Origin of the sequence: Azospirillum soli (genome assembly GCF_017876165.1) — a bacterium.
Lineage (GTDB): Bacteria > Pseudomonadota > Alphaproteobacteria > Azospirillales > Azospirillaceae > Azospirillum > Azospirillum soli.
In genome coordinates this window covers 57,672-114,282 of sequence record NZ_JAGINQ010000014.1, presented here as the reverse complement: position 1 = coordinate 114,282, position 56,611 = coordinate 57,672, and the positions used below count along the sequence as shown (strand labels likewise).

The window sequence follows — 56,611 nt, the reverse complement described above, 5'->3', positions numbered from 1 at the left end:
GACTTCGGACTTTGTCCGGAAACCCGCCGGGGCGGGGGTGGGTTCCTCAGAAGGGGAAGAAGTGGGGCTCCAGACGAACGGGAATAGGCTCGACAGCCGTCCAGCCGTGCCGGCGGATTGCGTCGTTGGAGTCCACCGGCTTGCGGCCGGGGGCGAGCGACCATGTGACGTGCCATGTCGAGCCGTCCCGCCGGGCGGTCGTGCCGCCGATGGACAAAACGAGGGCCTGGACGCCCGCGCCGTCGTCGGCGATCCCGACGACGGTGCCGCCGGTTTCCTTGGGCAGGGGATGGTTGGTCGGGACGTTGAACGCCGCCGTCACATGGTGGGCGACGGTGCGGGCGTAGGCGGCCGGGAAGAGCGCCAGCAGGCGGGCGCGTTCGTCCTCCGGCAATTTCCAGCCCACATACCCCTTGCGCATCACGCGGTCAGCGGCGGCCCGTGTTTAAAATTTCGTCCATGATCTGGTTCGCCTCGGCCGGTCCGGCAATCAGCTCGATCATGCGGATGGCCGTGTAGCCGGCCCGCGCGTTGCCGGTCGCCCCGCCCCCGTTCGCCCCGTTACCGAGCGCCTGACGGGCGGTGTCGGTGAGGGAGGCCGTGGTCTTCTGGGTCACCGCCTTCAACTCGCCGCGCAGGCCCAGCGTGTCGGCGATGGTCGCGCATTTGCGCAGCGCCCGCGCCTGATTTTCGGCCTGAAGCATCTGGTCCCGGTCGTTCCCGCCCCCCGACAGCGTGCCGAGTGCTGCGAGGATGCCGCTTTCCGCCCCGTCGAGCAGCTGTGCGCGCACCATGTCGTGCACCGAACCCCGGATGGACTTCAGGCGCTGGTCGAATTCCTTGTTGCGGCTCTGCTCCATGGCGGAGCGGGTAGCCTCCAGGCTGGCCATCAGATCGACGGCGAGGTTGGCCACCGCCATGCGGTCGGTGCCGCCGGCCGGGGAGCCCGTCATGGCGCGGGAGCGCTCCTCGATCTGCGCCACCACCGTGCCGCTGAGGTCGAGGAAGAGGGCGGCGCGGTCGCTGGGTTTCTGGCCCAAATCCATGCTCCACAGGCCGCCCAGCAGGATCGACGGGTCGGACAGGCGCGCCGCCGCCAGCAGGATGAAGATCTTCACCGCCTCCGGCCGGCCGCGCGCGATGGTGCGGCCGATGGTCTGGATAGCGTCCAGATGGTCCTTGTGCAGCTTCGCCACCGGCTTCGGCCCGACCGCGGCCTTGAGGTCGAGGACGGCGGGGGCGATGGCCAGGATATGGGTGATATCCTGGATCGTGCGGATGCGCTCCGGATTCAGGCGAACGTCGAGATCGTCGGTGAAGCGGCCGGTCTCCAGCCCGTTGGCGATCTCGGCCACGGCCTGCGCCGCCTCGGCCCAGAAGGCAAGGGTTTGCTCCTTCTGCCCGTCTCCACCGTTCAGCGCGGCCTGGAAGGTGCGCAGGCGGTCCTTGCCGATCTGCGCCTCGACCAGCGGCCACAGGCTGTTCACCAGACCGCGTTCGACGGTGTTCAACGGGGCCGGCTCGTCGCCGGAAAGCGCCTGGAACAGATCCTCGAACGGTTCGCAGAACAGGCGCTTGAAGGTCGGCCGGCGCTTCGGCCGCAGCTCCTTCAGGCGCGGCCGGATCATGGAGAAGGTCTGCTGGACCTCCGGATGGTCGCCCATGTGCCCCAGCAGATCGACGACCTGCCGGAACCGGTTGTCGTCGATGTCCAGCAGCTTGGTGCCGAGGCTGAGGAGGGCGTGCGCTTCCATGGGTCAGGCCGCCTTTGCCTTGATGGCTTCGATGCGCATGACGAGATCCACGTCCAGCTGTCCGCTGCGCCAGTCCACATAGGCCCGGACGGAGCGGCGGTTGGCCGCCAGCACGCGGTCGGCGTCCAGCGCCTGATCGGCGGCGCCCTCGTCCTTGGGCAGCAGCGGCAGGACGCGGAAAAGCTCGTGCACTGTCATGTCCTGCTCGTACCGGCTCTTGCCCTGGACCTCGTTCCAGGCGGTCATGATGAACTCCCACCCGTCGAGCAGCCAGGACAGGCGCGTTGCCGCCCGGCGCACCAGAACCCGCTTGGCGTCCCACTGGCGCAGCAGCACCTCGAAGGCGGCCACGGCCTGATCGAGCTGGCCGACCACGTTGCGGACGTGGTTCAGCGTGTGCTCGGCCACCTCGGCGCAGAAACCGCCGATGGGGGCGGCTTCGGACACGTTGTCGGTGGCCCAGTCGGTCATGCTGTCGCGGAAAGCCGCCAAATCGCGCATCATGCGGCGCAGGCGGGCGGGCTTGGGCGAGCTGGCAATGCCCACCGGCTCCAGATAGACGGCCAGTTCGGCAACGCGGGAATACAGCTCGGTCGGTTCGATGGACAGGCTGTGCGCCGCCTTGATCATGTAGGTGCGGGTCAGGCGCTGCCCTTCCGCCGACGTCAGGCCGGCGCGCAGGATGTCGGACGATTCCAGGCCGACCGCCTTCAGAACCTCCACGATCAGCTGGAAATTGATGAGCAGGCGCTGCTCGTCGTCGTCCCGAAGGGCGGCATCGGCCGCTTCCACGGCCAGCGGGCCGGCGAGGCCGCAACGGGCGGCTTCCAGCACGGCCTTGCGGATGTCCTCGGGCGAGCAGCCCTCGCCCTTGACGATCAGGTCCTGCAGCATGCGGTCGTGGGTGGTCATCGGAAAGGCCAGCGGCAGGCCCTTCCACGGCACGACATAGACCCCGCGCCCCTCCGACAGGTTGGGGATCAGCACTTCCAGCTGGTCGCGGCTGTCCTTGCGCACGCGGGTCTGGGCCAGCACGGGCGTGGTGAAGGCCACGGCGGCGCCACGCTCCTCGAAGGTGGACGGGGCGAAATTCGTCAGTGATCGCATGGTCTTGAAACCGGCCGTCGGTGCGGAATCGTTGAATCGGCCGATCAAACCGCCATTGCTTCAATTTTTCGTTAAATTACGTACACAAGCAATGCATCTACTGCTCGGGCGGCCCATTGGAGGTAGCGTGCCACACCAATGCCCTCTTGCCCGTTAAGTAGCCGGGCATGGACAGGAGGGCGCGGCGCATGGCCGTGTTGAAATGGATCGGTCTCGGGCTTCTGGGACTTGTCGTGTTGGTGGTGGCGGGTGCCGGGATCGCGGTCGCCGTGTTCGACTGGAACGACGCGCGCGGCTTCATCGCGCGGCAGGCGTCCAAGGCGCTGAACCGCGAGGTCGCCATCGACGGCGATCTGAAGGTCAAGCTTGGCGATCCGATCATCATCCATGTCGAAGGCCTGCGCGTCGCCAACACCGACTGGAGCGACGAGAAGACCATGGCGGAGCTGAAGGTGCTGGACGCCAAGCTGCGCCTGTGGCCGCTGCTGCGCGGCGATTACGAGTTCCCGGAAATCCGCCTGTCGGCACCCAAGCTGGTGCTGGAAAAGAACAAGGACGGCGAGCCGAACTGGAACTTCGGCGGTCCGGACGCCCGCAAGGAGGTGGCCAAGGACACCGTGAAGCCGGAAGACCGGGGCGATATTCCAATCATCGAAAGCCTGTTGGTGGAAGACGGTCGCCTCCGCTACCGCGATCCGACCAGCGAGATCGACATCGACAGCGGTCTCAGCACGGCGGTTGGCGGCAACGGGGACGAGCAGGTCAAGCTGGACGGCAAGGGCAACTTTGCCGGCAAGCCCTTCACCCTGCTGGCCGAGGGCGGCTCGCTGCAATACCTGCGCGACAACCCCAAGCCCTACCCGCTGAAGGTGCAGACCGCCGTCGGCAAGACGAAGGGCAAGATCGAAGGCTCCATCGCCGAGCCGGTGAAGCTGGAAGGCGTGGACCTGTCCGTGGAACTCAGCGGCGACGATCTGGCCGACGTGTTCCCGATCCTTGGCATTCCCACCCCGAAGACCCGGCCCTACAGCCTTGCCGGCCATCTGGGGCGCGAGGGTCAGGTTTGGCGCTTCGATGGCATGAAGGGCAAGGTCGGGGAAAGCGACCTGTCCGGCACCGTGGCCGTGGACCTCGGCGGCGAGCGGCCGAAGATCACCGGTGATCTGACCTCCAAACGGCTGGCGGCCGTGGACATGGCGGGCTTTGTCGGCGCCTCGCCGGAGGGTAAGGGCCACTACCCGACCAAGGGGTCGGATCGCATCCTGCCCGCCACCGCCATCCCGACCGAGAAGCTGCGCACCGCCGACATGGACGTGAAGTTCCGGGGCGAACGGGTGGAGGCGCCCTTCTCGCCGCTGGACGACATCGACGCGCACATCAGGCTGGAGAACGGCAAGCTGACCGCCGACCCGCTGGCGCTGGGCGTCGGCGGCGGGCGGATCGCCGGCACTACGGTTCTGGACGGCAGCCAAAAGGTGCCGACGCTGCGCTCGAACCTGGAGGTGCGGCAGGTCAAGCTCGCCCAGCTGTTCCGCGAAACCTCCTTCGCCAAGGAGATGGGCGGCACGGCGGCCGGGCGCATCCAGCTGACCGGCAAGGGTTCGACGGTGGCGGACATCCTGGCTTCGGCCGACGGCAAGCTCGGCGTCGCGGTGGACGGCGGGCGCATCACCAGCCTCGCCGTCAAGGGCCTGAAGACGAACATCCTGGAGACGCTGGGCGTGGTCCTGTCCGGGGACAAGCCGCTGCCCTTCAACTGCATGGTCGCCGATCTGGCGGTCGAAAACGGCGTGGTGAAGAGCAACGCGCTGGTGCTCGACACGCCGGAGACGGTGGTGACCGCCGACGGCACCATCAACCTGAAGAACGAGGCCCTGGGCCTGCGCGTTCTCGGCCGGGCCAAGAAGCCGCAGGTCTTCGCGACGCACGTTCCCGTGAACGTACGCGGCACGCTGGGCGACCCGGACATCGGCGTGGAAGCCGGGGAGTCCGCGGCGCGTGGTGCCGCGGCGGTGGCACTGGGTGTGTTGCTGACCCCGCTCGCCAGCGTTCTGCCCTTCCTCGATCCCGGCAGCGACGAGCAGCCGCATTGCGGCCAGCTGATCAACAACGCCCGCTCGCCGGCCAAGTCGAACAACAACGCCGGCAGTTCCGGAAACGGCGGGAAGCAGCCGTCCGGCAAGTCGCAGTAAGGCGCCCCCTTTCTCCCGGCCGTGCCGGGAGAAGGGGGGAATTTCACCCCTCCCAGGCGCGGACGGACTGCCGCTGTTCGCCCAAGCCGTCGATGCCGAGGCGCATGGTCTGGCCGGGCTGCAGCCAGGGGTGCGGTTTGCGGCCCAGCGCCACGCCCTGCGGTGTGCCGGTGGCGATGACGTCGCCGGGCAGCAGGGTCATGAAGCGGCTGATGTAGGACACCACCTCGGCAACGCTGAAGATCATGTCGGCGGTGTTGCTGTCCTGCATGGGCTGGCCGTCCACCTCCAGCCACAGGCGCAGGGTCTGCGGGTCCGGCACCTCGTCGCGGGTGACCAGCCAGGGGCCGAGCGGGCAGAAGCTGTCGGCACTCTTGCCCTTCACCCACTGGCCGGTGCTCTCGATCTGGAAGGCGCGCTCCGACACGTCGTTGACGACGCAGTAGCCGGCGATGTGGTCGAACGCGTCGGCCTGATCGACGTAGCGGGCGGTGCGTCCGATCACCACGCCCAGCTCGACCTCCCAGTCCAGCTTGGTGGAGTCGCGCGGCGCGATCACCGGGTCGTTGGGGCCGCTGATGGAGGTGGTCGCCTTCATGAACAGCACCGGTTCCTTCGGCTCCGCCAGGCCGGATTCGGCGGCGTGGGCGCGGTAGTTCAGGCCGACGCAGACCACCTTGGACACGCCCGCCACGCACGGGCCGATGCGCGTGCCGTCCGGCACCCGCGCCAGACGTTCCGTATCCAGCGCGCGGAGCGTGGCCAGCGTCTCGTCCGACAGGGCCGCCGGGCCGACGTCGGAGATCACGCCGGACAGGTCGCGGATGGTGCCGTCCTTGTCCAGAAGGCCGGGGCGCTCGTGGCCCGGCGGGCCGTAACGCAGAAGCTTCATGTGGCTAACCCTTCCCGTCCCGGTGGTTGAGGCCTGCCTCTCCCCGGGAATTCTATGGTTTCGACTGCGGACGATAAGGCGATGTTCCGCTGCTCGTCCGTCTGGTGTACCTTTTTTCGAGGGTAGGGGAAACCAGACGGGAGGCGGACATGCCGGTGTGGCGCCGTTACCTCGTGAAGGAGACATCCGGCCGGCTGGTCGAGTTGCCGAGCGGCCTGTACGACCGCGCCGACGATGGCACCGCGCCCATCCCGGACTATGCCGGACGCTGCGTCGAGGTCGTCGCCGCCGTCCTGGTGGGTGAACAGGGCGCCGTGCCGCGTCTGGCGGAGGTCGCCTTCACCAAGCTCTATTTCGACCAGTCCGGCTATGTGGACACCGCCAAGCGGGACCGGATGATCCGCCTGATGCTGGAGAGCTGTGCCGACCGACGCTGCCCGGCCGCCGGGAGGCACCCGCCTCAGTCCAAATGCGCCATCCTCGCCCGCCGCGCCAGCGCCGCCCGCGACGAGCTGAGCCGAGAATTCGGCTGGGAACCGGCCCCGGCAGAGGTCAGCGCGGCGCTCAACCACCTCGACCCGCAGCCTGTGCAAAAAGGGAGACCGACGCTCCACTGAGGGGGCACCGGCGGGGAGGGTCCCTGTTCTCCGTGGCGGACCGCCCCCATATCGCGGTGGTCCAACGGAAAAGGCACCCCCCACCTGATGCGTCCCTTCGCCCGCGCCCGAACCCTGTCCTTCGCCCGCGTTCGGCAGCTGGCTCTGATCGGCATGGGCTGGACCATCATCGGTCTGGGCGCGCTGATGTCTCCGCTTCCGGGGCCGTTCGGGCTGCCTGTTGCCATCGTCGGCGGCATCATTCTGCTGCGCAATTCGGCCAGCGCGCGCCGCCAGTTCGTGCGCTTGAAACGCCGCTACCCCCGCCTCTTCCGGCCGGTCGAGCGCATCCTTCAGAAGCTGCGGCGGCGGAGCAGGGCTGCTGATGGAAGGCCGACGGGCGCAGGCGCAGCCCAAGAACGCGCGCGCTTCGCATGGATGCGGATCGGCCGTTGATGCCGAAAGCGTAACCGGGTCGCGGGAACAGCGGAAGAACACGGCCGGGGAAACGCATGGCTCTCCGGCATCCGCCGGGGCTGGACAGCCGTTCGCGGCTGCGGCAATCCTGTTCGCTTCTGTGGACTGGAGGCTGTGGTGAAGTCCGGCAACGCGATCCTGTCGAGCTTTGGTACGACGATTTTCGAGGTGATGTCCCGCCTGTCCGAGGAGCATGGGGCGATCAACCTCGGGCAAGGCTTTCCCGACGACCGGGGGCCGGCCGACGTGCTGGAGGCGGCGTCCAAGGCGCTGCTGGAGGGGTGGAACCAGTATCCCTCGATGATGGGCACGCCGGACCTGCGGCAGGCTCTGGCCGCTCATGGCAAGCGCTTCTACGACCTGGACATCGATTGGAAGACGGAGGTGATGGTGACCTCCGGCGCCACCGAGGCGCTGACCGCCTGCCTGCTCGGCCTCATCAATCCGGGCGACGAGGTGGTGCTGTTCCAGCCCATGTACGACAGCTATCTGCCCATCGTGCGGCTGGCCGGCGGCGTGCCGCGATTCGTCAGCCTGAAGGCCCCGGACTGGAGCTTCACCCGCGACGATCTTGAGGCGGTCTTCTCGCCCAAGACCAAGCTGGTGCTCATCAACGACCCACTGAACCCGGCGGCCAAGGTGTTCTCGCGCGCCGAGCTGGAGCTGATCGCGGAGTTCGTGCAGCGGTTCGACGCGCTGGCCGTCTGCGACGAGGTGTACGAGCACATCGTCTTCGACGGGCGCCGGCACATCCCGCTGATGACGCTGCCGGGCATGCGCGACCGCTGTCTGAAGATTGGTTCGGCCGGCAAGACCTTCTCGCTGACGGGCTGGAAGGTCGGCTACGTCACCGCCGCCCCGCACCTGTTGCAGCCGGTCGCCAAGGCGCACCAGTACATCACCTTCACCACCGCGCCGAACCTCCAGACCGCCGTCGCTTATGGGCTGGGCAAGGAAGACGCCTATTTCACCGGCCTTGCCTCGGGTTTGCAGGCCAAGCGCGACCGGCTGGCCGAAGGGCTGCGGGCGGTCGGATTCGACGTGCTGCCCTCGGCCGGGACCTACTTCGTGGTGGCCGACGTGTCGCCCTTCGGCTTTGACGGCGACGACCAGGACTTCTGCCGCAAGCTGACCGCCGAGGCCGGGGTGACCGCGATTCCCGTCAGCGCCTTCTTCGTCCAGGACGCGCCAAGAAGCTGCATCCGCTTCTGTTTCTCCAAGAAGGACGAGATCCTTGACGCAGCGGTTGAGCGGCTGAAGGCGCACTTCGCGCGCGGCTGACCATCTGCGGCAAATTGGCAACGAGCGATTGGAAGTACGCCTCCGGGGAAGGATGCCGGTTACCCTTTTGGTTTAGCGTTGATATTGTATGGAGGCGTCCCGGCATCGTTGCGCATCGTCGCGAACGGGGCGGCCGGCGGAACGCATCGCGGGGCGGAATGAACGGATGAAAGCACCGGTGTCCTTTCGATGGGGCGTGTTCGTGCTGGCCGCCCTGGCTCTGGTGGTGGTGTGGGGCGGCCATGCCGAGGTGTCGCGCGGCGTGCTGCAAAACCAGACCCGCGAGGCCACCGCACAGGCCGAAATCCTGGTCCGCGCTTTCGAACGGAGCACCCACCGCACGATTCACGAGGTGGACATCACCCTGCGCGGCCTCGCCCTCGACTTCGCGGAGGGTGGGCTGGAGCATGCCCGCCGGACGATCGACCAGGGAGTCTACGATCCATCCCTGATTCATCACTTCTCGGTCCTGAACGCGGCCGGGGAGCGGATTTTCCGCAGCGAGGGCAAGGACGGCGCGGCGGATCCCGGCGATCCGGCCATGCTCGCCTTTCACCAGGGCACCGGGAAGGACCTGATGCACATCGGGCAGCCCTTCCCCGGTTCCACGACGGGGCGCCCGCTGATTCGGTTCAGCCGGCGGCTGAGCGGGCCGGACGGCAGCTTCGCCGGGGTCATCGTGGCGAACATCGACCCCGACCACCTGTCCAATGTCTACAAATACACCAACATCGGACAGAACGGGTCGGTGACCCTGATCGGGCTGGACAAGGTCATCCGCGCCCGCGGCGTGCGGCTGGGGCAGGACGGCGACGGCATCGGGACGGCCATCCCGCATTCCCGTCTGTGGGACGAACTGAGCCGGTCGCTGAGCGGCGTCTACTGGCAGACCACCAAGACGGACGGGCGTCTGCGCGCCTTCGCCTACCGCGTGGTGGAAGGCTATCCGCTGGTGGTCGCGGTGGGCGTCGCGCAAGAGGACATCGAAGCGGCGGTGGCCGACCTGCGGCGCACGATGTTCGTCATCGCGCTTCTGCTCTCCGCGTCGATCGTTCTGGTGTCGATCCTCCTGGTGGTGCAGCACCGCGCGGCGGAGCAGTTGCAGGCCGCGCTGAGCGTCAACCGCGACTTTCTCGCCCGCGTTAGCCACGAACTGCGCACCCCGCTGAACGCCATCATCGGCTTTTCGGAGGTCATCAAGGAGCAGCTCCTCGGGCCGCAGGCCGGGCCGCGTTACGCCGATTACGCCAAGGACATCCACGACTCGGGCCAGCATCTGCTGACACTCATCAACGACATCCTGGACCTGTCGCGCCTTCAGGCCGGCAAGCTGGCCCTGCATCTGGAACCGGTGAACGTCGCCGCGACCATCGAATGGGCCATGCGCATCATCGCCCCGCAGGTCGAGGCCAAGCGCATCCTGATGGACATGAGCATCCAGCCCGGCATCGGGCACGTCACCGCGGACGAGCGGGCGGTGAAGCAGATGGTGCTGAACCTGCTGAACAACGCCGTGAAATTCACGCCGGAGGGCGGTCGCGTCCTGGTGGCGGTCGCCAAGGGTACGGGCGGGCGCTGCCACGTGCGGGTGGTGGACAACGGCATCGGCATGACGCCGGAGCAGATGCGCCAGGCCCTGATTCCTTTCGGGCAGGCCTCGGCCCTGACCACGCGGGAGGGGCAGGGGACGGGGCTGGGGCTGTCCATCGTGAAATCGCTGATGGACGCGCACGGTGGCAGCCTGCGCATCGACAGCCGTCCCGGAAAGGGCAGCCAGATCACCCTGGAGTTCGCGGCGTAGTCTCCCTGCCGGGGATCGCCCGCCTTTGGGAATTGCCCGCTTTTGAGAATCGCAGGGCGTCTCCGCAAACCCATGGCGAAACGGTAAACGCTTGGGCATACTCCGCGCCGGTTTTCTAATGAGTCGTGCCGGTTGCCGAGCGCGCCGGGTGTCCGTTCCAGGGAATCTCGTATGCTGCGTGCGTTGGCGCGTGTCTGTGCCGTCCTTGTCGCGTCTTCCCTTCCCGTTGCCGCCGCCGATGCCCCGCCGGCGGAGCCGGTGCCCTTCAGCGTGTCCGGCGCCGAGGTGGTGGCCGAACGCGACGTGCCCCAGGCCTGCTTCACCTTCACCGACCGGCTGGAGAAGTCGCGCGCGGTGAACTGGCGCGATCAGGTCGAGGTGCAGCCGCTGGGCGAGGGCGTGACCTTCGACGGCGCCACGGTGGCGCGCGACCGCACGCTGTGCGTGGAAGGGCTTCAGCACGGGCAGAAATACCGGATCACCCTGCGCGAAGGGCTGCCGGGCAGCGATGGCAAGCGTCTGCCGGTCGCCGACAGCCGCGAGGTGGAGGTGCCCAACCGCAAGCCCAGCCTCGCCTTCCGGGGAGCCGGCTACATCCTGCCGCGCATCGGGACGGACGGGCTGCCGCTGCGCTCCATCAACCTGGACCGCGCCAAGCTCCAGGTCCTGCGCATCAACGACCGTTCTCTGGTTGAGAAGATCTATTTCGGCCGCATCGGCCAGCAGATGTCCGACCACGAGGTGGGCGAGATCCTCGACCGCTCCGGCCAGGAGGTGTGGCGCGGCGAGATGGCGATCAGCAACAGCCGCAACCAGGCGGTCGTGACGCCGTTCCCCATCGACGCCGTGCTGGGCAAGCTGGAACCGGGCGTCTACATCGCCGTCGCCAGCACCGAGGACATCAAGCCGGGCGGCTGGGACCACAAGGCGACGCAGTGGTTCGTGGTCTCCGACCTCGGCCTCAACACCATCGCCGGGGAGGACGCGCTGGTCGTCTTCGCGCGCTCGGTCGCCACGGCGGCGCCGGAGGCGGGGGTGGAGCTGCGCCTGCTTGCCCGCAACAACACGGAACTGGGCAAGGTGCAGACCGGCCCGGATGGGCTGGCGCGCTTCGACCTCGCCGCCCTGCGCGCCGCCGGGGCGGAACCGGCGCAGGCCCTGTTCGCCTATCGTGGCGCCGGTGATTTCGGCTTCCTCGATCTGGCCGCGCAGACGGTGAATCCGGCCGCGGCGAATCCCGCGGCGGGGAACCAGCCGCCCGCGAATGGCGCGGTCAAGCCGCTTCCGGGACAGCCGGACGCCTTCCTCTACACCGAGCGCGGCATCTACCGGCCGGGCGAGACGGCGCATCTGGCGCTGCTGCTGCGCGACGCCGACGCCAACCCGGTGACCGGCAAGGCGCTGACCCTGAAGATCCAGCGCCCGGACGGGTTCGAGGTGGAGCGCCGTCCGCTCGCCGAATCCGGGGCCGGCAGCTACGCCACGCGGATCGAGCTTCCCAACAACGCCTACACCGGCACCTGGACGGTCACCGCCCACACCGAGCCCGAGCCTGGAACCTCCCTCGGGCCGGTCGTCGGCCGCGCCGAGTTCTTGGTGGAGGACTTCGTCCCGCCGCGCCTCGACGTGGCGCTGGCGGCCGAGGCGAAGGAGCTTGCGGCCGAGGGCAAGACGACTCTGACCATCGACGGGCATTTCCTGTACGGCGCCCCAGCGGCCGGCCTGCCGGGCGAACTGGCGGTGACCCTGCGCGCGGCGGCCAACCCCTATCCGAACCTGCCCGGCTACCGCTTCGGCCTCGCCCAGGAGGAGGTGAAGCCGCAGCGCACCGACCTGCCGGGCTTCACCACCAACCGCAACGGCCAAGCCAAGGTGGACCTCAGCCTGCCGAAGCCGCCGGAAAGCACAAGGCCGGTGGAGGCGGTGGTGCGCGCCACCGTGCTGGACATCGGCGGGCGGGCGGTCAGCCGCGATCTGGTCCTGCCGGTGCGCCACCAGCCCTTCGCCATCGGCGTCCGCCCGCGTTTCGAGGGCGAGGGCGTGCCGGAAGGCGCGATGGCCGGCTTCGACGTGGTGACGGTCGGCCCGGACGGCCAGCCGGTGGACACGGCCGAGCTGTCCTACGAGCTGTTCGAGGAAGACTACGACTACGTCTGGTTCGAGGCGAACGGGCGCTGGGATTACAAGGTGACGGTGCGCGACCAGCGCGTCACCGGCGGAACGCTCGCCACCCAGGCGGCCAAGCCGGCCTCGGTCGAGGCTCCGGTCACCGCCGGGCGCTACCGGCTGGAGGTGTTCGATCCCAAGACCGGCGTCGCGACCAGCCTGCGTTTCGCCGCCGGCTGGTGGATGACCCCGACCGCCGGCGAGCGGCCGGACGTGGTGGACGTGACCGTCATGCTGCCCGCCTACAAGGCCGGCGAGACGGCCTGGGTCTATGTGAAGCCGCCCTATGAGAGCGAGGTGCTGATCGCCGTTGCCGACCGCAAGGTCCGCCACGCCTCGACCCGCCACATCGGGCCGGACGGTGCCTTCCTGGAAATCCCCGTCGATCCGACCTGGACCGGCGGCGTCTATGTGCTGGCGACCGCCTTCGCCACACCCGATCCCCAAACGAAGAACGCGCCGCGCCGCGCGGTCGGCCTGTCCTGGCTGGCGGTGGACGCCGCCCAGCGGACGCTGGGTTTGCGCGTCGGCGCCCCGGCCGAGACGGAGCCGCGCCGCCCGGTGACCGCCGAGGTGGTGGTGGACGGCGTGCCCGAGGGCCAGCCGGCCTTCGTGACGCTGGCCGCCGTCGATGACGCGGTGTTGCAGCTGACCGACCAGCACGCGCCGGACCCGGTCGAGCATTACCTGGGCAAGCGCCGGCTGGGCGTGGAGCTGCGCGATTCCTACGGTCGGCTGATCGACCCGGCGGGGATCGACCCCGCGCGCACGCGCACCGGCGCGGCGCCGCGCCTGCGGCAGGTCGGCGTCACCGTTCCGCAGAAGTCGGAGCGGGTGGTCTCCCTATTCTCCGGCGTCCTGCCGGTGGGGGTGGACGGCAAGCTGTCGGTGCCGCTGGACATCCCGGACTTCCAGGGCCGGCTGCGCCTGATGGCGGTGGCCTGGAGCGGCGGCAAGCTGGGCCGGGCCGAGTCGCAGATCCTCGTCCGCGACCCCGTGCTGGCCGACCTCGGCGTGCCGCGCTTCCTGGCGCCCGGCGACAAGGCCATGGTGCCGGTCACGCTGGACAACGTCGCCGGTCCGGCCGGCGACTACACGATCACCCTGAGCGCGAGCGGGGCGGTGTCGCTGAGCGACCCGGCGGTCGCCGTGCCAAATCTCGGCCGGGGCAAGCGCGCCGCCGCCGGCCGCGTCCTGACCGCCGAGTCGGTCGGCACGGGCTATGTGGCGCTGGACCTCACCGGGCCGAACGGCCTGCGCGTGACCCGCCAGTGGGAGGTCGCGGTGCGTCCGGCCACGCCGCCGGTCACCCGCCGCACCGTCTCCACGCTGGGGCCGGACAAGGCCGTGGCCCTGCCGCCGGACCTGCTGGCCGGGCTGCGTCCGGAAACGGCGTCGGTTGCGCTCTCGCTCGGCGCCCTGCCGGAGATCGACGTGCCGGGCCTGCTGACCGCGCTGGAACGCTCCAGCGCCGGCGGGCTGGAAACGACCGCCAGCCGCGCTCTGCCCCTGCTGTCGCTCGGCGACATGGCGGTCGCGCTCGGCATCGGGTCGGACGAGCGGGTGAAGGCGCGCGTGCAGCGGGCCGTGGACCGGGTGCTGACCTTCCAGCGGCTCGACGGCTCCTTCGCCGCCTGGTCGCCGAAGGGAGACGCCGATTCCTGGCTGACGGCCTACGCGCTGGACTTCCTCGGCCGCGCCAAGGCGGCGGGCTACCGCGTGCCGGATGCGCCCTATCGCAAGGGCCTGGACGGCATGAAGGCGGCCCTGGACAACGCCTGGGTCGAGGCGGACGAACTGCCGGGCCGCGCCTACGCGCTCTATGTGCTGGCCCGCGCCAAGATGGTCGATGCCGGCGCCGTCCGCTATTTCGAGGAGACCTTCTGGGACAAGCTGCAAACCGACTTCGCCCGCGCGCAGATCGCCACGGCGACCGCCGCGCTTGGTGACGGAGGCCGCGCGGCCGAGGCGTTCGGCCGGCTGACCGGCGCGCGCGTGGTCTCGGCGACGCTCCGCGACTACGGCTCCTCGCTGCGCGACGATGCCGGCGTGGTGGCGCTGATGGCCGAGAGCGGCGTGGACGTGAAGGAGCGGTTCGGGCAGGCCGTGGAGCGGCTGAGCAAGACCGCGGCGGCCGTGCGCACCAGCAACGCGCAGGAGCAGGCTTGGCTTCTGCTGGCCGGCAAGGCGCTGATCGACCGCGCCCCGGCGATGAAGATCGTCCAGGGTGAGCAGGTGGTGGAGGGCGCCCGGCCGCTGATCCAGCGCATCGACCCGGCGGCTCCGCCCGCCGTGAAGAACGCCGGCACCGAACCGCTGCGCCAGATCGTCTCCGTCGTCAGCGTGGCCGACACCCCGGCCGAGGCCGAGGAGCAGGGCATGACCCTGACCCGCAGCCTGTTCGACACCACCGGCCGCCCGGTCGATCCGGCCGGCGTGCGGCAGAACGACCGTCTGGTGGTGATTCTGGAAGGAGCGGCCAACGATCCCGTGGACCACCAGACGCTGGTCACCGACCTGCTGCCGGCGGGTTTCGAGATCGAACCCGTGCGCCTGACCAACAGCGCGCCGTTGGGCGAGCTGTCATGGCTGGGTGAAGTGACCACGCCGCGCCATGCGGACTATCGCGACGACCGTTTCGTGGCGGCGGTGGATCTGACCAAGCAGGCGCCGCGCTTCCGGCTGGTCTATCTGGTGCGCGCGGTGACGCCCGGCGATTTCGCCCTGCCGGGGGCGACGGTGGAAGACCTGTACCGTGCCCACCAGTCCGCGCGCACGGCGGCGGCGCGCCTGCGGGTGTTGCCGGAGTAACATTGGATTCCCCCTTTCCCACCGTTGGGCGAGGGGGAATCACCAGTGCCTGGAACCGTCGCGTTCAGCCATGGGTTTCCTTCCCGGATCCGCAGTGACGGAGGGGAGCATGAACGACGATACGTTCAACATGGATGTCCGCAAGTTTCTCAAGATGGTCGGCGTCACCTCGCAGCGCGAGATCGAGCGCTTCGTCGCCGAGGCGCTGGCCGCCGGTCAACTGAAGGGCAATGAAACGCTTCAGGCCCGCGTCGTGCTGACCATCGACGGCTTCGACTTTTTGCACGAGGTTCGGGGCGAGATCGCCCTGGAATAGGAGCCGGCGCGAGGCGGTTCCGCCCGCCCGCCCGTGCCGGGGATGGTCGCCGAGAAAATCTCCCGCTTTCCCTGCTCGCGGCGGCGGGTGATCAGCATCATGATGCCCACCACGACCGCGAAGAAGGCGGTCAGCGCCACGTAGAAGAACAGCGCCAGCCCGACCGTCATGGTGCCCAGCAGCACCATGGCCAGAATCCAGACTCCCAGCGATACGATGGCGCGTGACGACATCGGCTGTCCTAACCCGTGGCTGTCCCAACCCGTTCTGGTCCGCGCTGCGCCCGGTCGGCCGGCGGATCTTTGTTCGTGATACGAGCGTGCCATGGTTCGGTGTCGTAACGGCCCGTGGCATCCTGTCGCTGTGCGCGTGCGCCGCACCATCCTCAACATCCGAGGGTAGCGGTCGTTGCCTCTTCACGGCTGTTCGCTCCCTCCTTCCCGTCCGCTTGACAGCTAAGCGCAACCGCCTTACCTTTACGTAAACGTCAACCAATGACGTGCAAGGGAAGGGTGGAGACAGATGCCGCACACGGCGCAGGCGGACACGCATGCCGCGCGGGCAGCAATGGGCGCCGCGGGTCCGGAAGACGATGCCCGCAGCTACGCCATCGGAGAGCTGGCCGACGAGTTCGGTCTGACCCACCGCACCATCCGTCATTACGAGGATGAAGGGCTTCTCGCCCCGGCGCGCGAGGGCACCGCCCGCGTCTACAGCCACCGCGACCGGGCGCGCCTCGCGCTGATCTGCCGGGGCAAGCGGCTGGGCTTCAGCCTGGCCGAGATCAAGGACTTCCTCACCCTCTACGACGCCGACGACGCCCAGCTGGAGCAGATGCGCTTCATGCAGCGGCTCGCCCGGCGGCGCATCACCGACCTTGAACGCCAGCTTCAGGACGTCCAGCAGACGCTGGCCGAGCTTCGCACCATCGACAGCCAGATCTCCGATCATTTCCGCCGCAACGGAATCACGGAGACACCGAACAACCAGGAGGACACGCAGCCATGAAATCCGTCGTCATCGCCGGTTACGCCCGCTCACCCTTCGCCTTCGCCAACAAGGGCGAGCTGACCAAGGTCCGCCCGGACGACCTGCTGGCGACGGTCGTCGCCGCCCTGGTCGAGCGCACCGGCGTGAACCCGAACGATGTCGAGGACGTGGTCGTCGGCTGCGCCTTCCCCGAGGGCGAGCAGGGCATGAACGTCGCCCGCACCGTCGCCTTCCTCGCCAAGCTGCCGCCGACCGCGTCGGCCACCACCATCAACCGCTACTGCGGCTCGTCCATGCAGGCGGTGCATCAGGCGGCGGGCGCCATCCAGATGGGTGCCGGCGACGTGTTCATCTGCGGCGGCATCGAGTCGATGACCCGCGTTCCGATCATGGGCTACAACCCGCTGCCGCATCCGGGCCTGAAGGAGACCTATCCGGAGGCCTACTGCTCCATGGGCGTCACGGCGGAGAACGTCGCCCGCCGCTACCAGATTACCCGCGCCGAGCAGGAGGCGCTGGCCGCCGGCTCGCACGCCAAGGCCGCCGCCGCGCAGGATGCCGGCCGCTTCGCCGAGGAGATGGTGTCCATCCCAACTCCAAATGGTGGCGGCGTGGAGCGTGACGGCTGCATCCGCCCCGGCACCACGGCGGAGAAGCTAGCCGAACTGAAGCCCGCCTTTATGGCCGACGGCTTGGTGACCGCCGGCACGTCTTCCCCGCTGACCGACGGCGCCGCGGCGGTTCTGGTGACCACGGAAGACTATGCCAAGGCCAACGGCCTTCCGATCCTCGCCCGCATCCGCTCGGTCGCGGTGGCCGGCTGCGCGCCGGAGGTGATGGGCCTCGGCCCCATTCCGGCGACCGAGAAGGCGCTGAAGCGCGCCGGCCTGTCGATCAAGGACATCGACGTGGTGGAGCTGAACGAGGCCTTCGCCTCCCAGGCCATCGCCTGCATGCGCGACCTCGACATCGACCCGGCCAAGGTGAACCTGGACGGCGGCGCCATCGCGCTCGGCCATCCGCTGGGGGCCACGGGCGCCCGCATCACCGGCAAGGCCGCTTCGCTGCTGAAGCGCGAGGGCAAGCAGTTCGCGCTGGCCACCCAGTGCATCGGCGGCGGCATGGGCATCGCCACCATCCTGGAAGCGGTCTGACGGAACGGCGCTTGAGGGAGGAACGATAATGCAGATTAAACGCGCCGCCGTAATCGGTTCCGGCGTGATGGGCAGCGGCATCGCCGCCCATTTCGCCAACGCCGGCATCCCCGTGGTCCTGCTGGACATCGCCTCGAAAGAGGGCGACCGCAGCGCCATCGCCAAGGGGGCCGTGCAGAAGCTGCTGAAGGCCGATCCCGCGCCCTTCATGCACCCGAAGAACGCCAAGCTGGTCACTCCGGGCAATCTGGAGGACGACCTGCACCTGCTGGCCGAGGTGGACTGGATCGTCGAGGCCATCGTGGAGAACCCGGCCATCAAGGCCGACCTCTACACGCGCATCGATCCGGTGCGCAAGGAAGGCTCCGTGGTGTCGTCCAACACCTCGACCATTCCGCTGAACGTTCTGGTGGAGGGCCAGTCGGAGGCGTTCCAGCGCGACTTCCTGATCACCCACTTCTTCAACCCGCCGCGCTACATGCGCCTGCTGGAGATCGTCGGCGGCGAGAAGACCCGGCCCGACGCGCTGGCCGCCGTCGCGGACTTCTGCGACCGGAACCTGGGCAAGGGTGTTGTCCGCTGCAAGGACACGCCGGGCTTCATCGCCAACCGCATCGGTGTCTACTGGATCCAGACGGCGATCAACGCCGCCGTGGACCTGGGCCTGACGGTGGAGGAGGCGGACGCCATCGTCGGCCGTCCGATGGGCATTCCGAAGACCGGCGTGTTCGGTCTGGTGGACCTCGTCGGCCTCGACCTGATGCCGCACATTGCCAAAAGCCTGCTGGCGACCTTGCCGGAAAACGACGCGTACCGCGCCGCCTTCCGCGAACACCCGGTCATCACCAAGATGATCGCGGAGGGCTACACCGGCCGCAAGGGCAAGGGCGGCTTCTACCGCCTGAACCGCGCGGGCGGTCAGAAGGTCAAGGAAGCCATCGACCTGACGACCGGCGAGTACCGCCGTTCCGAAAAGGTCAAGCTGGAGAGCGTCAGCGCCGCCGGCCGCGACCTGAAGGCTCTGGCCGACTTCCCGGACAAGACCGGCCAGTACGCCCGCAAGGTTCTGGCCCAGACGCTGGCCTACGCCGCGTCGCTGGTGCCGGAGATCGCCGACAGCATCGTCGCGGTCGATGAGGGCATGCGGCTCGGCTACAACTGGAAGCACGGACCTTTCGAGCTGATCGACCGTCTGGGTACGGCGTGGTTCGCCGATCTCTGCCGCAGCGAGGGCATTCCGGTGCCGGCGCTGGTCGAAACCGCCGCCGGGCAACCCTTCTACCGGGTGGAGGACGGCAAGCTCCAGCACCTGACCACGGCGGGCGTCTACGACAATGTCGTTCGGCCGGAGGGCGTGCTGCTGCTGTCCGACATCAAGCGGGCGTCGAAGCCCGTGTGGAAGAACGGCTCGGCCAGCCTATGGGACATCGGCGACGGCGTGCTGTGCGTCGAGTTCACCAGCAAGATGAACGCGGTGGACGGCGACATCATGGCTGCCTATGGCAAGGCCATGGGCCTGATCGGCGATGGCAAGGGTCAGTGGAAGGCCCTGGTCATTCACAACGAGGCCGACAACTTCTCGGTCGGCGCCAACCTGGGCCTAGCGCTCTTCGCGCTGAACATCGGCATGTGGCCGCAGATCGAGGAGATGGTGGAGGGCGGCCAGCGCACCTACCGCGCGCTGAAATACGCGCCCTTCCCGGTGGTGGCGGCGCCCAGCGGGCTGGCGCTCGGCGGCGGCTGCGAGATCCTGCTGCATTCCGACCACGTCCAGGCGCACGCCGAAACCTACATGGGCCTTGTCGAGGTCGGCGTCGGCCTGATCCCGGCTTGGGGCGGCTGCACGGAGATGCTGGCGCGTTATTCGAAGAACCCGAAGGCGCCCAAGGGGCTGATGCCGCCCATCGCCACCGCCTTCGAGACGATCAGCCTCGCCAAGGTCGCCAAGTCGGCGGCGGAGGCCAAGGACCTGATGTATCTGCGGGCATCCGACGGCATCACCATGAACCGCGACCGCCTGCTGGCCGACGCCAAGGCCAAGGCGCTGGAACTGGCGCAATCCTACACCCCGCCCGAGAAGACCACCTACACGCTGCCCGGTCCGACCGGCCGCACCGCGCTGGAGCTGTTCCTGGAGGGCTTCGCGCTTCAGGGCAAGGCAACGCCGCACGATCAGGTCGTGTGCGGGGCTCTGGCCGAGGTGCTGACCGGCGGCAACGCCGACATCACCGAACCGGTGACCGAGGAGCGGATGCTGGGGCTGGAACGCAAGGCCTTCATGGAACTGGTGCGCACGTCGGGGACCATCGACCGTGTCGAGCACATGCTGACCACCGGCAAGCCGCTGCGGAACTAACGGGAGGAACGAAGAGATGCCGATCTACAAGGCTCCGCTGGAGGATGTGCGCTTTGTCCTCGACGAGATCGTCGGTGCGGACAAGCTGGCCCAATTACCGGGGTACGAGGATGCCACGCCGGACCTTATCAATCAGGTTCTGGAGGAAGGCGCCAAGCTGTGCGAGGAGGTGCTGTTCCCGCTGAACCAGTCCGGCGACGAGGAAGGCTGTACGTTCGAAAACGGCGTGGTGCGTACGCCCAAGGGTTTCAAGGAGGCGTACGACACGTACATCGCGGCGGGCTGGCAGGGCCTGTCCTGCGACCCGAACTACGGCGGGCAGGGGCTGCCGAAGCTGGTCAACACCATGCTGGAGGAGTTCATCTGCTCCGCCAACCTCAGCTTCGGCATGTATCCGGGCCTGTCGCTGGGCGCCTACAACGCCCTGTCCATGTACGGCTCAGAAGAGTTGAAGCAGCGCTTTCTCGGCCGGCTGGTGGACGGGACGTGGTCGGGCACCATGTGCCTGACCGAACCGCACTGCGGCACCGACCTGGGCCTGATCCGCACCAAGGCGGTCCCGCAGGAGGACGGCAGCCACAAGATCACCGGCACGAAGATCTTCATCTCGGCCGGCGAGCATGACCTGACCGAGAACATCCTGCACCTCGTCCTGGCGCGCCTGCCCGACGCGCCGGCCGGAACGCGTGGCATCAGCCTGTTCCTGGTGCCGAAGTTCCTGCCCAAGGACGACGGCACCCCCGGCCCGCGCAACGGCGTCGCCTGCGGTTCCATCGAGCACAAGATGGGCATCAAGGCGTCCTCGACCTGCGTCATGAACTTCGAGGACGCCACCGGCTGGCTGGTCGGCGAGCCGCACAAGGGCATGCGCGCCATGTTCGTGATGATGAACGCGGCGCGGCTGGCGGTCGGCATCCAGGGGCTGGGGCTGGCCGAGGTCAGCTACCAGAACGCGGTGAACTACGCGAGGGAGCGCCTTCAGGGCCGCTCGCTGAAGGGGGCGAAGCATCCGGACAAGCCGGCCGACCCCATCATCGTGCACCCGGACGTTCGCAAGAACCTGCTGACCGCCCGTGCCTACACGGAAGGTGCGCGCGCCCTGGGCGCCCTGGTCGGCTACCACCTCGACGTCGCGGAGCGGCACCCCGATCCCCGGACCCGCAAGGAAGCCGACGAGTTCGTCCAGCTGATGACGCCCATCGTCAAGGCGCTGTTCACCGACATCGGCTTCGACGCGGCGAACATCGCGGTGCAGGTGCACGGCGGTCACGGCTTCATCTGGGAAACCGGAGTCGAGCAGTACGTCCGTGACGCCCGCATCTGCCAGATCTACGAAGGCACCAACGGCATCCAGGCGCTGGATCTGGTGGGCCGCAAGCTGGGCCAGGACATGGGGCGCCTGCTGCGCCGCTTCTTCCACCCCGTGGCGGCGGACATCGAGACGGATATGGAGAAGGAGGAGCTGGCCGAGTTCGCCCTGCCGCTCGCCAAGGCCTTTGCCAAGCTGCAGCAGGCCACGGCCATCATCGCCCAGAAGGGCCTGAAGGATCCGGAGGAAGCCGGAGCGGCGGCCAGCGACTATCTGCGCCTGTTCGGGCTGGTGGCGCTGGGCTGGATGTGGCTGCGGATGGTCAAGGCGGCGCAGGCGAAGCTGGCGGCCGGGGAGGGCAACGCGGCCTTCTATGACGCAAAGGTCAAGACCGCCCGATTCTACATGGCGAAGCTGCTTCCGCAGACCAACGCCCTGTTCATCACCATCATGGCCGGCGCCAAGCCCTTGATGGAATTGGAAGACGCCGCCTTCTAAAGTTGTCTCACTTCTAGTCCTATTCCCTTGGGCTGGGTTTGGTGTATCCTGCACCGAACCTGGCCTTTTTTCGTAGGGATAAGGTCTGGTTGTGTTGGGGCGTCTCGGCCTTAAGATGGCGCCTCTCGTTTTTTAGGCTACCTCGTCTTTGTCTGGATGCTTTCGGGTTGCGACCGGTTCTCCATCCAAGACGGAATGCCTATGAGTGTGACTAAGGTTAAATTCGGGTTGTTCAGGCACACCGAATTGTGGTACATCTGAATAGACATTACACTAGATATGGCCTTTTTATATCTTTTGTATTTGCGGCATATGATGGTTGAAAGTGGGCTTCATTCTTTCCGAAGCCACATGGCGGAACGTTGAAGCACTGCGTACGGGGGCATCGCTCATGAGAATCCTGATCGGAGACGACCATGTGCTTTTCCGGGAGGGATTGCGCAGGCTGCTGGAGCAGCTGAAGGAAGGCGCCACATTCCAGGAAGCCAGCAACTTCGATGAGCTTCTTGAGATGGCTGGCAAGGGTGAGAAGTACGATCTCGTCCTGACCGATCTGCGCATGCCGGGCTGGCCGGGCTTTTCCGGCATCCAAATGCTTCGCGAGAAGCAGCCGGAGTCCAAGGTCGTCGTCGTGTCGGCGTCAGAGGCGCACCACGACGTGCGCGACGCGCTGGAGCACGGTGCCGCCGGCTATATCCCGAAGTCGTCCAGCGTGAAGATCATGCTGAGCGCGCTCGATCTCATCTTCTCGGGCGGTGTGTACGTGCCGCCGACCGTGCTGCGCGAAGGCGGGGAAACGGAAGCCCGTGGTGGTACCATGGTGCCGCCGGCCGACCCGCAGCTGGAGCAGCTCCTCACCCAGCGCCAGCGCGAAGTGCTGGACCGTCTGCGCGAGGGCAAGTCGAACAAGCAGATCGCGCATGAGCTTGGCCTGTCCGAGGGCACGGTCAAAATTCACATGACCGCGATCTTCAAGTCCCTGGGCGTGCGCAACCGCACCCAGGCGGCCATGGCCTTCCCGCAGTCGCACTCCGCATAAACGAGAACTCGCGGCCCGGGAACTCACGACCAACAAAAAGCCCCGCCGGCGTTGCCGCGGGGCTTTTTGTTTTCCGGCGGCCTTTTGGTTCCGGCGTCTGTCACCGTATGGTGGCGACGTAGCCGCGCAGCGATTCGACCTCCAGTTCGGCATCGTCCAGCCGGGCCTTGACCACATCGCCGATGCTGACGAGGCCGACCAGCCGTCCCTCGTCCAGGATGGGGACGTGGCGGATGCGGCGTTCTGTCATCACGGCCATGATCTGCGACACGGTGTCGGTCGGGCGCCCGGTGACCAGTTCGCGGGTCATCAGTTCGGACGCGGCGCGGTTCAGCGCGTCGGCGCCTTCGGCGGCCACGGCGCGGACAATGTCGCGCTCCGACAGGATGCCGGCGGGGGTGCTGTCGCCCCTCATCACCAGCACGGCACCGATCCGGTGCTGGGCAAGCTTGCGGGCGACCGCCGCCACCCGGTCTTCCGGGTTGGCGGTGACGATGGTGCTGCCCTTCCGTTTCAAGACGGCGGCGACATGCATGGCGCTGGACCCTCCCTCGCGATGATCGCGTGGGACGATGCTCCCCCAGCGGCAGCCTCGGCGGAAGGTGCAAAAAAGGAAGGGCCGGGCACCCCGAAAGGAGTACCCGGCCCGTTTCCCGTCTTCTGAAACCGATTCTTGCGGAACCGATTAGAAGCGGTAGCCGACGCCGATGCCGACCAGCCACGGGTCGATGCGGACGTCCGACTTGACCGAAACGGCGTTGTTGACGGAAGCGGTGACGTCCGTCTTCAGGAAGATCTTCTTCACGTCGAAGTTCAGCGACCAGTTGCCGACCAGAGCGACATCGACACCGGCCTGCAGGGCCCAGCCGAAGCTGTTCTTGTAGTTGGTGCTGGTGACGCTGAAGCCGTCGGCGTTGCGGCTGTTGGCGGCGTCCTCGTTGTAGAACAGGGTGTAGTTGATGCCGGCGCCGATGTACGGGCTGACGCGCTCCTTCGGGAAGAAGTGATACTGCGCGGTCAGGGTCGGCGGCAGCAGCGACACCTTGCCGATGTTGATGTTGTTGCCGGTGATGAGCGAACCGGAAACCTTGTGGCGGCTGGTGCCGGCGATCAGCTCGGCCGCGATGTTGTCGGTGAAGAAGTAGGAGACGTCGAGTTCCGGAATGTAGTCGTTCCCGACGTTGGCCTGACCGATGCCGGAGTTGAACGGCGCGCCGGCGTCCAGGGTGCCCTTCTCCTGCGGCAGGACGGCGACGGCGCGGCCGCGGATCAGGATGTCACCAGCGGACTTGCCCTTGAAATCCTGGGCCAGCGACGGGGAGGAAACGGCGGCGAGAGCCGTGGTCGCCAGCAGGGCGGCGGCGGCGCGCTTCAGGAAAGTCATAGGGTTCGCTCCAAGGCAAAGATTTGGATATCGCTGATATTTTGGCGTATGCCTGGAGGGGTATTACCAGAATTTTTTTAGGGTTGCTACAGAACCGCAACCAAATCGTCGCATTGCGACCGTCACGCAACAGTGGCGAGATGTCGCATGGACAGGTTCGCTCAGGGAGCCGGATTGCGCGGCGCCGGTGGTGTCTGTTGGGGAACCATGGCGATGCAGTTCTGCACGATGACGTAGCATTGGCCGAGCCGCGACGTTCCGCTGGACGCACCACCATAGACGATGCGTTCAACGGCGCCGTTGCGCAGAGTGAAAGTCGCCTCGCAATCGACGCTGGCGATGTCGGCGGGCCAGCCGTATCCGTAACCGTAATAGCGCGGCCCCCAGTAGCCGCCGTACCCGCCCCAGCCCGGATAGGAGACGAGCCGGCCGCTCTGGTAAGTGAAATACTCCAGGTTGCCGGCCGTGGCCTGCCGGTCCGGCACCCCGGCGCAGGAGAGCAGGGTCTGTTTCGGCATGCCGACCAGCGCGTTCTGCGCGTACATCGCCTGATCGGCGGCCGGGTTGGCGCAGGCCGCCGCAAGTCCGGCCGCGAACATCCCCGGAATTGCCCTGCGCCAAGCCTTCGTCATACCCGATCCCTCCCTCACTCACGCCGAAGCCGGGACGGCGCCAGGTCGGCGGCGCTGACGCCGAGCGCGGCGACCTCCGGCGGCAACGCGCCGCCGGTCGCCAACGCGGCGGCGGTGCGGCCCATGGCCGGGGCGGTCTGGATGCCGTAGCCGCCCTGTCCGGCCAGCCAGAAGAAGCCCGCCGCCTCGTCGTCGAAGCCGGCGACCGGCACCTTGTCGGCGACGAAGCTGCGCAGGCCCGCCCATTTGTGCGCGATTCTCCGAACGGAAAAACGGGCCGCCTGTTCCATGCGGTCGATCGCGACGGCGATGTCCAATTCCTCGGGCTGCACGTCGCAGGGCTCCACCGGGGTCTCGTCGGCGGGGGACAGCAGCAGACGCCCGGCGTCGGGCTTCACGTAGAACTGCTCGTCCACGTCGATGACCATGGGCCAGCCGTTCAGCCCGCCGGCTTCGGATGGATCGGCGAAGACGGGATCGAAGGTGATGGCGGTGCGCCGCTTCGGCACCAGCCCGATGGGCCGCACCCCGGCCAGTTCCGCCAGCGCGTCCACCCAGGCGCCGGCCGCGTTGACCAGCACGGGGGCCGCGAACACCCCCGCCGGAGTCGTCGCCACCCACAGCCCGTCGCGCCGCTCCACCGCCCGCACGCCGGCATCGGTCACCACGCGCCCGCCGCGCGCCTTCAGCCCGCGCAGATAGCCGGTGTGGATGGCGTGGACGTCGATGTCCATGGCGTCCGGCTCCCACACGGCGCCGGCCACATAGTCGTCGCGCAGGAAGGGCGCGCGGGCCAGCGCCCCGGCGGCGTCGAACCGCTCCACGGACGGGGTCAGGCGCCGGCCCTCGGCGAAGGCCTCGTCCAGCGCCGCCGTCTGGTCGGCCCGCCCGATCAGCAGCACGCCGCGCGGAGTCAGGAGCGGATGTTCGGTGAAGCCCTCCGGCGGGGCGGTGTAGAAGTCCCAGCTCGCCACCGTCAGGGCGCGGACCACCGGATGCCCGTAGGTCTGCGTGTAGAGCGCCGCCGACCGGCCGGTGGAGTGATAGCCGGGCTGCGGCTCGCGCTCCAGCACCAGGACCGACCCGTGCGAGGCCAGCTCATACGCCGCCGAAGCCCCGGCCATGCCGGCGCCGACCACCAGGAAATCAATGCGCTCCACCATGCTCCCTTCCCCGGCTCGCTGGCCGGCGTTCTATTTGTCGCGGGGGAATCCTGGCGCGCGGCCCGCCGATTGGCAATGACGATTGGCAATGGGGATCCCGGCCAAGCCCGTCACAGGCCCAACCGGATCAGGCCGGGTTCATCGGTTCGGTCGGTTGGACGGGGGCATCCTCGGGATCCGCCGGCGCGGCCGGCACGGGCTCCTCGTCCTCTTCCTCGGGATGACGGCCCAGGCAGGACCCGTCGGGGCGGGCGAATGGCGACACGGGCGGAGGCGCGGTTCGGCGGGGCGTCATGGGGCATCCTCTCTTCACGTCAGAACACCGGTCACGCGACATCGTCGCGGGAGGATGCCGAAAGCACGTTTTCGCCGACGCGTTTTCGCTGACACGTCGATCAGGACTCCATCGCGGCGCGCATCCTGTGGCATAAGGGGCCGCCAACGCCATAGGAACCCAGCCGCACATGATCCGCTTCGACAACATCAGCAAGCAGAATGGTCACCAAATCCTTTTTCTCGAAGCTTCCGCGGCGCTGAACAGGGGTGAAAAAGTCGGTCTCGTCGGTCCCAATGGCGCGGGCAAGACGACTCTGTTCCGGATGATCGCCGGCGAGGATTTGCCGGATGCTGGCCAGGTGTCGATCGAGAAGCAGGTTTCGATTGGCTATTTCAATCAGGATGTCGGCGAGATGTCCGGCCGAACCGCCGTCGCGGAGGTCATGAACGGGGCCGGACCGGTCAGCGCCGTGGCGGCGGAATTGGCGGACCTCGAAGCGGCCATGGCCGATCCCGACCGCGCCGACGAGATGGACGCGATCATCGAACGCTATGGCGAGGTGCAGGCGCGCTTCGACGAACTGGGCGGTTACGAGCTGGAAGGGCGGGCGCGGGAAGTGCTCGCCGGGCTCAGTTTCAGCCAGGAGATGATGGACGCCGACGTGGGCGCCCTGTCGGGCGGCTGGAAGATGCGCGTTGCGCTCGCCCGCATCCTGCTCATGCGGCCCGACGCCATGCTCCTCGACGAGCCGAGCAACCACCTGGACATCGAAAGCCTGATCTGGCTGGAGGGATTCCTGAAGGGCTACGAAGGCGCCCTCCTGATGACCTCGCACGACCGCGAGTTCATGAACCGGATCGTCACCAAGATCATTGAGATCGACGGCGGGTCGCTGAACAGCTACTCCGGCGATTACGCTTTTTACGAGCAGCAGCGGGCGCTGAACGAAAAGCAGCAGCAGGCGCAGTACGAACGGCAGCAGGCCATGCTGGCGAAGGAGCTGAAGTTCATCGAGCGCTTCAAGGCCCGCGCCTCGCACGCCAGTCAGGTGCAAAGCCGGGTGAAGAAGCTGGACAAGATCGAGCGTTTCGAGCCGCCGAAGCGCCGCCAGGTGGTGACGTTCGACTTCCCCCCGGCGCCGCGTTCGGGCGAGGATGTCGCGGTCCTGAAGAACGTGCACAAGGGCTATGGCAGCCGGACCATTTACGAAGGGCTCAACCTGACGATCCGCCGCAAGGAGCGCTGGTGCGTCATGGGCGTCAACGGTGCCGGCAAGTCGACGCTCCTGAAGCTGGTGGCGGGCTCGACCGAACCGGACACCGGGACCGTCACCGTCGGCGGCAGCGTCCGGATGGGCTATTTCTCGCAGCATGCCATGGAACTGCTGGACGGCGACAAGACGGTGTTCGAATCCCTGGAAGCGTCCTTCCCTCAGGCGAGCCAGGGATCGCTGCGGGCGCTGGCCGGCTGTTTCGGCTTTTCCGGCGATGACGTGGAAAAGAAATGCCGCGTCCTGTCCGGTGGGGAAAAGGCCCGCCTCGTGATGGCGACCATGCTGTTCAACCCGCCGAACTTCCTGGTGCTCGACGAGCCCACCAACCACCTCGATCTCGACACCAAGCAGATGCTGATCACGGCGCTGTCCGCCTACGAAGGCACCATGCTGTTCGTGTCGCACGACCGGCATTTCCTGGCGGCCCTGTCCAACCGGGTGCTGGAACTGACGCCGGAGGGCATTCACCAGTACGGCGGCGGCTACACGGAGTATGTGGCGCGCACCGGGCAGGAAGCACCCGGACTGCGCGGCTGATCCGGCGCTTATTTCCGGTCACCGACGAAAACAGGGAGGCGGGGGATCGCCCCGCCTCCCTGCCTGCGCGCCAAGCGTCTTCAGTGCTCCATTTCACCGAGTTGCTTGCGGGAGTCGCCGGTCTTGTCCTTGATGATGCTGTCGTCGGCGGTGCCCTCGACCTCCAGGATGCCGATCAGGCCCTTGGTCGCGCGGCTCAGCGCGTGATCGACCAGGGCGTACTTGCCCGGATAATCGACCTTGAACTCGACCATCGTCGCGCCGCCCGGCGCGACCGTCACGGTCTGCACGTTCTTCTGCGGCGTGGTCTCCAGGTCGCCCATGTTGTGGACGCGGTCGAAGATCTCGCCGATCACATGGAAGGAAGAGGTGAAGTTCGGGCCGCCGACGCCGAACCAGATGCGCACGGTCTCGCCCACCTTGGCCTTCAGCGGCTTGTCCTTGACCAGACCGCCCACGGCGCCGTTGAACACCAGGTAACCGGGCTTCTCGTTCACCAGCCCGTCATAGTCATCCTCGGCGGTCGGCAGGTTCTTCGCCTTGGCGGCGTAGATTTCCTGCTGCATGACGTAGAATTCCTTGTCGACCTTCGGCAGGCCGGCTTCGGGTTCGACCACGATCAGGCCGAACATGCCCTTGGCGATGTGCTGGGCGACCATCGGCGTGGCGCAGTGATAGACGTAGACGCCGGGCGCCATCGCCTTGAACGAGAATTCCTTGGTCTGGCCCGGTTCCGCCTGGGTGATCTGGCCGCCGCCCAGGAAGCCGGTGGCCGCGTGGAAGTCCACGGAGTGGTTCATGTTGGAGTTCGGCGCGTTGGTCATCGACACGTTGACCGTGTCGCCGACGCGGACGCGGAGCATGGGACCCGGAACCTTGTTGTTGAAGGTCCAGTAGGTGTAGGTGGTCCCGTCGTCCAGCTTGGCCTCGACCTCGGTCGTGGTCAGGACGACGTCGTGGGTCTTGGGCGCGCGCTTGCCCGCCGCTTCCTGCGCCGGGACCGCCGCCGGGTCCTGGACGATGTTGACCGTCGGCTCCTTGACCTTCGGATCGGCGTACAGCGTGGTGGCCGATGCGGCGCCGACCCCCGATAACGTCAGGAGGGCAATGGCGCTGGCCGTGGCGAGGAACGTCTTGGTCTTCATGATGAGATCCAGGAAGTGTGTTGCTTTCTGAAGCGATCATCACTGAAGAAGGCCCGCTCTTACTTGACCGTTGTCAAGAATACTGGGGACCGCGTGCTTATACCTCTTTTGTGTCACAGTTATCCTTTATTTCAGATATATCGCGAATTTTTCTGAAAACCGGCCGGTTTGCACCCGGTGGGAACTCTCCCCGTGGCGTCACGTTCCACGCGCGTGTTCGGTTCAGGAGCCCGGTTCAAAGGCTTGGTCGGCGAAGCCGGTCGGGTGCACCCAACCCTATCCGTTTGTGCCATGGCCGTATCGCTGCTTTTGCGTGTTTACTTGTGCTGATACGCAATTCTGCCGCATAACGACGCAAGGGGGAGGTGATGGCGGAGCGGTTTACGAAGTCCGCGGCGCGGAACATCTTCTACGGCGGGTCGCTCTTCTTCTTCGTTACCTTCGTCGCCCTGACGATCCACAGCCACTACTACATCCGCACGTCCAGCACGGACGAAGCGACGCTGAGCGACAGCGTCGCCCGCGGCAAGCATGTGTGGGAGAAGAACGCCTGCATCAACTGCCACAGCATCCTGGGCGAGGGCGCCTACTTCGCCCCGGAGCTTGGCAACGTCTGGGTCCGCTACGGCGGCCGCGAGGACGCTGAGGGCGCGCGGACCGCGCTGATCGCCTGGATGCAGTCGCAGCCGAGCGGCGTCGAGGGGCGCCGCCAGATGCCGCAGTTCAACCTGACCGACCAGGAATTGAACGACCTCGTCGACTTCCTCGAATGGACCAGCCGCATCGACACGCAGGGCTGGCCACCGAACAACGCGGGCTGAAGGGGAGAGCCGCGGCATGAAATACGCCACTCAACGCATCGCCTACTGGTACTTCGTCTGCGCGATGGTGCTGTTCGTTGTCCAGGTGCTGGTCGGCACGCTCGCCGGAACCGTCTACGTCCTGCCGAATTTCCTGTCGGAGATCCTTCCCTTCAACATCCTGCGCATGATCCACACCAACGCGCTGATCGTGTGGCTCCTGCTCGGGTTCTTCGGTGCGGCCTACTACCTGATCCCCGAAGAGGCGGAGCGCGACATGGAGAGCCCGGCGCTCGCCTACGTCCAGCTGGCCATTCTGATGGTCGGCGCGCTCGGCGCGGTCATCGGCTACACGCTGGGCATCCACGAGGGCCGCGAGTTCCTGGAACAGCCGCTGTGGGTCAAGATCGGCATCGTCGTCGCCGCGCTGATCTTCCTCTACAACGTCTCGCTGACCGTGTTCCGGGGGCGCCGGACGGCGATCACCAACGTCCTGCTGCTGGGCTTGTGGGGCGTCGCGATCTTCTTCCTGTTCGCCTTCTACAACCCGGCCAATCTGGCGCTGGACAAGCTGTACTGGTGGTACGTCGTCCATCTGTGGGTCGAAGGCGTGTGGGAGCTGGTGATGGCCTCCATCCTCGCCTTCCTGGTCATCAAGATGACCGGCGTGGACCGCGAGGTGGTCGAGAAATGGCTGTACGCCATCGTCGGTCTCGCCCTGTTCTCCGGCCTGCTGGGCACCGGCCACCACTATTATTGGATCGGCGCGCCGGGCTATTGGCAATGGATCGGCTCGCTGTTCTCCACGCTGGAGGTGGCGCCCTTCTTCGCCATGGTGGTGTTCGCCTTCACCATGGCCTGGAAGGGGCGGCGCGACCATCCGAACAAGGCCGCCTTCCTGTGGACGCTGGCCACGCCGGTCTTCGCCTTCTTCGGCGCGGGCGTCTGGGGCTTCCTGCACACGCTGTCGTTCGTCAACTATTACAGCCACGGCACCCAGGTCACGGCGGCGCACGGGCATCTGGCCTTCTTCGGCGCCTATGTGATGCTGAACCTGACGATGATCACCTACGCCATGCCGAACCTGCGCAACGTGGGGCCGTACAACCAGCTGCTCAACATGTGGAGCTTCTGGATCATGACCTCTGCCATGGCCTTCATGACCTTCACGCTGACCTTCGGTGGCGTCGTCCAGATCCATCTGCAACGCGTGCTGGGCATGACCTACATGGAGGTGCAGGAGCAGCTGGCCTTGTTCTACTGGATGCGCCTGGGCTCCGGCGTGTTCGTGGTGATCTCGGTGCTGATGTTCGTCTACGCGATCTTCGGACCGGCCCGCGTGCAGGTGCCCGCGCGCACCCAGCCCTCCGTGGCCCCGGCTGAATGATGGGAGCTGAATGATGGCGGCGGGGCCGGAGCAAACCATGGAAGGGCCGGGTGGGGAAGGGGCGGCTGGGGCCGCTCCCTTCTACGCGCCGACCGGCAACGAGGTGGCGCTGTTCGAGCACGCCTACGGCAACCGGCTGCCGCTGCTGCTGAAGGGGCCGACCGGCTGCGGCAAGACGCGCTTCGTGTCGCACATGGCGGCCCGGCTGGGGCGTTCGCTCCACACGGTGTCCTGCCACGACGACCTGACCGCCGCCGACCTGACCGGCCGCTATCTGCTGAAGGGCGGCGACACCGTCTGGACCGACGGCCCCCTGACCCGCGCGGTGCGCGAGGGCGCCATCTGCTACCTGGACGAGGTGGTGGAGGCGCGCAAGGACGTGACCGTCGTTCTGCACCCGCTGACCGACGACCGCCGCCTCCTTCCCCTGGAGCGCACCGGTGAGCTTCTGGAAGCCCCGCCGGAATTCATGCTGGTGGTCTCCTACAACCCCGGCTACCAGAACATTCTGAAGTCGCTGAAGCCCAGCACCCGCCAGCGCTTCGTCGCCATCGAGTTCGGCTTCCCGCAGCCCGAGGCCGAAACCGCGATCGTGGCGCAGGAAAGCGGGCTGGAGCCTGATCGGGTCGCCCCGCTGGTCCGGCTTGGCAACGCCCTGCGCGCGCTCAAGGGACAGGATCTTGAGGAGGGAGTCTCCACCCGCCTGTTGGTTTACTGCGCCTCGCTGATCCGGTCGGGCATGCCTCGGGACGAGGCGATTCTGGCCGCCATGATCGAGCCGCTGACCGACGACCCGGAGGTCAAGAAGGCGCTGCTGAGGGTCGCCGAACTGACGCTGGGGTGACGGCATGGCCTCCATCTGGGAACCCGAGGAGTTCGTCGGTGAACTGTGGCACCGCCTGATCGGGGACGCCGCGTCCTACCCCCGTCATCCGGAGGCGGCGGTCCGCCTGGACGAGATGCGGACCCGCCTGGGCGTGCTGTTCCGCGCCCTGGGCGGTCCCGGCGCCGTCCGTCTGGCGGGCGCCGCCGCCGAGGCGTCCGGCCATCGCCTCGGCCTGAAGCAGCGCCTCGGGCTCGGGACGGAGAAGCTGGAGCGCGCCCGTTACGACGGCGTCACCCTTCAGCTTCCGGACCGCATTGACCTCTTCCCGTCCCGCGCGGACAACGCCGCGCTTTACGAATGGCTCACCGCCTTCCTGGCCCACGCGGCACCGGCGGAGGCGCGGCCCGATCCCCTCCAGGCCGATCTGGCGCGGCTGCGCGCTGCCCGCGCGGCCACGCGCCGCGCCCTCGCGGCATGGCCGGGCCTCCGTCCCCTCCACGAGCGGCTTGCCCGAGCCATGCTCGCGGCCCGGCCGAGGCGGCGGCTGCGCGGGCAGGAGGCGGCCATCGACCATGCGGTCACGGTTCTGATGACCGCATCCGAGACCCCGCCCGATCCGGGAACCGAGGCGGCCGCCCTGACGGCCGCCGTCCTCGACCCGGCGATGTCGCTCGACCGGTTCAAGGCGGCCCCCGGCTACCGCCCGTTCCTTCCGGTGCCGCTGTGGGGCGAGATGTCCGCGCCGCCGGAAGGGAGCGCCCCGCCCAAGGATGAGGAGGAGGAAGGCGGCGGCGGGGCGGAGGGCGACGGCAAGCGCCGCAAGGCCAAGCGCCGGGACAACGACCAGACCCGGCGCGACGACCCGCTGATGCTGAACCGCTTCGAGAAGATCCTCGGGCTGGCCGAGATGGTGAACCTCAACCGCAAGGTCGAGGACGACGACGAGGAAAGCGCGCGCAAGGCGGCCGAGGATCTGGACGAGATCGCCGTGGGCCAGCACGAGCGCAAGGCGTCGACCAAGCTCAAGCTCGATCTCGACCTGACCTCCGACGAGACCGACGTCGAGCCGCTGCGGGCCGAGATCACCTATCCGGAGTGGGACTGGAAGCGCCGCCGCTACCATCCCGACCACTGCCGCGTGATCGCCGAACCCGCCGCGCTGGAAGGGGAGGAGTGGCGGCCCGACGACGACGCGCTGCGCCGCATCCGCCTCGTGCGCCGCCAGTTCGAGGCCATGCGGCCGCGCCGTCAGGTGATGACCGGGCAGCCGGACGGGGACGATCTCGACCTCTCCGCCCTGGTCCGCGCGGTGGCCGACCGGCGCGCGGGCGGCGTCGGCTCGGACCGGGTCTTCACGGCGGTGCGCAACGTCGCCCGCGACCTGTCGGTGTGCGTGCTGGTGGACGTGTCCCTGTCCACGGACAGCTACATCGAGGAGCGCCGGGTCCTGGATGTCGAGAAGGAGGCGCTGTTGGCGCTGACGCACGGGCTGGCGGCCTGCGGCGACGAGCACGCCATCCTGACCTTTACCTCGCATCGGCGCCATCGGGTGGACGTGCGCACCGTGAAGGACTTCGAGGAACGCCTGGACGCCCGCGTCGTGCGCCGCATCCAGGCGCTCAAGCCGGGAAGCTACACCCGCATGGGAGCGGCGCTGCGCCACGCGACGGCCTGCCTCAAGGACCGCCCGCACACGCACCGGCTGCTGCTCGTGCTGACCGACGGCAAGCCGAACGACACGGACCATTACGAGGGGCGTTACGCCATCGAGGACACGCGGGTGGCCGTCCAGGAGGCGCGCCGCGCCGGGTTGAAGCTGTTCGGCGTTACGGTGGACGAGAAGGGGCGCGACTACCTGCCCTACATCTTCGGTCCCGGCGCCTACGCCATCTTCCCGCACGTCGCGCGCCTGCCCTCGGCGCTGCCCGCCATCTACCGCCAATTGACCGGATGACCGATCACGGAAGGGAAGCCACCATGCGCAGGATCGTTGCCGCCGCCGCCCTCGGAGCCGTTCTGATGTCCGGTTCCGCCTGGTCCCAGGCCAACCTCCGGCCGGACACCACGCCGCGTCTGCCGCCGCAGCCGGGGCAGTCCCTTCCCGTCGAGGATGCGCTGTTCCTCAAGGAGGCGGCTGCGGCCAGCCAGGGCCAGACGGAACTCGGGAAGCTTGCGGCCGAGAAGGCGCCGGACGACTCCGTCAGGGCTCTCGCCAAGGGGATTGCGGAGACCCATCAGAAGATCGGCGAGCATTTGAAGCGTCTGACCGGCAGCCGCCAGCTGCCGCCCGCCGACCAGCTGAAGCCGCAGCGCGCCGACGGCCTGGGCGCCGCCGGGGCGGTGAGCAACCCGGCGAACGCGCAGGAGGGCTTGGCGCAGGAGGCCGTCAAGGCGCTGTCCGGAACGAGCGGCGAGGCCTTCGCCAAAGGCTACATCGAAGCGCAGTTGCGCCTCCACGAGCGCATCGTGGACCTTTACCAGACCGAGGCGTCCCACACGCCCGACCGCGAGCTTGCCACCTTCGCGATCACCAGTCTGGTGCCCATCCAGAAGGACCGCGACGCCCTGCGGCAGATGGCCGGACGGTTCGGGATCCGTGCTCCTGTCGAGGGGCAGGCGGTGCAGTACGGCGATCCGGCCAAAGCCCGGTGACGCGACGCCTATGCCACGGGGGATGATGCGGCGTGCAGCGGCGCCGTTCGCAACGGCCGTGACAGGCCGATCATCCCCAGGCTGAGCAGCAGACAGCCCGTTCCGCCCAGGCGCAAGGCGGGTTTCATCCCGATCCAGCCGGTCAGCATGCCCATCTCCAGGTTGCCCAGCGCCGGGGCGACGGTCGCCTGCATCATCCAGAAGCTGAAGACGCGGCCCCGCAGGGCGTCGGGCGTGTGGCTCTGGATCAGGGCGCTCCGGAGGATCTCGGACACGGTGTCGGCGCAGCCCATGACGGCGAGGAGGGCGAGCGCCATCCACAGCGAATTGGTGGCGGACAAGCCGGCCACGCCCAGCCCCCAGACGGCGACGGCGAGGCCGATCGCCACCCCAGGCCGGGTGGAGCGCCGCATCCAGCCGAACAGCAGCGCGGCGGCGAAGGCGCCGGCCGCAGGCGCCGCGTAGAGCAGCCCGACGGCGGACTGCCCCATCCCCAGGGCTTCGGTGGCGAACTGGGGCAGGAGCGCCAAGGGCATCGCCATCAGCATGGCGAGGGAGTCGATCAACAGGATCGACAACAGCATCCGTTTCCCGATCAGGAAGCGGAAACCGTCGGCAAGCGCTACGAGCGGCTTCGTCGTGGCATCTGGTGGCGGCGGCAGGCTCGGCAGGCGGGCGAGCAGCACCGGCGTCAGCGCGGTCCCGGCGGCCACCAGCCCGTAGGCGCCCAGAATCCCGGTCTGGTCGATCATGACTCCGCCGACGAGCGGTCCGAGGATGCCGCCCCCCTGAATGGCGATGGAGTTCAGCGCCGACACCGCCGGCAGCTGGTCCCGCTCGACCAGCATGGGTTGCGCGGCGCCGAGGGCGGGCAGGCTGATCCCGCCGGTCAGGCCGGCGATCAGGGCGGCGATCATCATCGGCCAGAGGGCGGGCGCGGGGCTCAGCGTGTTGGCGATCAGCACGGCGATGGCCAGCAGATAGACCGTGCGCGCCGCCACGATGATCCGGCGCCGGTCCATGCGGTCGGCCAGGACGCCGCCCACCAGCAAGGACACCGCCATGGATACGGCCGAGACGGCCATCAGGGTCGCCACGGCGACCGAGGAACCCCCGATGCCGTAGGCCTGGACGCCCAGCGCGACGGTCAGGACGCCGTAGGACAGCAGGGAGGACAGCCGGGCTCCGTACAGCAGGCGGAACGCGCGGTTCTGGCGCAGCGGCGACAGATCGAGGAAATGGTCGGAAAGGCGCGCCATGGCGGTCAGATCCTCCGGCTCTGGCGTGACGCCGATGCCTCGCTCGGCGTCAGGCCGAACCGCCGCTTGAACGCGGTCGCGAAGTTGGCGGGGGAGGAATAGCCGGCGATGGCGCTGGCTTCCTGCACGCAGGCGTCCCCGCTCCGCAACGCCGCGAAGGCGCGTTCGAGGCGGACGCGGCGCACGTATTCGTAGACGCTGAGGCCTTCGGACAGCCGGAACAGCCGCTGCAGGCCGCTGCTGCTCACCCCCGCCTCCCGCGCGATCCTTTCCACGCTCAGCGATTCGCCCGTGTGGGCGGCGATCAGGTCCATGGCGCGTTGCAGGCGGATGCGGTCGCGGCGCGCGAGGATGCCGTCGCCGCCCTCCGCGCGGTCGCTCCGCATCGCGGCGCCGATTGCCTCGGCGATGATCTCGATGGCGCGGCCTTCCAGATAGAGCTTGCGCAGTCCCGGCATGACGGCGGGCGGCGCGAAGACGCTCCGGACGAGTTCGACGAGGCGCGGGGTCGGGATCCAGCGATGGTTCGCGAGATGATCCTTGAAGAGACGGGCGGCGAGGTTCCCGTCCTGCACCGCCTCGATCCCTTCAAGGTTGAGCCATTCCGGCGTGGCCGAGATCACGAGGTGGTGGACGCGCTGCCGCCCCTTCGACACCCTCCGGAAGCGTTCCGGCGTCACGTTCATGACGGCCGCGGCCCCCATCGCCCCACCCTCGGTGCCCCGGAACTCGAAGCGGCGGTCGCCGATCGACACGTCGATCGCGCCGTCGAGGAAGAAGATGCAGGACAGCCCCTTCCGGAGCGAGGAGGTGGCGGTGAAGGCGTGTTCCTCGATCGCGTTGCCGCCGTGCAGGAACAGGCCCTTGCGCAGTTCCTGGTGCAGCAGTTCGCCGCTGATCAACGTGTCCTCCATGGAAATCCGACTGTCCGGGCTGTCGAGGACAAGACCGCCGCCCTGAAGCAGATCGCAGACACGGACGCGCTTGTCGCAACCGTCCTTGAAGCTTGCGCCATGCGCACAGGAATGACTCCCCATACCGGATGCCTTTCGAGCCTGTTCGGGCAACAATTCCCGCGCGGCGTTCCGCGATCAAGTGCCGGAGACGGCGTCCGCGCAATTTTTGTTCGCTGACAAACGTTCCTGATCGCCGCGCAAAGGCGCCCCCCTTGTCATGCGCGATACCATAATGCCATACCCCCAGAAATAAGAATGATTATCATTATCATAAATTAGAGGGGGTGTCAGATGGCCTGGACGGGAGCGAACAAGACCATGCGCAGCGCGGATGCCAAGCGCGGACGGCCGGCGGATCCGGACCGCCTGACCTTCCGGCGGGCCGGTGGCGTCGCGGCGGCCGGAACACGGGGACGCTCCCTGCTGCTGGCCTCCACCGTGCTGGGCGGCGTCCTGGCCGTGTTCGCGCCGACCGCCTTTGCGCAGCAAGGGGGCGCCCAGCAAGGAGCCGCCAAGCCCGCCGACGGCGCGAACGCCACGGTGTCGGGACCCGTCCTTCTCGGCAGCGTCACCGTCGAAAGCGAGGGTTCCCGTGGCCCCGAAACGGGCATCGTCGCCAAGCGGAGCGCCGCCGCGTCCAAGACCGACACGCCCCTCATCGAGACGCCGCAGGCGGTCAGCGTCGTGACACGCGGCCAGATGGACGCGCAGGGCGCGGGTTCCGTCTCGGAGGCGCTGCGCTACACGCCGGGCGTGAACGTGGAGGCGAACGGCTACGACATCCGCTACGACTGGCTCTGGGTCCGGGGCCTCAACACCTACGGCACCATGTGGCTCGACGGGCTGACGCTCCCCGGCGACCCCAACAACTACGCCACGCCGAGCATCGACCTGCACGCGCTGGAGCGCGTCGAGGTGGTGAAGGGCCCCGCCTCGGTGCTGTACGGGCGCGCGGTTCCCGGCGGCCTCGTCAATCAGGTCAGCAAGCGGCCTCTGGCAAAGCCGCACCGCGAGGTGGCCGTCGAGACGAGCGGCTTCGACGGCGTCGAAGGCTCGGTCGATATGACCGGGCCCCTGACGGCCGACGGCACGTGGCTGTACCGCATCGCCGGGCTGGCCAGGAACATGGGCACGCAGGTCGATATGGAGCGCGACCGCCGGATCATGATCGCGCCCAGCATCACCTGGAAGCCGCAAGGCGGCACGTCTCTGACCCTGCACGGCTATTACCAGCGCGACCGGGACAGCTTCTCCGCGCGCTTCTACCCGGCGCGGGGGACGCTGCTGCCGAACCCGGCGGGCCAGATTCCGCGTGACCGCTTCTTCGCCGATCCCAACGCGGACGAGTTCAACCGCGATTACTTCGCGATCGGCTACGAGTTCGCGCACCGCTTCGACGAGACGTGGACGGTGCGGCAGAACCTGCGCTACGGCCGCGCCGACCAGGACATGTTCATCGCAATCGTCAATCCCGCCTTCGCCTTTTCCGGGCCGCCGTCCAACGTGCTGGACCGGGTGTCCGCGGTTTCCAAGGACTGGCTTTCGACCGTCGCGGTGGACACCCAGGCCGAGGCGGCCTTCCAGACCGGAGCGCTGGGCCACACCGTGCTGTTCGGCGTGGATTACGTGCGCGGCGTCTCGGACACCAAGTTCGGCAATTCGGGGTTCCGCGACCCCGTGCCGCCGCCCATCGATTTCCTCAACCCGACCTACGGGCACGTCATCCCCGTGCCGGCCTACCAACGTTCCGGACGGCAGGAGCAGAATCAGGTCGGCCTCTACACCCAGGACCAGATCCGCTACGGCCGCTGGGTCGGCACGCTCGGCCTGCGTTACGACATGTCCTCGATCGAGACCGCCAACCGGATGTCCACGACGCCGAACGTCTCGACCGACGACAACAAGTTCAGCGGGCGCGTGGGTCTGACGTACCTGTTCGACAACGGTGTCGCCCCCTACGCCAGCTATTCGACCTCCTTCCTGCCGGTCCTCGGCACCGACCGGAGCGGCAGCCCCTTCGAGGCGCAGACAGCCGAGCAGTTCGAGGTCGGCGTGAAATACGAGCCGCCCGGCGGGCGTGGTCTGGTGACGATGTCGCTGTTCACCCTCACCCTGGACGGCGCGCTGACCTCCGACCCGGCCGACACGCGCTTCAGCGTGCAGAGCGGTGAACAGCGTGTGCGCGGCGTCGAGATCGAGGGCAAGGTCGAGCTTACGTCGGAAATCGACCTGCTGGGCTCCTACGCCTATTCGGACTCCGAAGTGGTGCGGTCGAACAGCGTCGTCGAGGTCGGCCGCGAGATGCAACGCCTCCCGAAGCATCAGGCGAGCGCGTGGGCGAACTACCGGCCCGGCTATGTTCCGGGGCTTTCGCTGGGCGCCGGCGTGCGGGCCACGTCTTCCTACCAGAGCGACAGCACCTACCTGCCGGAACTGCGCATTCCGGGCCGTGCGATGGTCGATGCCGGGATCAGCTACGATCTCGGCGCGGTGAACAGCCGGCTCGAAGGCGCCGTGGTGCGGGTCAACGCCACCAACCTGTTCGACCGGGAGTACGTCTCGCACTGCCTCGACCTGACGGGCGGAAGCTGCAACTACGGAGCCGGGCGCACGGTCACCGCCGGCCTGAAATACTCATGGTGACGGCCATGCGCTTTCGGCGTGTGGCGGGGGGCGCCGGTGCCGGTGCGGCCCGGCGCCCCGCCGGTCTGCTCCGCCTCGTCTGCCTTGCCGTGCTGGCCTGGAGCGTCGTCGGTCCGGCGTGGGCCGACATCGTGATGACCGACGCCGCCGGGCGGGAGGTGCGCCTGGAGCGTCCGGCGACCCGGATCGTCACCAACGAAAGCCTGATCCTGCTCTCGCTGGCGCTGATCGACCCGGACCCGGTGGCCCGTCTGGCGGGGTGGGCGGCGCCGCAGCGCGTGGATCGCGGGATATACGACGCCTTCCGCCGGCGCTTCCCGGCGATCGACCGCATCCCGGTCGTCGGCGCCGTGGTGCCGTCCAACGTTTCCATGGAGGCGCTGCTGAGCGTTCAGCCGGATCTGTTCGTGGTCCGCATCTGGCAGCCGGGCTGGGACGATCTGGCGCGGCAGTTGGAAGCCGCCGGGGTGCCGGTCCTCTTCCTCGACGGCCCCTCCACCGCCACCCGCAGCCCGGCGGACGCCACGGCCTTCTCCATCGAGCTTCTGGGAAAGGCCATCGGGCGGGAGGAACAGGCCGGCGCCTTCGCCGAGTTCGTCCGTTCGCGCTACCGGATGGTGGCCGAGCGGCTGGCGGGGACGGCCGAACGCCCGAAGGTGCTGATGGATGTCCATGCGGGGGCGCTCTGCTGCTACACGCCCGGCCGGGGCAACCGCATCACGCAGGATCTGCAACTCGCCGGTGGCCACAACATCGGTTCGGACTTCGTGGCCGGCTACGACGGCCAGCTCAGCACCGAATACGTGCTCGGCGCCGAACCGGACGTCTATATCGGCACCGGCTCCCCCCATCTGGCGGCGCAGGGCGGCCTCGCCCTCGGGGGTGGGATCGACGCCGCGAGCGCGCGGGCCTCCCTGCGGGCGGTGCTGGGGCGCAACCTCCTCGGCGAGCTTGCGGCGGTGCGCGAGGGGCGCGCCTTCGCCGTGTCGCACCAGCTCGCGATCTCGGCGCTGAGCGTCCTCGCCTTCGAATGCTTCGCGACATGGAGCCATCCCGATCTGTTCGCCGACCTCGATCCCGCCGAAACGCTGGCCGAGATCAACCGCCGCTTCCTGGCGGTTCCGGTCGAGGGGACCTTCTGGATCGGCCTTAAGGACGAGGCGGGCGGCGCGCGGCCATGAGAATCGCATCGGGCAGGATCTCGTCGGGCAGGGAAGCCCTGCTGGACCATCGCCGGACGCTCCGGCGCCGTGTCGCGCTCATCCTGGCGCTCTGCGCGGCGGGCGCGCTGGCCTTTCTCGCCGACCTCACCACGGGGCCGTCGGGGCTGGGCGTGCGGGACACCCTGGCCGCGCTTTTCCACGCGCAGGAGGTGTCCCGCACCGCCGAGGTGATCGTGTGGCAGGTCCGCCTGCCCATGAGCGCGATGGCGCTGCTGGTCGGCGCCGCGCTCGCCCTGGCCGGGGCGGAGATGCAGACCATCCTCGGCAACCCGCTGGCCGAGCCTTTCACGCTGGGCGTGTCCTACTGCGCGGCGCTGGGTGCTGCGGTCGCCATCGTGCTGGGCGTGGCGCTGCCCCTGGTGCCGCCGGCCTGGACCGTCTCGGCCAGCGCCTTCGTCTTCGCGCTCGCCTCGCTCGGTGCCATCCACGCGCTGGCGCGGACCGGCAGACCCTGGTCCTGTTCGGCATCGCGGTCGGCTTCACCGCCGGGGCGCTGCTGTCGCTCCTGCAATTCATAGCGTCCGCCGACGCGCTCCAGCAGCTCGTCTTCTGGACCATGGGGAGCCTGGCGCGGGCGAACGCCCACAGCGTTCCGGTCGTTCTCGCCGTGCTGGTCGTGTGCGTGCCCTTCTCGCTGGCCGCATCCTGGCGTTTCACGGTCCTGCGGCTGGGGGAAGAACGCGCGCGAAGCCTGGGGATCGACGTGGAGCGGCTGCGGACGGCGGCGCTCCTGCGCATCGGCCTGCTGTCGGCAATCTCCGTCGCCTTCGTCGGGGTCATCGGCTTCGTCGGGCTGGTCGGGCCGCACATCGCGCGGATGCTGGTGGGCGAGGACCACCGTTTCCTGCTGCCAGCCAGCATGGCGGTCGGCGCGCTCGTCATGCTGACGGCCTCCATCGCCGCCAAGATGATCATTCCCGGCGTGCTGGTCCCGATCGGTGTCGTGACGGCGCTGGTGGGCCTGCCGGTCTTCTTCGCGCTCGTGCTGCGCCGCCAGGGAGGACGGCGATGACCGTGAGCCAAGACGCCGCCCTCACCGTGCGCGGCCTGCACGCCGGCTATGGCGGGCGGACCGTGATCGAGCGGCTGAGCCTGCCCGCGATGGTGCCGGGGCGGCTCGTCGCGCTGGTCGGGCCGAACGCGGCCGGCAAGTCCACCCTGCTGCGCGCCATGGCCCATCTGGTTCGAATGCGGGGGGAGATCCGGCTGGGCGGAATCGACCTTGCCCGCCTCAAGCCCGCCGAACGCGCCGCGACCATCGGCTTCATGCCGCAGAGCCTTCCCGACGACGTGTCGCTGAGCGTGCTCGAATCGGTGATCGCCGCCATCACGGTGACGGCAGGAGGCGGCGACGGAACGCCGGTCGCGGAGCGTGCCCTGGACGTGCTGGAGGATCTCGGCGTCGCCGATCTGGCCTCGCGCACGCTCAACCTGCTGTCGGGTGGGCAGAAGCAGGTGGTGAGCCTCGCCCAGGCCATCGCCTGCGCACCGCCGGTCCTGCTCCTCGACGAGCCGACCAGCGCGCTCGATCCGGCGCGGCAGTTCCAGATCATGTGCATCGTCAAGGGCTACGCCGTCGCGGGCCGGATCGTGGTCGCCGTGATGCACGACCTCGCCCTGGCGGCACAGTGGGCGGACGAGATCGTCGTGCTGACCCGGGGGCGGCTGCACGGCGCGGGCCCGCCCGCCGACATTCTCACGCCGGGAATGCTCGCCGAGGTCTACGGGATCGCGGCGCGCGTCGAACGCTGTTCCGAGGGCCGCCTGCAAATCCTGGTGGACGGCGTCGTGCCGCCGCGCCCCATCCGCGCCGCGGCAGGGGGGCAAATCGAGCCAGTCACAAGAAGGGAGTTTCGTTGATGAAGGATTGTCTTGCACACGCCCGCGTCGCCCTCTCCAACCCGGAGGAGGTGATCGCTCGCGTCTGCGGCCATATGGTGGAGCATGGCGGCCGGGCGGAGGAGCGGGACGGGGCGCACATCCTGCACATCCACGATGCTCAGGCGCGCTTCACGCGCGACGGCGACGCGACCCTGATCGAGGTGACCACCAAGGACTTGGAAGGCCTTTACCACATGCGGTCGATCATCGCCTCCCACGTCCTGGAATTCGCCGAGGGGCCGGTTCCGGAGATCGCGTGGGCGGGCGATGGCGGCGACATCTTGCGGCCGCCCAACTTCCAGATCCTTCAGGTCGTGGGCGTCCGTGACGTGACGCCGCACATGCGCCGCCTCACCCTCTCCGGGGCGGATGTCGCCCGCTTCGCGCCGACGAGCGCGCTCCACCTCAACATCCTTGTTCAGCATCCCGCCGCGTCGGAGCCGCAATGGCCGACCGTCGGCCGGAACGGGCTCATCCAGTGGGCGGATCCCGAGCATCGCCCCCTTTTCCGAAAATACACGGTGCGGTCGCTCGATCTGGCGGCAGGCACGCTCGACATCGACTTCGTGCTCCACGCCGACGCCGGTCCGGGCTCGACCTTCGCGGAGCGGGCAAAGCCGGGCGACCGGGTCGGGATTGTCGGTCCCGGCGGCGGCGGGCTGGTCGAGGCCGACTGGTATCTGTTCGCGGGCGACGAAACGGCGCTGCCGGCCATCGCGCGCATGCTGGAACACCTCCCGGAAGGCGCGCGGGGCAGGGCGGTGATCGAGGTGGCGGACGCCGGCGATATCCAACCGCTGACCGTGAAGGCCGACATCGAGGTCGAGTGGCTGCTGCGCAACGGCGCCCCGGCCGGCACGACAACGCTGCTGGCCGACGCGGTGCGTGGCATCGCCTTTCCCGACGATGGATCGCGGGTCTATGCCTGGGCAGCCTGCGAGTATCAGGCGTTTCGCGCGATCCGCAGCTGTTTGCGCGAGGAACGCCGCCTGCAAGCGCACGAGCACCTTGCCGTCGCTTACTGGCGCCGGGGTGAAGAGGGAGACTGAGGCGACGCTGTCGCGGCAACGTTGCTTGCCGCCCCCTCATGTTCGGATTCCGCCCGGCGCCGGCAAAGGCTATGGTGCCCCGCTCTGGTGGCGCCGGCACCCGGCGGACCCGCAAGCCGAGGGGAGACATGCAGCCGATCATTGAGATCCGTGGGTTGGAGAAGACCTACGCATCCGGCTTCCAAGCCCTGAAGGGTGTCGATCTCGACATTCGCCGTGGCGAGATCTTTGCGCTGCTCGGCCCGAACGGCGCTGGCAAGACGACGCTGATCAGCATCGTCTGCGGCATCGTCCGGGCGACAGCCGGCAGCGTGACGGTGGACGGCCACGACATCGTGCGCGACTGGCGCGCCGCGCGCTCCCTGATCGGCCTCGTCCCGCAGGAACTGACGACCGAGGCGTTCGAGAGCGTCTGGGCGACCGTCAGCTTCAGCCGGGGCCTGTTCGGCAAGCCCCCCAACCCCGCGCTGATCGAGAGGATCCTGAAGGACCTGTCCCTGTGGGACAAGAAGGACACCAAGGTCATGGCGCTGTCCGGCGGCATGAAGCGGCGCGTGCTGATCGCCAAGGCGCTGTCGCACGAGCCGCGCGTCCTGTTCCTGGACGAGCCGACCGCCGGGGTGGATGTCGAGCTTCGCCGCGGCATGTGGGAGATGATCGGGCGCCTGCGCGAAAGCGGCGTCACCATCATCCTGACCACCCACTACATCGAGGAAGCCGAGGAGATGGCCGACAGCATCGGCGTGATCTCCGGCGGGCGGATCATCCTGGTGGAGGAAAAGGCCGCGCTGATGGAGAAGCTGGGTAAGCGGCTGCTGACCCTGCACTTGCAAAGCCCGCTGGACGCCATCCCGGCCGAACTCGCGGGCTATCCCCTGACCCTGTCGGACGACGGGCGGGAACTGGTCTACAGCTTCGATTCGCAGCACGAGCACACCGGCATCGCCGGGCTGCTGCGCAAGCTGGGCGACCACGGCATCGATTTCACGAACCTGCGCACCGAGGAAAGCTCCCTGGAGGAGATCTTCGTCAGCCTGGTGAAGGAGCGGGCATGAACCTCCATGCGATCAAGGCCATCTATGTCTTCGAACTGGCCCGCACCTGGCGCACGCTGTTCCAGAGCATCGCCGGCCCGGTGATCTCCACGTCGCTGTACTTCATCGTCTTCGGGGCGGCCATCGGCGGACGCTTCGCGTCGGTCGAGGGCGTCAGCTACGGCGCGTTCCTGGTCCCCGGTCTCGTCATGATGTCGGTGCTGACGGAGAGCGTGTCGAACGCGTCCTTCGGCATCTACATGCCGCGCTATTCCGGCACGATCTACGAGGTGCTGTCGGCCCCCATCTCCGCTTTCGAGACGGTGATCGGCTATGTCGGGGCGGCGGCGACGAAGTCCGTCATCCTCGGTACGCTGATCCTGCTGACGGCGCGGCTGTTCGTGGATTTTTCCATCGCCCACCCGTTCTGGATGGTCGCATTCCTCGTGCTGACGTCGGTGACCTTCAGCCTGCTCGGCTTCATCCTGGGCATCTGGGCCGATGGGTGGGAAAAGTTGCAGATCGTGCCGATGCTGATCGTGACGCCGCTGGCCTTTCTGGGCGGGAGCTTCTATTCGATCAGCATGCTGCCGCCGTTCTGGCAGCAGGTCACCCTGTTCAACCCGGTCGTCTATCTGGTCAGCGGCTTTCGCTGGAGCTTCTATGGCGCCGCTGACGTTCCCGTGGCCCTGAGCCTCGCCATGACCGCGCTGATGCTGGTGATCTGTCTCGCCGTGGTGTGGTGGATTTTCCGCACGGGCTATAAACTGAAAAGCTAAGCGTGTCCTTTCTCGTCAGCCTTTGCGGCCCCTCACGGCCCAGGCCCGCGCGACAAGGTGGATGCTGCCGTCCGCCTGAGCCGGTAAGGACGCCCGCAGGCGCTCGCGCAACGCGGCCCGGCTATCCTCGTCCAACGACATGCAGTAGGCCGGTGCCGGCGCCTGCCCCCCGAGAAACGGGGTCCAGTAATCGTCGAAGTCGCGGAACTTGGTGGGAATGTCGATCGCAAGGGTCTTCACCTGCGAAAGGCCGGCGTCATCGAACAGCCGGTGCAAGGCATCCGACTGGCATATCGGGAAACGCTGCCCCTCGTCGAACCCAAGGGCCTGCCTGTCCAGTGCGATCGCCGCATCCCAAAAGCGGCGCATCAACTCCATCTTGCCCGCGTAATCCCAGACATAGAGCGCCACCTCGCCGCCTGGTCGAACGACCCGCGCCATCTCGGACACCGCGAGCGGATGATCGGGCACGAAGTTGAGGACGAGGCCGGACACCACGCGATCAAACCGGGCGGCGGGAAATGGCAGGCCAAGGGCATTGGCTTGAAGCAGCTCGGCGCCTGAGTCCTGCAAGCGCCGACGTGCGAAGTCGAGAAAGCCGGCCGACGGATCAATCCCCACCAGGCGTTTGGGGGCGCATCGCCCGGCGATGGCCTCCGCCACCACTCCGGTGCCGCAGCCCACGTCAAGCCAGTCGAGTCCGGTCGGGGCGTCCAGCCAGCCGAGCAACGCGTGGGCAACCGGACGGCTCCAGCGTCCCACGTAGGGTTCATAGAGGTCACCGCTCGCCCAGTGAACGGCCGCGGCTTCAGTCATCGCAGGGGCTCCCTTGGCCTTTGCGAGCCCGATCGTACTCCCTCCTGGCTCCGCGATCACTGGTACAGGCGGATAGGCGGGAGACCGCGACAAGAGCCTTTTCTTTACCTGTCACGTAATCGCGGGCGGATCGATGAGCGGCGATGCTGTGGGCGTCCGGTCGATCCGGGCAACGCCCCAAGAAGGAGCCCTGCCATGACGAACGCCGCCCTTGTCGCCCAGCATTACATCGCCGCGTGGAACGAAACCGACCCGACCCGCCGGCGTGCGCTGCTCGCTGAGCACTGGACCGAGGATGCGCATTACCTCGACCCGATGGTGCGGGCGAACGGCCATGCGGACATAGACGCTCTGATCGAGGCCGTGCAGCAGCGGTTCCCGAACGTCCGCTTCGCCCTGCACGGCACGCCCGACGGTCACAACGACCGCGTGCGCTTCTCCTGGTCGCTGGGGTTGGCGGGGGCCGAGCCCGTGGTCATCGGCACCGACTTCGTCCAGCTCGCCGCCGATGGACGGATCCGCTCGGTGACCGGCTTCCTGGACCGGGTTCCGGCCGGTGCGTGACGCACCGGCCTTCCCGTCCCGCAGCCTCACCGAACGCAGGAGCACCGACCATGAGCGTGCCATCGATGTCCCCCGCCGGCCCGGCCGAGCCCGGCTTCATCCACACCGACGACGGCGTGAAGCTCTTCTACCGGGATTGGGGGCGGGGGAATCCCGTTGTCTTCCTGTCGAGCTGGTCGCTGAACTCCGACTCCTGGGCCTATCAGATGCTGGCGCTGACGGAGCACGGCCACCGCTGCATCGCGTATGACCGCCGTGGTCATGGCCAGTCGAGCGATCCGGGGACCGGCTTCGACTTTGACCGGCTGGCCGACGACCTCGCCACCCTGCTCGACACGCTGGATCTGCGTGGCGTCACGTTGGTTGGCCATTCCATGTCCTGCGGGGAAATCGTCCGCTACCTGAGCCGGCATGGCAGCGGCCGCGTTTCCCGAACGGTCCTGGTTGGCACGGTAACCCCGATGCTCGCCCGCACCGACGACAATCCCGATGGCATCGACCCCGCCGTCTTCGAGGCCTTTCGCTCGGACTGTCTGATGCGGGACTTTCCGAAATGGCTGGAGGACAACATTCGCCCCTTCATGACGGCGGACAGCTCGGCCGGCATGATGGCCTGGGTCAAGTCGATGGTCCTGCAAGCGTCGATGAAGGCGCTTTTGGACTGCCACCGGGCGACGACGTCCACCGACTTCCGGCGGGAGCTTCCGGAGATCGCCGTGCCGACGTTGCTGGTCCACGGTGACCTGGACGTGTCCAGCCCGCTTGCCATCACCGGGCGGAAAACCGCCGAGCTGATGCCGAACGCGACGCTGACCGTCTACGAAGGGGCGCCGCACGGGCTGTTCCTGACCCACATGGACCGCTTCAACCGCGACCTGCTGGCCTTTCTGGATGCGCGGTAGGCGGCGCTGATACCCTGGGACCGCCAAACACCAAGAAAGCCGAGAGGGAGCGAGGATCCATGCCGCAGACAGCCGTCCGACACCGTCCATCCCCCAGGACCGTGCCGCGCCAACCGGTTGGCGAACTGCTGCGCGCATGGCGCAAGCGGCGCGGTTTCAGCCAACTCGACCTCGCCTGCGAGGCCGACATCTCGACCCGGCACGTCAGCTTTCTGGAAACGGGACGTTCACAGCCCAGCCGGACCATGCTGCTCCATCTGGCGGAGCGGATGGACATTCCGCTGCGCGACCGCAACGCGCTGCTCGTCGCTGCGGGCTTTGCCCCGGTCTTTTCCGAACACCGGCTGGACGATCCCGAGATGCAGGCCGCCCGCCAAGCCGTCGACCTCGTGCTGACCGGGCACGAGCCTCACCCGGCGTTGGCCGTGGACCGGCACTGGACGCTGGTCGCGGCCAACCGGGCGGTCGCTCCGCTGCTCGCCGGTGCCGCGCCGGAGCTTCTCCAGCCTCCGGTGAACGTGCTGCGCCTCAGCCTCCACCCGTCCGGCGTGGCGTCGCGGATCGAGAATTACGCCCAGTGGCGGAGGCACATCCTGCATCGGCTGACGCACCAGATCGACGTCAGCGCCGATCCTGCGCTGGTGGCGCTGTTCGACGAGTTGAAGGGCTACCCGGCTCCCGATGGGCAGGCTCCGCACAGCCGGGGCGAGCCGCTGTCGTCGCACGACGGCGTGGTGGTCCCTCTGCGGCTTCGGACGGAAATCGGGCTGCTCAGCTTCTTCAGCACCACGACGGTTTTTGGAACGGCGGTGGACGTCACCCTGTCGGAACTGGCCATCGAAGCCTTCTTCCCGGCCGACACCGCCACAGCGGAAGCGATGCGGAAGGCGCTCTCCCCGCTTTGACTCGCGCCCATCGGATCGCCACGCCGGTCGCAAAACGTCACGCCAGAATTGCATCGAATGCCCGGCAATACCCAGGCTTTGTTGGTCCTCCCCACAATCGCGCTTCACGGGCCCTGGCCGGGGTTGCGCCGCCCCACGGCGTGGGTTAATCACGCGGGATGACGACCGAAGCCCTCTCCGCCCCCGCCGCCGAAGTCCGCCGCGCCACCGCCATCGGCGGCATGGCCATCCTGATGTGGTCCACGCTGGCGCTGCTGACCGCGCTGTCCGGCACGATACCGCCGTTTCAGCTGGTCGCCATGTCCTTCGCAGTCGCCTTCATTGTCGGTACGGCGGCCAGCGCCGCGCGCGGCAAGGACGTGATCGGCGTGCTGCGCCAGCCTTGGCCGGTCTGGCTGCTGGGCATCGCCGGGCTGTTCGGCTATCACTTCTTCTATTTCCTGGCCTTCCGTCTGGCGCCCGACGCGGCGGTCGAGGTCAATCTGCTGAACTACCTGTGGCCGCTGCTGATCGTTCTGTTCTCCGCCCTGTTGCCGGGCGAGCGGCTGAAGCGCGGGCACATCCTGGGCGCGCTGTGCGGATTGGCCGGCACGGTGCTGATCGTGACGGGGCGCGGGCGCGGCCTGTCGCTGGAGGCCGGCGCCCTGCCGGGTTACCTGTCGGCGATGACCGGCGCCGTCGCCTGGGCGGCCTATTCGGTGCTGTCGCGCCGCTTCGGCAACGTCCCGACGGAGGCGGTCGGCGGCTTCTGCCTTGCCACCGCGATCCTGGCGGGCCTGTGCCATCTGCTGTTCGAGACGACCGTGATCCCCACCGGCGGGGAATGGTTGGCCGTGCTCGCCATGGGCATCGGGCCGGTCGGGGCCGCATTCTTCGTGTGGGACCACGGCGTGAAGCGCGGCGACATCCGGGCTCTGGGCGTCCTGTCCTACGCCACGCCGCTCACCTCCACCTTCCTGCTGATCCTGTTCGGGCAGGCCACCGGCGGCTGGACCGTCTGGGCCGCCTGCGCCCTGATCATGGGCGGCGCTGTGCTGGCCAGCCGCGACGTGCTGCGCGGCTGATGTCCGCATAGCTCACGCATTCTTATGTGGACGAATCTTTGGCGTTGTGGAGCACGATTGGAACCATGCTCTCAGCGCATGGTCAAGGCATCCGCCAGCGTCTCTTCCAATGGACGCGTCCGGTAGCCCAGCTCCCGCATCGCCTTTCCGCTGTCGAACCCGCCGGCTCCCAGCGCCAGCCGCACCCCGGTGACCGGCGCGTGGGGCGGCCGGCGGGTGACGTGGTCGGACAGCCACTCCTCCACCCGCGCCGCCACCAGGGCCACGCCGCCGGGCACGGCGTAGCGTTTGGCGACCGGCCGCCCCATGAGCCGGTCGATGCGCGCCGCGAGTTCCGCCAAGCGGATGTCGGTGCCGCCCAGCAGATACCGCTCGCCCACGCGGCCGCGCTCCGCCACCAGCAGCATGCCGGCTGCCACGTCCCGCACGTCCACGAGGTTCAGGGTGCAGTCCAGGATCAGCCGGGGGCCGCCCGCCTGGAACAGCCGAAGCATGGCCGTGGGCGGCGTCGGCGTCCGGTCTCCCGGCCCGATCGGGGCGGTCGGGTTGACCACCACCACCGGCAAGCCATCCCGCGCCGCTGCCAGCGCCTCCCGCTCGGCGAGCCACTTTGACCGGCAGTAAGGCCCGGCCAAGTCCTCGATCCCCGGATCGGCGCTCTCATCCAGCCGCCGCGCTGGGGGAGCCCCGACCAGCACCGCCTCCGTCGAGCAATGCAGAAACCGCCGAACCCCCACCCGACGGGCGGCATCCAGCACGATCCGCGTGCCCTCCCGGTTCACCCGGTCGAAGTCCGCCGGGTCGGGCAACCACAGCTGCGCGTGCGCGGCGAGGTGGAAGACTTGCTCTACCCCCTCCATCGCCCGCGCCGCCGCCTCTGGATCAAGGATGGAACCGTGCCTGAACTCCACCCCCGGCGGGGCGTTGGCTGGTTCGCAGACGTCCAGAATCCGCACCCGCTCGCCGCGCGCGGTCAGCGCCGCCACCAGATGGCCGCCGATGAAGCCGCTGCCCCCGGTGACGAGCGCGGTCGCCAATCACGCCCCGCCCAACAGCTTGTCCGCATTGGCGTTCAGGTCCCGCGTCAGCGCCGGCAGGCCGCCGCTGCGCAGGGCGGTCTGGAATTCCGACCGCTGGGTGGCCAGCTGGCTGACCGTCCCCTTCGCCAGCACGTCCAGGATGCGCCACTGCCCCGCCTCCTGCCGCAGCAGGTAGGTCAGCCGCACCGGGTCCTTGGCCCGCCGCATCAGGTTGGTGTCCACCAGCACCATGCCGCGCTGGGCCGGCCGTTCCCCGACGATCTCGATGCGCTGGCCGTCGTAGCTGTCGAAACGGTCCACATACTGGGCGGCGCTGCGCCGGGCGAAGGCGTCCAGCGTCTGGCGCCGCTCCGCCTCGTCGCTCTTGTCGAAATAGGGGGCGGCGGCGACGCGCAACGCGGCCTCCAGGTCGAAGGTCTCCTGCATCACCGGCAGGAAGCGTTGCAACCGGGCGCGCCGGTTTTCCTTCGTCGGGTTCTGCATCAGCGCCATGATCGCCTCGTTCAGCCGCGCCACGGTGCCACTGGCGCCGGCCGGCTGGGCGAGAGCGGGGATCGGCATCAGCCCCGCCGCCATGATGGCCAAGGCGAGGGCGAGACGCATCCAGGTTCGGCGGGCGAGAAGGGTGTGCATAAACAAAGTGTGCCTTTCGGGGCAGGCGGACTCAACCATCCGCGTGGGATGTAACAGGTGCCAACGCGGTCTATCCTGTCGCGCATCGTCGGCAAACGGAGGGTGCCCGATGGGAGACAGCCACCCGCTCTATGGCTGCGACGCGGCGACCCTGCTGGCGGTCCTGGCCCGCAATGGCCCGCCGTCCGCCCGTGCCCTGCCCACCGTGGCCGCGGCGCTGGCCTCCGGCCTGCTGCGCGCGCCCTGCTCGCTGGCCGAGGCGGGGTGGGTGGCCTGGGCGCGGCACAAGCACGGCCCCGTGCCGGCCCCGCTCTTCATCCTCGGTCACTGGCGCAGCGGCACCACGCACCTCTACAACGTGCTGAGCCGCGATCCCCGGTTCGGCATCATCGACCCCATCGCGGTCGGCCTGCCCTGGGACATGCTGGGGCTCGGCCGGTTGCTGCGTCCCCTGCTGGAGCGCGCCTTGCCGGAGCGCCGCTACATCGACAACGTTGCCGTCACCCCGGAAAGCCCGCAGGAGGACGAGATCGCGCTGGCGAACATGTCGCCGCTGTCCTTCTACCACGGTCTCTACTTCCCCCGGCATTTCGAGGAGAATCTGCGGCGCGGTCTCTATTTCGATGGCTGCACGGAGGCGGAGGTCGCGGCGTGGCGCCGCCGCTTCCTGTACTTTCTGGAGAAGGTCTCGCTGTCCCAGGGCGGCCGGCAAATCCTGCTGAAGAACCCGGTCTACAGCGCGCGGGTGTCGATGATGCGGGCGATCTGGCCGGACGCCCGCTTCATCCACATCCACCGCGACCCGCGCGCCGTGTTCGTCTCGACGGTCGGCTTCTACCAGACCTTGCTGGGAAAGCTGGCGCTTCAGCCCCACGACCACATCGACGTCGAGCGGGCGGTGCTCGACCACTACCCGCGCGTCATGCAGGCCCTGATTGATGACACCGCCGACCTGCCGCCCGGTCAGTTCGTCGAGGTCGCCTTCGAAGAATTCGAGAAGGACCCGATGGCCGAGGTCGAGCGCATCTACCGCACCCTGGATCTTCCCGGCTACGAGGAGGCGCGTCCCCGCTTCGACGCCTACCTGACCGCCGTCCGCAGCTACGCCAAGAACCGCCACCGCCTGTCGGAGGAGGGGCGGGCGCGGGTGGACCGTGAATGGGCACCCTTCGTGGCCCGCTGGGGTGACCGGGCGGCGATGCCGTGAAGCGGCAGCCCCTGAGATGTCTGTTATGGCTGGCGGTCCTGTTGATGGTGTCCGGCCTTATTGTACCCGAGATGGCCTTCGCCGACTGCCGAACCGTCGCCGTGACGGCGAACGGCCAGCGCGTCGTCGGCATTGAGGACATCGCTCTGGACGCGCCGCGCGGCCAAGCGGTCCTCTCCGCTTACGACCGCCGCGCCGACACGGACGGCGGCCTTTACCTGCTGGATCTGGTCGCGTTGGACGGGGCGGATCGCGTGGAGGTGCGCACCCTCGCCGATGGCCTGCGCCCGCACGGCATCGACCTGCGCGCGGAGGAGGACGGCACCCGCACCGTCCTGGCCGTCAACCGCCGCCGCGACGGTTCGACCACCGTGGAGCGCTACCGGCTGGACGGAACGGAGTTGCGCCACCGGGGCACCGTCGCCGATCCGTTGCTGTGCCGGGTCAACGACGTGGCCGCCCTCGACGGCGACCGCTTCCTGTTCACCAGCAGCCACGGTGGCTGTGGCTGGGCCTCCGTGCTGTGGGAAAATGTCATGGGCCAGCGGGGCGGTTTCGTCGGGCTGGCCGAGGCCGGCGGCGTCCGCGTCCTGGCCTCCGGCATCGGCTTCGCCAACGGTATCCTGGCGGTGCCCGAGCAGGATCGGCTCTACGTCGCGGCGACGCGGGAGCGGGCGGTGCTGGTCTATCCCCTGTCGGCGCTTTTGTCCGGCGGCACCGCCACGCCGCAACGGATCGCCGTCCCCGGCGGCCCTGACAACCTGTCCGCCGGTCCGGATGGCGGCGTGCTGATGGCCCTGCACCCTTCGCTGTTCCGGCTGGCCCTGCACCGCTACGGCTGGCCGGGTGGGGAAACGGCGCGGTCGCGGGTTGCGGTTCTCGACGGCGGCATTCTTCTGGACGAGGACGGCGGCCGCTTTTCCGCCGCGACCGTTGCTGTGGGTTGGGATGGGCGGTTGCTCATGGGATCGGTGACGGCGGACGGGCTCTTGTTCTGTACCGGTGCCACGCGATCATCAGCCCCGGCAGAACGATCAGCGAAGCGATGACCGTGTAGGTGATGGAGATCGCCAGCAGGATCCCCATGCTGGACAGCCCCCGATGGCTGGAGATGGCCAGCGTGGCGAAGGCCGTGCTGGTGGTCAGGGTGCTGACCAGAACGGCGCGCGGCGTGCTGGTCACCAGAAGCTCAATCCCGAAGGAGGATTCCGGTGCCCCCTCCCGCACCAGCTCCTGGCCGCGCGAGACCATGTGGATGCTGCTCGACACGCCCAGCGCGAACAGCAGCGGGATGACGATGACGTTGGCGAAGTTGAAGGGGATGCCCAGCACCCCCGCCGTGGCCATGGTCCACAGCGCCGCCAGCAGCAGCGGCGCCAGGATCAGGACGAGGCCCGAGAGCGACCGCTGCACCAGGACCAGCAGAAGGGCGATCAGCACCAGGGTCAGCCCGGTCGCCTCGGCGAAGGCGGTGCGCACCACGCGCGCGGCCTCGGTCACCGTCACCGGGGCGCCGGTGGCGTTGGGGGCGATGGCGAGCACCGCGTCGGCGAACCGGGCCATCTCGCGGCTGTCGGAGATGTCGTGGGTCGGCAGCACCTCGATTCGCGCCCGGCCGTCCGGGACGATCCAGCGCCGCCTGATGCTGTCCGGCACGTCCTCCGCCGTCACCGGCCGCTCGACCGCGATGCCGTCCCGCAGCCGTTCGAGCAGGGGTGGCAGGCCGCTGGTCAGCGCTCCGTCCAACGTCTCAAGCCGGTCTTCCGGCACGTGGTCGAGCGCCTTGGCGAAGCGCTCCGTCGCCGCGCGGACATCCGGGGCGCCGCCCTTGTCCGCGATGTACCGGGCAAGCACGGCCTTCAGCGCCCCGAACGCCTCGGCGCGCCCGGCCTCGTCCAGTTCAGGCGCGGTCGGTGGGGCGGTCAGGCTGGGGCCGAGCAGAAGGCCCATGTCGGCCAGGATCGGCAGCTTCGCCTCCTGGTCCTTGGGAATGAAGCTGGCGAAGGTGCGCACGCCCCCCGATTCCGGCAGGGCGCGCAGCCGCTCCGCCAGGGTCTGGGCCGTGTCCAGGTCGGGCGTCAGGATGTTGACGGAATAGGGGGAGGTGCGCGGCGTCTCCGCCAGCTCCCGGTAGGTGCGCACCGCCTCCGTCCGGCGGTCCTGAAGGTTCAGCGGGTTCACGTCCAGCCGGACCAGAGGCAGGGCCGCCACCGACGCGACGGCGCTGATCCCCGCCCCGATCAGGATGGCGCGGCTGTTGCGCGTGATCCAACCGGCAAAGCCCCGATCCTCCTGCACCGGCGGCGCCACGCCTTGGCCCGGCCGCAGCAGCACGATCAGGGCCGGCAGCACGGTCAGGCTGATGAACAGCGCAATGCCCATGCCGAGAGCGGAGATGATCCCGAACTCCGCCATGCCGACATAGTCGGTCGGGACGAAGGACAGAAAGCCGATCACCGCGCAGGTGGTGCTGAGCACCAGCGCCGGGCCGACGCCCTTGGCCGCCTCCACCGCCGCCGCGACGCGCGACAGGCCGAGCCGAAGCCCTTCCTGGTAGCGCAGGCCCAGGTGGCTGCCGAAATCGTCGCCGAGCCCGAAGAACATCACCGCGCAGGTGACGGAGATCAGGTTCAGCCGCCCCACCGTCAGCGCCGCCGCCCCGGCGTTCAGCGACAGCCCCAGCAAGAGCAGCAGCATCACGCAGGCGATCAGCCGCCCGGACCGCATGCCGATAATCAGCACCGCCGACACCAGCACGAAAGACAGGATCGTGGCGAGGCCGGCGGTGTTGGCGACGGTGTCGAGCTCCGTCTGGCGCAGAGGGACGGCGCCGGTGACCCGCACCTCCACCCCTTGCCCGGAGGGTTCGTTCTTCAGGCTGGCGACGGCGCCGCGCACCGCCTCCACCGCCGGCCGCCCCCGCCCGAAGGAGGCGTTGTCGAGCCGTGGCTGGACGAGGACGAAGCGCCGGTTGCCGATCTGGTCCTCCTCGCCCTGGACCAGCCCGGTCCAGGACACCGGCACGGGCCGCCCCTCGGCGACCGTCGCCGTGCTGTCGGCCAGGCGGTTCAGCAGATCGGCCAGCGATGCCGGGGCGTTTTCGTCCGTGTGGCCGAGGACGAGGTCCAGCAGGTCGGCCAGCCCGCGCAGATTCGGCGCCGCGTTCAGCGCGCCGAGTGCGGCCTGCGCGCCGGCCAGCCGCGTCGCCAAGTCCTGCAACGCGTCGGTGTCGAGAAACAGCAGGCCGTAGCGGCGGAAATACGGATCGGCCGAGGGCACCTCGGCGCCGGCCAGCGCCTGCGGGTATCCGGCCATCAATTCGGCCAGCCTCAAGGCCGCCGCGTCGGACTGGTCGGGAGAGGGAGAGTCCACCACGACGACGATCTGGTCGTCGGCGAAGGGGAAGGCCTGCCGGTAGGTGTCCGTGTTGCGGCGGAAGGCGGCCTCGGGCGCGATCATGTCGGTGGTGCTCGTGCTGATCGCCAGACGCTCGGCCGAATACCATGTGGCCAGCACGGACAGCAGGACGGTGACCACGACCGTCGTGATCGGCCACCGGCAGGACGCCGCGCTGGCGCCGGCGATCATGGCTTTTCCGAAAGCCGTCAGGCGGTCCAGCACGCGCAAGCGCCTCCTGATTCGATAGCGGCGCACTCTGTCAGAACCGCGAACGCCGCCCAACGTACACTACCGTATGTTACTTCCCGCCCCGGCCCCGGCGCGGCACCTCATGTGCCCCAGAATAATGGGAATCCGGGAAACGGGATGTACAAAGACGAGGCAAGCGCGGCCTTTCGGGTCCGGCGGGCGGAACCGTCGGCCGAGGCCCTGGCGGAGGCGG

48 protein-coding genes and 1 pseudogene (1 of these 49 running past the window's edge) are annotated in these 56,611 nt (G+C 68.3%); 32 read left to right on the top strand and 17 right to left on the bottom strand.

Annotated elements, in window-relative coordinates:
• Positions 1 to 46: 46 nt before the first annotated feature.
• From J2852_RS20855 to J2852_RS20845, 3 genes are read right to left on the bottom strand one after another with little or no spacing between them, the layout of a single operon-like run.
• Positions 47 to 421 (bottom strand): hypothetical protein, encoded by a 375-nt coding sequence (locus J2852_RS20855; RefSeq protein WP_209879126.1) that lies wholly within the window; start codon positions 419 to 421, stop codon positions 47 to 49.
• Between the two features lie 7 nt (positions 422 to 428).
• Positions 429 to 1,754 (bottom strand): hypothetical protein, encoded by a 1,326-nt coding sequence (locus J2852_RS20850; protein WP_209879123.1) that lies wholly within the window; start codon positions 1,752 to 1,754, stop codon positions 429 to 431.
• A 3-nt stretch (positions 1,755 to 1,757) separates the two neighbouring features.
• Positions 1,758 to 2,861: a hypothetical protein gene (locus tag J2852_RS20845; RefSeq protein ID WP_209879120.1), complete on the bottom strand. Its 1,104-nt coding sequence runs from the start codon at positions 2,859 to 2,861 to the stop codon at positions 1,758 to 1,760.
• 188 nt (positions 2,862 to 3,049) lie between these two features.
• Here J2852_RS20845 and J2852_RS20840 point away from each other — a divergent pair, with 188 nt between their 5' ends.
• Positions 3,050 to 5,053 carry an AsmA family protein gene (locus J2852_RS20840; RefSeq protein ID WP_209879117.1) on the top strand — a complete coding sequence of 668 codons (2,004 nt, stop codon included), beginning with the start codon at positions 3,050 to 3,052 and terminating at the stop codon, positions 5,051 to 5,053.
• A 43-nt stretch (positions 5,054 to 5,096) separates the two neighbouring features.
• Here the strand turns inward: J2852_RS20840 and J2852_RS20835 are convergent, their stop codons facing one another.
• Complete coding sequence (locus J2852_RS20835; RefSeq protein ID WP_209879116.1) at positions 5,097 to 5,945, bottom strand: fumarylacetoacetate hydrolase family protein; 849 nt, start codon at positions 5,943 to 5,945, stop codon at positions 5,097 to 5,099.
• Between the two features lie 149 nt (positions 5,946 to 6,094).
• Here J2852_RS20835 and J2852_RS20830 point away from each other — a divergent pair, with 149 nt between their 5' ends.
• The 6 genes from J2852_RS20830 (at position 6,095) to J2852_RS20805 (ending at position 15,393) form a co-directional block, all read left to right on the top strand.
• Positions 6,095 to 6,562, top strand: a complete 468-nt coding sequence (locus tag J2852_RS20830) for a hypothetical protein (RefSeq protein WP_209879112.1) — start codon at positions 6,095 to 6,097, stop codon at positions 6,560 to 6,562.
• An 87-nt stretch (positions 6,563 to 6,649) separates the two neighbouring features.
• Complete coding sequence (locus J2852_RS20825) at positions 6,650 to 6,997, top strand: hypothetical protein (protein ID WP_246499886.1); 348 nt, start codon at positions 6,650 to 6,652, stop codon at positions 6,995 to 6,997.
• A gap of 138 nt (positions 6,998 to 7,135) precedes the next feature.
• Positions 7,136 to 8,299, top strand: a complete 1,164-nt coding sequence (locus tag J2852_RS20820) for an aminotransferase (protein WP_209879111.1) — start codon at positions 7,136 to 7,138, stop codon at positions 8,297 to 8,299.
• 166 nt (positions 8,300 to 8,465) lie between these two features.
• Complete coding sequence (locus J2852_RS20815; RefSeq protein WP_209879109.1) at positions 8,466 to 10,100, top strand: sensor histidine kinase; 1,635 nt, start codon at positions 8,466 to 8,468, stop codon at positions 10,098 to 10,100.
• A gap of 171 nt (positions 10,101 to 10,271) precedes the next feature.
• Complete coding sequence (locus J2852_RS20810) at positions 10,272 to 15,077, top strand: alpha-2-macroglobulin family protein (RefSeq protein ID WP_209879107.1); 4,806 nt, start codon at positions 10,272 to 10,274, stop codon at positions 15,075 to 15,077.
• A gap of 109 nt (positions 15,078 to 15,186) precedes the next feature.
• Positions 15,187 to 15,393: a DUF6494 family protein gene (locus J2852_RS20805; RefSeq protein WP_209879105.1), complete on the top strand. Its 207-nt coding sequence runs from the start codon at positions 15,187 to 15,189 to the stop codon at positions 15,391 to 15,393.
• On the opposite strand, the gene J2852_RS20800 is transcribed toward J2852_RS20805, so the two are convergent.
• Positions 15,318 to 15,626, bottom strand: coding sequence for a hypothetical protein (locus J2852_RS20800; RefSeq protein ID WP_209879345.1), 309 nt, complete (start codon positions 15,624 to 15,626; stop codon positions 15,318 to 15,320). The genes J2852_RS20805 and J2852_RS20800 overlap by 76 nt on opposite strands.
• 334 nt (positions 15,627 to 15,960) lie before the next feature.
• On the opposite strand from J2852_RS20800, the gene J2852_RS20795 reads away from it, so the two are divergent.
• The 5 genes from J2852_RS20795 to J2852_RS20775 all read left to right on the top strand — a co-directional run bounded on the left by J2852_RS20795 (position 15,961) and on the right by J2852_RS20775 (position 22,739).
• Complete coding sequence (locus J2852_RS20795) at positions 15,961 to 16,401, top strand: MerR family transcriptional regulator (RefSeq protein WP_209879336.1); 441 nt, start codon at positions 15,961 to 15,963, stop codon at positions 16,399 to 16,401.
• The gene (locus tag J2852_RS20790) at positions 16,398 to 17,537 is read left to right on the top strand and encodes a thiolase family protein (RefSeq protein WP_209879103.1); all 1,140 of its coding nucleotides are present in this window, start codon (positions 16,398 to 16,400) and stop codon (positions 17,535 to 17,537) included. The genes J2852_RS20795 and J2852_RS20790 overlap by 4 nt, the downstream gene beginning before the upstream one ends.
• Before the next feature lie 28 nt (positions 17,538 to 17,565).
• Positions 17,566 to 19,893 carry a 3-hydroxyacyl-CoA dehydrogenase/enoyl-CoA hydratase family protein gene (locus J2852_RS20785; protein ID WP_209879100.1) on the top strand — a complete coding sequence of 776 codons (2,328 nt, stop codon included), beginning with the start codon at positions 17,566 to 17,568 and terminating at the stop codon, positions 19,891 to 19,893.
• 16 nt (positions 19,894 to 19,909) lie between these two features.
• Positions 19,910 to 21,700 (top strand): acyl-CoA dehydrogenase C-terminal domain-containing protein, encoded by a 1,791-nt coding sequence (locus tag J2852_RS20780; RefSeq protein WP_209879099.1) that lies wholly within the window; start codon positions 19,910 to 19,912, stop codon positions 21,698 to 21,700.
• Between the two features lie 391 nt (positions 21,701 to 22,091).
• Positions 22,092 to 22,739, top strand: coding sequence for a response regulator (locus J2852_RS20775; protein WP_209879097.1), 648 nt, complete (start codon positions 22,092 to 22,094; stop codon positions 22,737 to 22,739).
• A gap of 100 nt (positions 22,740 to 22,839) precedes the next feature.
• Here the strand turns inward: J2852_RS20775 and J2852_RS20770 are convergent, their stop codons facing one another.
• From J2852_RS20770 to J2852_RS20750, 5 genes are all read right to left on the bottom strand, one after another.
• Positions 22,840 to 23,274: a CBS domain-containing protein gene (locus tag J2852_RS20770; RefSeq protein ID WP_209879095.1), complete on the bottom strand. Its 435-nt coding sequence runs from the start codon at positions 23,272 to 23,274 to the stop codon at positions 22,840 to 22,842.
• 150 nt (positions 23,275 to 23,424) lie between these two features.
• Positions 23,425 to 24,123: an OmpW/AlkL family protein gene (locus J2852_RS20765; protein ID WP_209879093.1), complete on the bottom strand. Its 699-nt coding sequence runs from the start codon at positions 24,121 to 24,123 to the stop codon at positions 23,425 to 23,427.
• A gap of 161 nt (positions 24,124 to 24,284) precedes the next feature.
• Positions 24,285 to 24,755 (bottom strand): hypothetical protein, encoded by a 471-nt coding sequence (locus tag J2852_RS20760; RefSeq protein WP_209879091.1) that lies wholly within the window; start codon positions 24,753 to 24,755, stop codon positions 24,285 to 24,287.
• Between the two features lie 14 nt (positions 24,756 to 24,769).
• Positions 24,770 to 25,918 carry an NAD(P)/FAD-dependent oxidoreductase gene (locus J2852_RS20755; protein ID WP_209879089.1) on the bottom strand — a complete coding sequence of 383 codons (1,149 nt, stop codon included), beginning with the start codon at positions 25,916 to 25,918 and terminating at the stop codon, positions 24,770 to 24,772.
• Between the two features lie 127 nt (positions 25,919 to 26,045).
• Positions 26,046 to 26,213 (bottom strand): hypothetical protein, encoded by a 168-nt coding sequence (locus J2852_RS20750; protein ID WP_209879087.1) that lies wholly within the window; start codon positions 26,211 to 26,213, stop codon positions 26,046 to 26,048.
• Between the two features lie 169 nt (positions 26,214 to 26,382).
• Here J2852_RS20750 and J2852_RS20745 point away from each other — a divergent pair, with 169 nt between their 5' ends.
• The gene (locus tag J2852_RS20745; protein ID WP_209879085.1) at positions 26,383 to 28,005 is read left to right on the top strand and encodes an ABC-F family ATP-binding cassette domain-containing protein; all 1,623 of its coding nucleotides are present in this window, start codon (positions 26,383 to 26,385) and stop codon (positions 28,003 to 28,005) included.
• Between the two features lie 80 nt (positions 28,006 to 28,085).
• Here the strand turns inward: J2852_RS20745 and nirK are convergent, their stop codons facing one another.
• Positions 28,086 to 29,150, bottom strand: coding sequence for a copper-containing nitrite reductase (gene nirK, locus J2852_RS20740; protein WP_209879083.1), 1,065 nt, complete (start codon positions 29,148 to 29,150; stop codon positions 28,086 to 28,088).
• A 368-nt stretch (positions 29,151 to 29,518) separates the two neighbouring features.
• On the opposite strand from nirK, the gene J2852_RS20735 reads away from it, so the two are divergent.
• Genes J2852_RS20735 through J2852_RS20715 form a run of 5 tightly spaced genes read left to right on the top strand, consistent with a single transcriptional unit; the run spans position 29,519 to position 34,815 of the window.
• The gene (locus J2852_RS20735) at positions 29,519 to 29,971 is read left to right on the top strand and encodes a c-type cytochrome (protein ID WP_209879081.1); all 453 of its coding nucleotides are present in this window, start codon (positions 29,519 to 29,521) and stop codon (positions 29,969 to 29,971) included.
• Between the two features lie 16 nt (positions 29,972 to 29,987).
• Positions 29,988 to 31,337 carry a cbb3-type cytochrome c oxidase subunit I gene (locus J2852_RS20730; RefSeq protein WP_209879079.1) on the top strand — a complete coding sequence of 450 codons (1,350 nt, stop codon included), beginning with the start codon at positions 29,988 to 29,990 and terminating at the stop codon, positions 31,335 to 31,337.
• A gap of 37 nt (positions 31,338 to 31,374) precedes the next feature.
• The gene (locus tag J2852_RS20725) at positions 31,375 to 32,181 is read left to right on the top strand and encodes a CbbQ/NirQ/NorQ/GpvN family protein (RefSeq protein WP_209879077.1); all 807 of its coding nucleotides are present in this window, start codon (positions 31,375 to 31,377) and stop codon (positions 32,179 to 32,181) included.
• 4 nt (positions 32,182 to 32,185) lie between these two features.
• On the top strand, positions 32,186 to 34,117 hold the full coding sequence (locus tag J2852_RS20720) for a nitric oxide reductase activation protein NorD (protein WP_209879075.1): 1,932 nt from the start codon (positions 32,186 to 32,188) through the stop codon (positions 34,115 to 34,117).
• A gap of 23 nt (positions 34,118 to 34,140) precedes the next feature.
• Positions 34,141 to 34,815 (top strand): DUF4142 domain-containing protein, encoded by a 675-nt coding sequence (locus tag J2852_RS20715; RefSeq protein WP_209879073.1) that lies wholly within the window; start codon positions 34,141 to 34,143, stop codon positions 34,813 to 34,815.
• Positions 34,816 to 34,823: 8 nt separating this feature from the next.
• Here J2852_RS20715 and entS read toward each other — a convergent pair whose 3' ends face one another.
• Together entS and J2852_RS20705 are read right to left on the bottom strand one after the other, a co-directional pair.
• A complete protein-coding gene (entS, locus tag J2852_RS20710; RefSeq protein ID WP_209879071.1) occupies positions 34,824 to 36,074 on the bottom strand; it encodes an enterobactin transporter EntS in 1,251 nt (416 codons plus the stop codon).
• A gap of 5 nt (positions 36,075 to 36,079) precedes the next feature.
• The gene (locus tag J2852_RS20705) at positions 36,080 to 36,988 is read right to left on the bottom strand and encodes a helix-turn-helix transcriptional regulator (protein WP_209879069.1); all 909 of its coding nucleotides are present in this window, start codon (positions 36,986 to 36,988) and stop codon (positions 36,080 to 36,082) included.
• A gap of 360 nt (positions 36,989 to 37,348) precedes the next feature.
• Between J2852_RS20705 and J2852_RS20700 the strand changes: the two genes are divergently transcribed.
• The 7 genes and pseudogenes from J2852_RS20700 to J2852_RS20670 all read left to right on the top strand — a co-directional run bounded on the left by J2852_RS20700 (position 37,349) and on the right by J2852_RS20670 (position 45,639).
• On the top strand, positions 37,349 to 39,673 hold the full coding sequence (locus J2852_RS20700; protein WP_209879068.1) for a TonB-dependent siderophore receptor: 2,325 nt from the start codon (positions 37,349 to 37,351) through the stop codon (positions 39,671 to 39,673).
• Positions 39,674 to 39,678: 5 nt separating this feature from the next.
• Positions 39,679 to 40,854, top strand: a complete 1,176-nt coding sequence (locus J2852_RS20695) for an ABC transporter substrate-binding protein (protein WP_209879066.1) — start codon at positions 39,679 to 39,681, stop codon at positions 40,852 to 40,854.
• Positions 40,851 to 41,908 (top strand): annotated as a pseudogene (locus J2852_RS32400) (FecCD family ABC transporter permease). The gene J2852_RS20695 and the pseudogene J2852_RS32400 overlap by 4 nt, the downstream one beginning before the upstream one ends.
• Entirely contained in the window at positions 41,905 to 42,756 is an 852-nt protein-coding gene (locus tag J2852_RS20685; protein ID WP_209879064.1) for an ABC transporter ATP-binding protein, read from the top strand. The pseudogene J2852_RS32400 and the gene J2852_RS20685 overlap by 4 nt, the downstream one beginning before the upstream one ends.
• Positions 42,756 to 43,826 carry a siderophore-interacting protein gene (locus tag J2852_RS20680; RefSeq protein ID WP_209879062.1) on the top strand — a complete coding sequence of 357 codons (1,071 nt, stop codon included), beginning with the start codon at positions 42,756 to 42,758 and terminating at the stop codon, positions 43,824 to 43,826. Before J2852_RS20685 ends, J2852_RS20680 begins: the two co-directional genes overlap by 1 nt.
• 128 nt (positions 43,827 to 43,954) lie before the next feature.
• Positions 43,955 to 44,881 (top strand): ABC transporter ATP-binding protein, encoded by a 927-nt coding sequence (locus tag J2852_RS20675; RefSeq protein ID WP_209879060.1) that lies wholly within the window; start codon positions 43,955 to 43,957, stop codon positions 44,879 to 44,881.
• The gene (locus J2852_RS20670; protein WP_209879059.1) at positions 44,878 to 45,639 is read left to right on the top strand and encodes an ABC transporter permease; all 762 of its coding nucleotides are present in this window, start codon (positions 44,878 to 44,880) and stop codon (positions 45,637 to 45,639) included. Before J2852_RS20675 ends, J2852_RS20670 begins: the two co-directional genes overlap by 4 nt.
• Positions 45,640 to 45,654: 15 nt before the next feature.
• Here J2852_RS20670 and J2852_RS20665 read toward each other — a convergent pair whose 3' ends face one another.
• Positions 45,655 to 46,455 carry a class I SAM-dependent methyltransferase gene (locus tag J2852_RS20665; RefSeq protein WP_209879057.1) on the bottom strand — a complete coding sequence of 267 codons (801 nt, stop codon included), beginning with the start codon at positions 46,453 to 46,455 and terminating at the stop codon, positions 45,655 to 45,657.
• A gap of 195 nt (positions 46,456 to 46,650) precedes the next feature.
• On the opposite strand from J2852_RS20665, the gene J2852_RS20660 reads away from it, so the two are divergent.
• The 4 genes from J2852_RS20660 (at position 46,651) to yddG (ending at position 49,890) form a co-directional block, all read left to right on the top strand.
• Positions 46,651 to 47,019 (top strand): nuclear transport factor 2 family protein, encoded by a 369-nt coding sequence (locus J2852_RS20660; RefSeq protein WP_209879055.1) that lies wholly within the window; start codon positions 46,651 to 46,653, stop codon positions 47,017 to 47,019.
• A gap of 50 nt (positions 47,020 to 47,069) precedes the next feature.
• Entirely contained in the window at positions 47,070 to 47,921 is an 852-nt protein-coding gene (locus J2852_RS20655) for an alpha/beta fold hydrolase (protein WP_209879053.1), read from the top strand.
• A gap of 59 nt (positions 47,922 to 47,980) precedes the next feature.
• The gene (locus tag J2852_RS20650) at positions 47,981 to 48,826 is read left to right on the top strand and encodes a helix-turn-helix domain-containing protein (RefSeq protein WP_209879051.1); all 846 of its coding nucleotides are present in this window, start codon (positions 47,981 to 47,983) and stop codon (positions 48,824 to 48,826) included.
• 158 nt (positions 48,827 to 48,984) lie between these two features.
• Positions 48,985 to 49,890: an aromatic amino acid exporter YddG gene (yddG, locus tag J2852_RS20645; protein WP_209879049.1), complete on the top strand. Its 906-nt coding sequence runs from the start codon at positions 48,985 to 48,987 to the stop codon at positions 49,888 to 49,890.
• Between the two features lie 71 nt (positions 49,891 to 49,961).
• On the opposite strand, the gene J2852_RS20640 is transcribed toward yddG, so the two are convergent.
• Together J2852_RS20640 and J2852_RS20635 are read right to left on the bottom strand one after the other, a co-directional pair.
• Entirely contained in the window at positions 49,962 to 50,927 is a 966-nt protein-coding gene (locus J2852_RS20640) for an NAD-dependent epimerase/dehydratase family protein (RefSeq protein ID WP_209879047.1), read from the bottom strand.
• The gene (locus tag J2852_RS20635) at positions 50,928 to 51,533 is read right to left on the bottom strand and encodes an MlaC/ttg2D family ABC transporter substrate-binding protein (protein WP_209879045.1); all 606 of its coding nucleotides are present in this window, start codon (positions 51,531 to 51,533) and stop codon (positions 50,928 to 50,930) included.
• A gap of 139 nt (positions 51,534 to 51,672) precedes the next feature.
• On the opposite strand from J2852_RS20635, the gene J2852_RS20630 reads away from it, so the two are divergent.
• Positions 51,673 to 52,770, top strand: coding sequence for a sulfotransferase family protein (locus J2852_RS20630; protein WP_209879043.1), 1,098 nt, complete (start codon positions 51,673 to 51,675; stop codon positions 52,768 to 52,770).
• A 44-nt stretch (positions 52,771 to 52,814) separates the two neighbouring features.
• Positions 52,815 to 53,819, top strand: a complete 1,005-nt coding sequence (locus J2852_RS20625) for an SMP-30/gluconolactonase/LRE family protein (RefSeq protein ID WP_246499884.1) — start codon at positions 52,815 to 52,817, stop codon at positions 53,817 to 53,819.
• On the opposite strand, the gene J2852_RS20620 is transcribed toward J2852_RS20625, so the two are convergent.
• Positions 53,731 to 56,391 carry an MMPL family transporter gene (locus J2852_RS20620; RefSeq protein WP_343206791.1) on the bottom strand — a complete coding sequence of 887 codons (2,661 nt, stop codon included), beginning with the start codon at positions 56,389 to 56,391 and terminating at the stop codon, positions 53,731 to 53,733. The genes J2852_RS20625 and J2852_RS20620 overlap by 89 nt on opposite strands.
• A 144-nt stretch (positions 56,392 to 56,535) precedes the next feature.
• Between J2852_RS20620 and shc the strand changes: the two genes are divergently transcribed.
• On the top strand, positions 56,536 to 56,611 hold the beginning of the coding sequence (shc, locus tag J2852_RS20615) for a squalene--hopene cyclase (protein ID WP_209879041.1). Its footprint extends 1,856 nt past the window's final position; 76 of the gene's 1,932 nt are visible here — the first part of the coding sequence; it begins with the start codon at positions 56,536 to 56,538; its stop codon lies beyond the right edge, outside the window.

Coding starts and splice junctions, on each gene's coding strand:
- J2852_RS20855 (WP_209879126.1), bottom strand. CDS start 421: ATGCGCAAGGGGTATGTGGGCTGGAAATTGCCGGAGGACGAACGCGCC.
- J2852_RS20850 (WP_209879123.1), bottom strand. CDS start 1,754: ATGGAAGCGCACGCCCTCCTCAGCCTCGGCACCAAGCTGCTGGACATC.
- J2852_RS20845 (WP_209879120.1), bottom strand. CDS start 2,861: ATGCGATCACTGACGAATTTCGCCCCGTCCACCTTCGAGGAGCGTGGC.
- J2852_RS20840 (WP_209879117.1), top strand. CDS start 3,050: ATGGCCGTGTTGAAATGGATCGGTCTCGGGCTTCTGGGACTTGTCGTG.
- J2852_RS20835 (WP_209879116.1), bottom strand. CDS start 5,945: ATGAAGCTTCTGCGTTACGGCCCGCCGGGCCACGAGCGCCCCGGCCTT.
- J2852_RS20830 (WP_209879112.1), top strand. CDS start 6,095: ATGCCGGTGTGGCGCCGTTACCTCGTGAAGGAGACATCCGGCCGGCTG.
- J2852_RS20825 (WP_246499886.1), top strand. CDS start 6,650: ATGCGTCCCTTCGCCCGCGCCCGAACCCTGTCCTTCGCCCGCGTTCGG.
- J2852_RS20815 (WP_209879109.1), top strand. CDS start 8,466: ATGAAAGCACCGGTGTCCTTTCGATGGGGCGTGTTCGTGCTGGCCGCC.
- J2852_RS20810 (WP_209879107.1), top strand. CDS start 10,272: ATGCTGCGTGCGTTGGCGCGTGTCTGTGCCGTCCTTGTCGCGTCTTCC.
- J2852_RS20805 (WP_209879105.1), top strand. CDS start 15,187: ATGAACGACGATACGTTCAACATGGATGTCCGCAAGTTTCTCAAGATG.
- J2852_RS20800 (WP_209879345.1), bottom strand. CDS start 15,626: ATGTCGTCACGCGCCATCGTATCGCTGGGAGTCTGGATTCTGGCCATG.
- J2852_RS20795 (WP_209879336.1), top strand. CDS start 15,961: ATGGGCGCCGCGGGTCCGGAAGACGATGCCCGCAGCTACGCCATCGGA.
- J2852_RS20790 (WP_209879103.1), top strand. CDS start 16,398: ATGAAATCCGTCGTCATCGCCGGTTACGCCCGCTCACCCTTCGCCTTC.
- J2852_RS20785 (WP_209879100.1), top strand. CDS start 17,566: ATGCAGATTAAACGCGCCGCCGTAATCGGTTCCGGCGTGATGGGCAGC.
- J2852_RS20780 (WP_209879099.1), top strand. CDS start 19,910: ATGCCGATCTACAAGGCTCCGCTGGAGGATGTGCGCTTTGTCCTCGAC.
- J2852_RS20775 (WP_209879097.1), top strand. CDS start 22,092: ATGAGAATCCTGATCGGAGACGACCATGTGCTTTTCCGGGAGGGATTG.
- J2852_RS20770 (WP_209879095.1), bottom strand. CDS start 23,274: ATGCATGTCGCCGCCGTCTTGAAACGGAAGGGCAGCACCATCGTCACC.
- J2852_RS20765 (WP_209879093.1), bottom strand. CDS start 24,123: ATGACTTTCCTGAAGCGCGCCGCCGCCGCCCTGCTGGCGACCACGGCT.
- J2852_RS20760 (WP_209879091.1), bottom strand. CDS start 24,755: ATGACGAAGGCTTGGCGCAGGGCAATTCCGGGGATGTTCGCGGCCGGA.
- J2852_RS20755 (WP_209879089.1), bottom strand. CDS start 25,918: ATGGTGGAGCGCATTGATTTCCTGGTGGTCGGCGCCGGCATGGCCGGG.
- J2852_RS20750 (WP_209879087.1), bottom strand. CDS start 26,213: ATGACGCCCCGCCGAACCGCGCCTCCGCCCGTGTCGCCATTCGCCCGC.
- J2852_RS20745 (WP_209879085.1), top strand. CDS start 26,383: ATGATCCGCTTCGACAACATCAGCAAGCAGAATGGTCACCAAATCCTT.
- nirK (WP_209879083.1), bottom strand. CDS start 29,150: ATGAAGACCAAGACGTTCCTCGCCACGGCCAGCGCCATTGCCCTCCTG.
- J2852_RS20735 (WP_209879081.1), top strand. CDS start 29,519: ATGGCGGAGCGGTTTACGAAGTCCGCGGCGCGGAACATCTTCTACGGC.
- J2852_RS20730 (WP_209879079.1), top strand. CDS start 29,988: ATGAAATACGCCACTCAACGCATCGCCTACTGGTACTTCGTCTGCGCG.
- J2852_RS20725 (WP_209879077.1), top strand. CDS start 31,375: ATGGAAGGGCCGGGTGGGGAAGGGGCGGCTGGGGCCGCTCCCTTCTAC.
- J2852_RS20720 (WP_209879075.1), top strand. CDS start 32,186: ATGGCCTCCATCTGGGAACCCGAGGAGTTCGTCGGTGAACTGTGGCAC.
- J2852_RS20715 (WP_209879073.1), top strand. CDS start 34,141: ATGCGCAGGATCGTTGCCGCCGCCGCCCTCGGAGCCGTTCTGATGTCC.
- entS (WP_209879071.1), bottom strand. CDS start 36,074: ATGGCGCGCCTTTCCGACCATTTCCTCGATCTGTCGCCGCTGCGCCAG.
- J2852_RS20705 (WP_209879069.1), bottom strand. CDS start 36,988: ATGGAGGACACGTTGATCAGCGGCGAACTGCTGCACCAGGAACTGCGC.
- J2852_RS20700 (WP_209879068.1), top strand. CDS start 37,349: ATGCGCAGCGCGGATGCCAAGCGCGGACGGCCGGCGGATCCGGACCGC.
- J2852_RS20695 (WP_209879066.1), top strand. CDS start 39,679: ATGCGCTTTCGGCGTGTGGCGGGGGGCGCCGGTGCCGGTGCGGCCCGG.
- J2852_RS20685 (WP_209879064.1), top strand. CDS start 41,905: ATGACCGTGAGCCAAGACGCCGCCCTCACCGTGCGCGGCCTGCACGCC.
- J2852_RS20680 (WP_209879062.1), top strand. CDS start 42,756: ATGAAGGATTGTCTTGCACACGCCCGCGTCGCCCTCTCCAACCCGGAG.
- J2852_RS20675 (WP_209879060.1), top strand. CDS start 43,955: ATGCAGCCGATCATTGAGATCCGTGGGTTGGAGAAGACCTACGCATCC.
- J2852_RS20670 (WP_209879059.1), top strand. CDS start 44,878: ATGAACCTCCATGCGATCAAGGCCATCTATGTCTTCGAACTGGCCCGC.
- J2852_RS20665 (WP_209879057.1), bottom strand. CDS start 46,455: ATGACTGAAGCCGCGGCCGTTCACTGGGCGAGCGGTGACCTCTATGAA.
- J2852_RS20660 (WP_209879055.1), top strand. CDS start 46,651: ATGACGAACGCCGCCCTTGTCGCCCAGCATTACATCGCCGCGTGGAAC.
- J2852_RS20655 (WP_209879053.1), top strand. CDS start 47,070: ATGAGCGTGCCATCGATGTCCCCCGCCGGCCCGGCCGAGCCCGGCTTC.
- J2852_RS20650 (WP_209879051.1), top strand. CDS start 47,981: ATGCCGCAGACAGCCGTCCGACACCGTCCATCCCCCAGGACCGTGCCG.
- yddG (WP_209879049.1), top strand. CDS start 48,985: ATGACGACCGAAGCCCTCTCCGCCCCCGCCGCCGAAGTCCGCCGCGCC.
- J2852_RS20635 (WP_209879045.1), bottom strand. CDS start 51,533: ATGCGTCTCGCCCTCGCCTTGGCCATCATGGCGGCGGGGCTGATGCCG.
- J2852_RS20630 (WP_209879043.1), top strand. CDS start 51,673: ATGGGAGACAGCCACCCGCTCTATGGCTGCGACGCGGCGACCCTGCTG.
- J2852_RS20625 (WP_246499884.1), top strand. CDS start 52,815: ATGGTGTCCGGCCTTATTGTACCCGAGATGGCCTTCGCCGACTGCCGA.